This is a genomic window from Bacillus cereus group sp. N12 (assembly GCF_016483575.1).
Lineage (GTDB): Bacteria > Bacillota > Bacilli > Bacillales > Bacillaceae_G > Bacillus_A > Bacillus_A toyonensis.
Window position 1 is genome coordinate 1 of record NZ_JAEHBO010000026.1, and the last position, 57671, is coordinate 57671.

Genomic DNA, 57671 nt, shown 5'->3' on the forward strand with positions numbered 1-57671 from the left:
GAGAAATATCAAGATGAAGGGAAGGTTTCTCAGATCGGATAAAGTGAAACGATATAAAAAGCGAACCAGTTATAATGAGGAGCGCTTTTTATACCATTTTTAAAACGGATCAACTTCAGCTAAATTTGGAGTGGTATTCGGCTGTAGTAAAAGATTTTTTAACGTTCCTACTTCAGAAAGTGCTACTAATATGTAGCCACTAATCAGTATAATAAGCCCAATGACGCGTAACGTTTGTAAGCTCACTTCATTATTATTCGTTTCCGTTGGATTTGGGGGCGTTGAAGGTGGAGTATTGTTCATAGTTAGGCTCCCATCTTTTGTATTTATTTATGTGTAAAATCATGATTTAACTTATGGATAGGAATTATATAGTCATTTTCACTATATGAGAACTGCCTATGAATAGTGATTGGGAATTTTAGAGTGAGATAAGAGGTGTATTTGTGGGAGTCGGGTTGCCCATAAACACGCGATTAGTGTGAACTAATAATCAGTGGGGGATGAAAAAAAATCCCCCACTGATTACATTTTGTTTTTCATACAAATAAAAGAGGTTAACCAAAGTAGCTATCCTAATATACGCAACGATTCTTCAATAAAAGCGGGGATATCTTCCGGTTGTCTACTTGTGACTAGCTGATTTTGGCATACGACTACTTCTTTATCATGAAAGTTTCCGCCAGCATTTTTCAAATCGACCTCAATGGATTTATATCCAGTCACATCGCGTCCTTCAAGTGTTTGAGCAGTGATGAGTAGCTGAGGTCCGTGACAAATAGCGAAAACGGGTTTTTCCGCATCCATAAATGTTTTGCTAAAGTGAACAAAACGTTCATCGGCACGAAGTATATCTGGGGAAAATCCGCCCGGTATGAAGAGGGCATCAAAGTTCTCTGGAGAAACATCATCAATACTTTTATCAATTACGACTTCACTTTTTCTTTGCTTACCGTGTACAGTTTTACCTTTTTCCATTTCAATAGTTGTTAATTCATATCCCTTTTGCTTAAAAGCTTCTACTGGCTCTGTGTATTCTGTATCCTCGAAATAATCCGTTATTAAAATAGCAATTTTTTTACTCATTGCAGTCAGCTCCTTATATTATAGTATCGGTTCCAGAATCATCCTTGAGCAATGCCTTTTATAAAGTGAAACTTTAATTCATGTTTTTTCATTCCCTCCAGTTCCTTTGCCCTGTTAATTTAATAAATACCCTTTTTATTAGGACGTAAACATGTATTATCGTTTTTGTATGTAAAAATCATAAAATATCGGTTGTTTGAGGAAGAAAAATAAAAAAGCCAAGGAGATAATTTATTTTCTCCTTGGCTTTTAAGATAATTCTTTTCGTTAAAACGAAGAAACACGTTGCTTCGTTTTTGGTACAATAATAAATTTAATCCAGATTACCCCGATTATCATAATAATCAAGGTATGTAGTAATTGACCTGTAGCAATGAGTATAACACTCGAAAATACAATGAGTTGAATGCTTAGTAATATAAAGATTAAGCGAAGAAATTGATTTATTCGTTTTTCAGTATCAATCGGATACAATGCTACAATAATATTTCCCGAAAAATATTTCCAGAGGGAACGAAGCTGCATAGAAATCATATATAGGACGATATATGCGATAGCGCCTTTTACGTATGTGTTTGGTATAAAATATAAGGCGAAGGCACCAATCAGCCCTAAGCGAATATATATACCGAAATAATCATTCCCGCGTAAAAATGCTAGTGTATGTAAATAGAAGAAAGTTGCTCGTTTTTTATGTAATAAAGGTTCAATCCAATTTGTAAGCCATTTTCTTTTGTTTACTTGCTTATTAAGTTGCGGAACATCAGTAAAGATGCTAGCAAATTGATAAAAGCGAACATCCATTTTTTCTTCTTGCTCGATTATGTAATCCCACGGTATTCGTTTTGTAGGCTGTTTTTTCGTATATAGAAGTAGGAACGCAAGTAGTAAGAGCAATCCGCCTAATATGAGAACATGTGCCGAGTAAAATAGCATGTAAATGATTAGGGCGTTACAAGCAATACGAATAATGAACCATATGTTTTTTTCATGGCTATCACGCCACATCCAATATATGTACAGGTTCCAAGCTTTCGTAATCATTAAAACGATAAAGATTGTACATAAGAACGGTACAGTTAATTGTAATGATTGCATAGCAAGCGGTACGAGAATAAGGAACGTAAATAATAATGGGAAAAGTTGAATGATGTAATTATATAGAAGAGATTTTTTAAAATAAGATGTTAATTTCTCTTCTAACGCAAGTAAATAGACGGCATCTGGTTTTTGAATAAAGGTGCGAATGGGACATCTCATTATAATAAATGTAAGAACGGTCGTTATGAGTATGAGAGATATTCCTTTAGAAGGAGATGCTTTTAGAAACTGAGCATAATAATATGCGCCAACGCATGAAATAAAGATAAAGCTATATAGTAAACCGTTAATCATACGTGCAAAGTATGTAATGATATTTTGCATATGTTGTTGGAAGCGACTGCTCCATAGTGATTCAATTGACATGTTTTTCACCTCTTTGTTCTATTATATATGTTTTACAAAAGAAAAAACGAGCAAATTGCGTTATGCAACTTGCCCGTTTTTCTTTTCGTTATTTTTTTTCTGATCACGATTCATTAATGGATAGAAGGCAAAGCCGATTACGAATAAACCAATTCCGAGAAGGAACGTTTTTATATCGGATGCGCCCGTTTTAATAACCCATAGTGCGTAGCAAAGTGCGATAACGGCGACTATGCCATCTGTAATTCTTGCCCGCATTTCATTTTTATACGTTTCACCAGTTGCGACTAGTTTTAACTGGAAGATCGGTGAAACGAGATATGGAATGAGATAGGCCAGTGTTGATACGGTAATAACGAATGTATAAGCTTCCGCAATGGTTCCTGATAATGTTGAGAATAAGAACACTTGCGACATAATGTTTGTTAATCGTAATGAGTAAATTGGACTTCCTTTTTTATTTGTTTTTGTGAAGAAGGAAGGGAAGAAACCTTCTTTTGCTGCTTGATACGGTACTTCTGAGCTTAATAAAATCCAGCCTAAGATAGAACCGAACAGGGAAGTAAGAGCAAGCAATGCCATCAGTTTCCCGCCACCATGACCCATTGCAGCATTTAGTGCATCTGCTAACGGACGTTCAGAAGCTTGTAATGTATCAACGTGAAGGACACCCATTGTTAAAATTGTAATTCCTAAGTAAATTGCAACTGTAATAAGTAATCCCGCAACTGTTGCCCGTTTTACCGTTTTTGGAGAAACAGCCCGGTTTGATAAAAGAACGGCTGATTCAATTCCGATAAACGCCCAAAGCGTTGTAAGAGCAGCTAAATTTACTTGTGAAAGAAGGCCGTGTGATACACCTGATTTATCAATCATCGGTGTGTACCATTGTCCAAACTTAGAAGCTTCGAATGCAAATAACGTAACGACGATAAATAAAAGGAATCCAGTTACTTTCGTTGTTGTTGCTAAGAAGTTTAGCTTTCCAGCTCCGCTTACACCATTAGTTAATATAATATGAGTTCCCCAAAGTAAGATGGAACAAATCGTAAATGTAATTAGTTTTCCGACTTCTATGTTAAACGAACCGATTGAAAATAGTAGTCGTGTATCTTTCATAATTGGGAAGAAGAGTGATAAATATCCCGCGAAAGATGTAATGATGGCAACGTTACTTGCCCAGTTTGCAACCCAATATCCCCATACCATACTGAAACCAGCCATTTTTTTCTTTTTTGGTGTTGAGAATAAAGCATATGCATGACTTTGTGGTCCTGTCGTTAAATCAGGACGACGAATTGCTAAATTACCAAAAACAAGAGCTAGCATTAAAACACCAAACCCTGTTGTTAACCAAGCTAAAGTGACACCGAGTGGGCTTGCTGTTTGTGCCAACGTACTTGGCACCATGAAAATACCAGCGCCAACCATGTTACCGACAACGAAAGCTGTTAGTACCCAAAAGCCCCATTTTTTTTGTTGCATAGAAAATACCTCCAAAGTTAGTATAACCAAGTCAAGCGAGGAGATATGTATGTCTTCCGATTAGAGAAGAGAAGTCCCAAACAAAACAAAAAAAGCACGTAATTTGCCGCTACATGCTTTCTATCTTATAAGAAACCCACGACATACCTCTCGATAGCTCTCCACAAACGAAACGTTTGTGACAGTTCTGCACTTATTAAATGCAGACCCAGCAAGTGTGCATGGTGGACACGACTTACTTCGGCAATCATTCCTTTCTCATTTCTTCATCAATGCCACTACATCTCCTGAAATGATACTCTTAATGACTGCAACCTCTACCTCACCGAGATACGAATGAGGATTTAAATATTAAATTAACGTATTTAAGAGTAACAAATGTATTTTTATACGTCAATGGATATAATAATAATCAGATTATAGAGAAGAGTTTGTGATTAAAAGAGAAAGGGATTATTATGTAATATTGAATTTTCATAATATAATAAATATTATTGACGCTAGAAGATTGAGAAGGGGATGAAGTATATGTCTGTATGTCATAAACATTCAGTAATAGGTGTGCTAGATTCGGGAGTTGGGGGATTAACAGTTGCGAGTGAAATTATAAGACAATTGCCTAAAGAGAGCATTTATTATATTGGTGATAATGAGCGTTGTCCGTATGGGCCAAGAAGTGTAGAAGAGGTACAATCTTTCGTATTTGAACTGGTTGAGTTCCTCAAACAGTTTCCGTTAAAAGCGCTAGTGGTAGCATGTAATACTGCTGCAGCTGCTGCATTGACTGCGCTGCAAGAAGCACTGTCTATTCCGGTTATTGGCGTTATACATCCGGGAGCAAGAGCGGCAATTAAAGTGACAAAGAAAGGGGAAATCGGAGTAATTGGAACTGTAGGTACGATACAGTCTAATATGTACGAAAAAGCATTACACGAGCTTGATACATATTTGGAAGTGCATAGTCACGCGTGCCCGACTTTAGCTACAGTTGTAGAAAATCAATTAGAAGATACCGCATATGTAGCGCAGCAAGTGAAACAAGCTTTACTGCCATTAACGAAAGAAGATATAGATACGTTAATTCTTGGGTGTACGCATTATCCACTTTTAGAGTCCTATATAAAAAAGGAACTAGGAGAAGATGTAACGATTATTAGTTCTGCAGAAGAAACAGCGATAGAATTAAGCACAATTTTACAGCACAAAGGAATCCTGTCTGACAATTTGAATCCGAAGCATCGATTTTTTACAACAGGCTCTGTTTTATCATTTGAACATATTGCTGAGCGTTGGCTAGGATATGAAATTTCTGTAGAATGTGTGAATTTACCTATGGAAAAACAACTCGTGAAATAAAAAGAAGCTGATCTAAAACTAGATCAGCTTCTATATAAGATTAAACTAAGTTCAATACAGTTACTTTTTCACGTGTCATAGACTCAAGGCTCTTACGAATACCTTGTGCGCCCATACCTGAACCTTTTACACCGATGAATGGGAAGTGGTCAGGGCCGCGCTCTGTGCGTCCGTTAATTTGAACAGAACCAGTTTCGATTTTGTTAGCAATTGCAAATGCTTTGTTAATGTCTTTTGTGAAGACACTTGCTTGTAAGCCGAACTCTGATTTGTTAGCAATTTCAATTGCTTGCTCATCTGAAGAAACACGGATGATTGGAAGGATTGGGCCGAATGGCTCTTCCCAAGCAACTTTCATTTCTTCTGTTACGTGATCGATTAATGTTGGATAAATTAAGTTACGCTCACGTTTGTTACCGATAACGATCGTAGCACCTTTTTCTACAGCGTCGTCAACTAAGCCTTGAACGAAGTCAGCAGATTTATCGTCAATTAATGGAACGATTGTGCTGTCTTGTTCTGGAGATCCAACTGATAGTTTAGCTACTTGCGCTTTTACTAATTCAACAAGCTCGTCCGCTACGTTTTCGTGTACAAGTACACGTTTAATAGCTGTACAACGTTGACCAGAGTAAGAGAATGCACCGCTTACGATATGGTTTGCAGCATCTTGTAAGTCAGCATCTTCACGAACGATACCAGGGTCTTTCCCACCAAGTTCTAGTACAAGTGGAATCATTGAAGCTTTTTTCGCTAAATGTTTACCTGTGTTTGTACCACCTGTGAACGATACCATATTGATACCTTCGTGTTCTACTAAGTAGTCACCAATTACAGAACCGCGTCCTGTAGCTACGTTTACAAGACCTTTTGGAAGGCCAGCTTTATGAAGTGCTTCAACCATTTTAATACCGCTAATTGCACCTTGAGTTGCTGGTTTGAAAATAACAGCGTTACCCATAATTAATGCTGGTGCAAGTTTTGCAGCAGATAAGTTTACTGGGTAGTTAAACGGTGCGATTGCTAATACAACACCAAGTGGTGCACGTTGGATAATCGCAAGTTTTGATTTTGTTCCGCCAGGGAAGCTATCGCCCATCATGCTTTCTCCGTGCATATGTAGAGCTTCTTCAATTGTGTAACGAATGAAATCAGCTGTACGAACAACTTCTTTCTTCGCATCTTTATATCCTTTACCGACTTCTTTCATAATAATATCGGCAATTTCATCTTGCATATTTACGAGCTCATCAGCCCATTTATATAAATATTTTGCGCGATCTTGTAGAGAAGCTTCAGCCCATGATTTTTGAGCTTCTTTTGCAGATGCAATTGCTTCATCTACTTCTCCGCGAGTAATTGCTTGTACTTGACCAATTACTTCGTGTAAGTATGGAGATGGAATGTCGATTGTTTGTCCTGAAGAGCTTTCTCTCCATTCTCCGTTTAAATAAAATTTGTACGTATTGCTAGTTGTCATGATTAGTCCTCCTAAAATAGCAACTTGTAAGAGTGAGTATAAGGTGATTGTAGGGGGTTTGATAATATTTTTCAAATGAAATGTTTGTGAAAACGATTTCTTATTCTTTTTTTATTTTGTATGCCCTTTCTTACAGAAGATTCCCTTATTTCAAACTGCTTTATCTCGTCATAAATCCTCTTCATTTTATCGTGATTGGTATCTATTTTCTTCAATTTGCAAAAAAAATAATTGACAGAATACTCAAAGAAGTTATAAGATTATAAATGGAAAATAAATGAAAGGGGTGTGCGTAATGATTGTAATCGTAAATGTAATGGGCTTAGCTCTGTTAAATAACGGAAAACATTCATATCATTACGCAACCCGTACGGATATATAGGGCATTTTTGTCTTATAAAAAGCGTACGTTGCGTATATCGTAACGTACGCTTTTATGCATTTTTGTGCATATCGTCAAGCGACGGTATGCTTTTTTTTGTCCAATTTGCTTGTTTCCATACTTTGTATGGTTACTATAAAACTGAAATTTGGAAGGTGGAAAAATGTGATGAGATTGTATGGGTTACGAAATGTAAATGTGATTGGTTTGGATAGCGGATAAAGAAATGAGAGTGAAACGAAAATGAGAAGGGAGAGGTTACATTGTTTTCAGTATTACTAAAGTTAAGATGGTTTTTTAAAGAGCATTGGAAGAGATATAGTATCGCAATTGGTGCGCTTTTAATTGTAAATATAGTTGAAGTTATTCCCCCAAAAGTACTAGGGGTTACGATTGATAACATAAAAACAGGAACGTTAACGAATGCAGCAATTATGGAGTCTATTCTTATTTTAATAGGAGTTACGATAGTTGGATATGGCCTTACTTTTGTTTGGCAGCATCAATTGTTTGGAGGTGCGTTCGTACTTGAGAAGACGATGCGCTCGAAATTTATGGGGCATTTACTCAAGATGACACCGACGTTTTATCAAAAAAATCGTACTGGCGATTTAATGGCGAGAGCAACAAACGATTTAAAAGCAATCGCTATGACAGCTGGTTTTGGTATATTAACGCTTGTAGATTCTAGTTTATATATGCTTACAATCGTTTTTATGATGGGATTTACAATAAGTTGGGAGCTTACATTAGCGGCCCTTATACCGCTGCCAATTATGGCATATGCGATGAATATATATGGAAAGAAATTGCATGAAAGGTTTACAGTTGCGCAAGATGCGTTCGGTGATATGAATGATAAAGTACTTGAATCAATTGCTGGCGTGCGCGTGATTCGTGCATACGTACAAGAGAACGCAGATCAGGAAAGATTTCATCATTTAGGAGATGACGTCTACGAAAAGAATATGAAGGTAGCAAGAATCGATGCGTTATTCCAACCAACTGTGAAAATGCTTGTCGGTCTTAGTTATTTAATTGGTTTAGTGTACGGTGCATACCTTGTATTTCAATCAAAGGTGACACTTGGCGAACTCGTTTCCTTTAACGTGTATTTAGGGATGATGATTTGGCCGATGTTTGCAATTGGCGAATTAATTAATGTTATGCAAAGAGGAAATGCTTCGTTAGATCGTGTGAATGAAACGTTAGCATATGAACCAGATGTAAAGAATCCGAAAAATCCAAAGCTTGTACACGAGCCTGATTATATTCAGTTTGATGAAGTTTCTTTTTCCTATCCTTCATCATCTGAAGAAAATTTAAAAAAGGTTTCTTTTACATTAAAACAAGGAGAAACGCTAGGGGTTGTCGGAAAAACAGGAAGCGGAAAAACGACGCTTGTACGTCAGCTTCTTCGTCAATATCCGCTTGGAGAAGGGGATATTGCAGTTTCTGATGTGACATTAGATAAAATGACGAGTGATAATGTACTCGGGTGGATTGGATATGTACCTCAGGAGCACATTTTATTCTCAAAAACAGCGAGGGAAAATATTTTATTCGGAAACAGGGAAGCGACTGAAGAAGAGCTCGAGAAAGCCATTGAAATTGCTGCGTTTACAAAAGACTTAGAGTTTTTACCAGAAGGATTAGAAACGCTCGTTGGAGAGAAAGGTGTTTCGTTATCAGGAGGGCAAAAGCAAAGGATTTCGATTGCGAGAGCGGTTATTCAAAATCCAGAAATATTAATTTTGGACGATTCGTTATCAGCTGTCGATGCTCGTACGGAAGCGGCGATCATTGAAAATATAAGAACGGAAAGAAGCGGAAAGACGACGATTATTACGACGCACCGTTTATCTGCCGTACAACATGCAGATTGGATTCTCGTTATGGATGACGGCGAAGTTATGGAAGAAGGCACGCATGACCAGTTACTTCGAAACGGAGGCTGGTATGCTGAGCAGTTTGAAAGACAACAAGGTGAAAATGAGAGTGCGGATAGTGGGGTGAAAATATGAGTGTTTCAAAACGATTGTTTCAATATGCGATGAAAGTAAAAGGGACGATTTTTGCAGCGATGGCGATGTTATTTATTTTCGTTATCGCTGAGCTTGCCGGTCCGTTCGTCGCTAAAACGATGATTGACGATCATATCGTCGCGATAGAAAAATCTTGGTATGAGACAGAAAAGAGTGAAGATGCTGTTGCATATAATGGCGCCTATTATATGCGAAGTGATCGCTTTGCACAAGGTGAGAAAAAAGGAAAAGAAGTACGCGTGATGCAAGTCGGTTTTCAATATTACTTTGTACCAAATAAAGTAAATATTGAAGGGTCACGTTCTGTGAAAGGGGATATGATTACCATTCAAAATGGTAAGGCGGTGCAAGTGTATAAAGCGAAAGCATTAACGAAGGAAGAAGTGTTTGCGTTTTATAAGCCAGAAATAAACCCCCTACTGTTACTTGGTGGAGGCTATTTTGCTCTATTAGTAATTGTGTCATTATTTGCATATGGAAAGCAGTTTTTCTTACAGAAGGCAGCAAACAAAATTATTCAAATTATGAGGGAAGACGTCTTCTCTCATATTCAAACGTTACCGATCAGGTACTTTGATCATTTACCAGCAGGGAAAATCGTTTCGCGTGTAACGAATGATACAGAGGCGATTCGGGATTTATACGTAACAGTGCTTGCGACATTCGTCTCTAGTTTCATTTATATTATCGGGATATTTGCAGCGCTATTTTTACTCGATGTGAAACTTGCGTCGTTCTGTTTATTAATTATCCCAATTTTAATTGTTTGGGCGATTTTATATAGAAAGTATGCATCTGTATACAATCATAAAATGCGTTCACGTTTATCCGATATTAACGGTACAGTGAATGAATCGATTCAAGGGATGCCAATTATTCAAACGTTCCGTCAAGAGCGTGAAACGAAAAAAGAGTTTGAAGAATTAAATGGCGATTATTTTAAGTATCAAAATAAAATTTTAAATTTAAATGCAGCAACTTCGCATAACTTAGTGTCTGTATTACGAAATATCGCTTTCACAGGTGTGATTTGGTATTTCGGGGGAGCTTCATTAAGTGCTTCAGGCATCATTTCTCTAGGGATACTGTATGCGTTTGTCGATTATTTAACGAGATTGTTCTCACCAATTACAAATATGGTAAATCAGCTTGCTAACTTAGAACAATCGCGCGTTGCGTCAGAGCGTGTCTTCGAATTGCTAGAGGAAAAGGGAGAGGCAGTGGAAGAAGAGCGCATGCCTCGCTTGCAAGGAAATGTGAAGTTTGATAATGTTTCGTTTTCTTATAATGGAAAAGATGAAGTGCTAAAAAATATTTCTTTTGAAGCGAAGCAAGGCGAGACAGTAGCACTTGTCGGTCATACTGGATCAGGAAAAAGTTCCATTATGAATGTACTCTTTCAATTTTATGAGTTTGAAAAAGGGAAGCTTACGATTGACGGTCACGATGTAAAAGAAATGCCGAAACAAGCAACTCGTGAGCATATGGGAATCGTATTACAAGATCCGTTTTTATTTAGCGGGACGGTCGCTTCCAATGTAAGCTTAGAGAACGAAAAAATTTCAAAAGATCGCATCGTAAAAGCATTACGTGATGTGGGTGCGGAAAGGTTTGCGAACAATATAAACGAAGAAATTACGGAGAAAGGAAGTACACTTTCAACCGGAGAACGCCAGCTTATATCGTTTGCTAGGGCACTCGCTTTTGATCCAGCCATTTTAATTTTAGATGAAGCAACATCTAGTATTGATACAGAGACAGAGGCAATGATTCAACAAGCGCTAGAAGTTGTGAAAAAAGGGAGAACGACGTTTATTATTGCTCACCGTCTTTCAACAATTAAAAGTGCGGATCAAATTATTGTACTCGATAGAGGAACAATCTTAGAAAAAGGCTCTCATGATGAATTAATGAAAAAGCGTGGCCGTTATTACGATATGTACAAAACGCAAATGGAAGGAAACCAGAGCGCTTAATGCGGGGAAGAACTTGCGATTGTCGCAAGTTCTTTTTTGTTGGCAAAATGTCGGCGATAAAGGTACATAATAAGAAGTATTATTTTACCTTTCCTACAATTAATGCTATATTAAAAAATGTTACTTATTTTTTGTATGTAGCGTTATTTTTCCATTTTGTTTGATTATGAAGAAAAAGGATAAACTAAATAAGAACATTTTCATTGAAAAATTGTTCAAGATTGCATACAATCAATATAGTTTTTAAATTCCTATCAGAATACTTGGAGGATTACCATCATGAAAAAATTATTTTCAGTGCTTGCAGTAACTACATTAGCGATCGGGATTGTAGCCGGCTGCGGTAAAGAAGAGAAAAAAGATACAGCTAGTCAAGACGCATTACAAAAGATTAAACAAAGCGGTGAACTTGTAATTGGTACAGAAGGTACATACCCACCATTTACGTTCCACGATTCAAGCAATAAATTAACTGGATTTGACGTTGAATTAGCAGAAGAAGTTGCAAAACGTTTAGGTGTAAAACCTGTATTTAAAGAAACACAATGGGATAGCTTACTTGCTGGTTTAGATGCGAAGCGTTTCGATATGGTTGCGAACGAAGTTGGTATTCGTGAAGATCGTCAAAAGAAATATGATTTCTCTAAACCATACGTTTCATCTTCAGCAGTATTAGTTATTGCAAAAGATAAAGATAAACCTGCTACATTTGCTGATGTAAAAGGGTTAAAAGCAGCGCAATCTTTAACAAGTAACTATGCAGATATTGCTAAGAAAAATGGTGCGGAAATTACTAACGTAGAAGGCTTTAGCCAAGCGGCAGAATTATTAAACACTGGCCGTGTTGATTTCACAATTAATGATAAGTTATCAGTATTAAACTACTTAGAAACGAAAAAAGATGCAAAAATTAAAATTGTAGATACAGAAAAAGAAGCTTCACAAAGTGGATTCTTATTCCGTAAAGGTAGCGATGAGCTTGTACAAGAAGTTGATAAAGCGTTAGAAGATATGAAAAAAGATGGTACGTACGACAAAATAGCGAAAAAATGGTTCGGTGAAAATGTATCTAAGTAGTGCATTGGTTTCAGATCGATTGTCTACTTGGATAGATATTATGCAGTCTTCCTTCATGCCTATGCTGAAGGAAGCTGTCTTTACGACAATTCCATTAACGCTTATTACATTCATTATCGGAATTATACTGGCGACGTTAACAGCGCTCGCGCGTATTTCAGGTAGTCGTATTTTACAATGGATTGCTCGTATCTATGTATCTATCATTCGCGGAACGCCACTTCTTGTACAGTTATTTATTATTTTCTATGGTCTTCCAACTCTTAATATTGAAGTTGAGCCGTATACAGCAGCAGTTATTGGATTTTCATTAAATGTTGGTGCGTATGCATCTGAAATTATTCGTGCTTCTATCCTTTCAATTCCGAAAGGACAGTGGGAAGCAGCTTATACAATTGGGATGACATATCCACAAGCATTAAAACGTGTTATTTTACCGCAAGCAACGCGCGTATCAATTCCGCCGCTTTCGAATACATTTATTAGCTTAGTGAAGGATACTTCATTAGCATCGTTAATTTTAGTAACAGAAATGTTCCGAAAAGCGCAGGAAATTGCGGCAATGAACTATGAGTTTTTAATTGTTTATTTTGAAGCAGGTCTTATTTATTGGGTTATTTGTTTCTTATTATCAATCGTACAACAGATGTTAGAAAAGCGTTCAGAACGCTACACATTAAAATAATCCTTTTACAAAAGGAGTTTTTGTTTTTATGATTTCAATTCAGCACTTACAAAAAAGTTTCGGAGATAATACCGTACTAAAGCATATAGATCTATCAGTTGAGAAGGGTGAAGTTGTTGTTATTATCGGACCTTCTGGATCTGGTAAAACGACGTTTCTACGTTGCCTAAACGTTCTAGAAACACCGAACGCTGGTAGCATTCGTATCGGCAATAAAGAGCTTGATTTCGCTCAAAAAGTATCCAAGAAAGATATTGTAAATCTTCGTACACAAACAGGAATGGTGTTCCAACATCATAACTTATTCCCGCATTTAACAGCCATTCAAAATGTAATGGAAGGGCTCGTTACAGTGAAAAAGATGGGGAAAGAAGAAGCGAAGAAAAAAGCAAACTACTTCCTTGAAAAAGTTGGTTTAGCAGATAAAGTGGATTTATATCCGTTCCAATTATCAGGGGGACAACAACAGCGCGTTGGAATTGCTCGCGCGCTTGCGATGGAGCCGGAAGTGTTACTATTTGATGAACCGACGTCAGCACTTGATCCTGAACTCGTTCAAGAAGTTCTAAAGGTAATGAAAGAACTTGCTAAAGAAGGCATGACGATGGTTATTGTAACGCATGAGATGCGTTTTGCTCATCAAATTGCGAATCGCGTTATTTTTATGGATGGCGGTGTCGTTGTCGAACAAGGTATACCAGAAGATGTATTTACAAATCCAAAAGAAGAACGAACGAAGAAGTTTTTACAAATGCTTCAATAATTAAGAAAGGTCTCAAGGCATATGCCTTGAGACCTTTTTGCCATATATATTTATTTTTGGAATCCGCCAAGGCTTTGCTCAGCCATTGCAACTAGACGTTTTGTGATTTCTCCACCAACAGAACCGTTAGCACGAGCCGTAGAATCTGCTCCTAATTGTACACCAAATTCTTGAGCGATTTCGTACTTCATTTGATCGATTGCAGCTGTTGCTCCTGGTACTACTAATTGATTTGAAGAATTTTGGTTTGCCATAGGAATATATCCTCCTTAGAGTTATAAAAATTTTTTTGGTTGGACTAGCTGGATTTGAACCAGATATTATCGCCCCGTTTGGCGCTAATCCATCGGTAATTAAGTTTGTACTCATAGTATGGATGTTACCTAGAAAGATATACAAAATAATAATTTGTAAATTTTGTCAAAAAAATGTAGTGATTTCGTAAATTATGAAATAAGAGTAATCGTTGTATTTTTAAGAAAGAAGGCTAAACTAAGAGCGATATTAAATATGGTGTTCTCTTTGAATCCTGCTATGTTAGGGCTAATAATTAGCTTTTTATTAATCGTTTATGAAAGTGAGATACATTACAATTGCAGCTTAGTAATATAAAAACTAAAAGGCATTAACTTCTCATTTCTAGTTTAACTAAGGATGGGGCATGGAAAGGAAAGGAACTGACCGTATCTACTCATGGCTAGATGCTTTCTTCAACCTAAAAAGAAAGTCTTTAAATGATTTTAAACGATAATGTATGGAGGAATCATGATGGGGATTTGCCCGCTTTGTAACGCATTAGAATCACAAACATATTCTTGTCAAAATTGCCAAGGTATACTCCAAGATTATGGGAAAACTGTTGATTACATAGACGATTATAGTGCGTATATGGATCAGGAATTATTAAGTGAGGTAGATGGATTAACACATAATCATTCACAAGAATATTGCAATCATATTTTTTATTGCGGAGTATGTAACGTGGAAACGGAGGTTGTAGTAAAACTTGTGTAAATAGAAAACTTCCACCTTATGAATGAGGTGGAAGTTTTTGTTTTCGTATTTGTGAGTGAATCATAGGAGAAGGGATGTGTTCGGTGTTTGATGAAGTCCCTAATTTCATTTGGGACATTTTTTCTTTTGCATCGCGCAAAGAATGTTCAGTTAAGTAGATAGCATATTCGTAAAATAATTGGCGCGTCAGTTCACTTTGTTCTTTTAACTTTTCATCTTGGAATACAGTTCGCCCAGGTTTTGAGTTTGCTTCAAATAGCCACGGATTTTCCTGCATGTCTAAACCAATATCAAAACCGATTTCTCCAATGTTCCCAGTTACTTGCCCATCGAGCGCGTAACTTATTTGCAAGGCTGTTTGTTTTAATTTATTTTCAATTTGAACTTGTTTCGTTGAATCCGGAAAAAGTTCTTGTAGTAATTTTGTATCACCACCGCTATTTACATGTGTAGTTAAGCTACCTTTGCCAGCAATTTTGGCGACGATGGCACTGACGACCCAATTACCGAAATGGTTTTTATTTGTATGAATGCGAAAATCAACAGGTTGCCCGTCGAAGCGAAGTAAAGAAATACCTTGCTGTACGATAAACTTCTTTAAATCATGTCCTTTTAATACGTGGTTCAGAAGTGTTTCTAATGATTGATACTTTCTTAGTTTATTCTCTTCATTTTCGCGATAACGACAGTAGTAGCAATTCTCTGTTTGAGAATAAAATAGTTGATGAATATTTCTTCCGAAGCTACCGTGTATCGGTTTCATGTAAATTGATTTATATGTGCCAAGAAACCGTTCTACTTGTTCGAAGTGCTGAAATGTCTCTGTGTTTGGTAATAAAGGCACAATTGAATCGTCCTTCATAAGAAGTTGATGAACGTCCCATTTATTAAAAAATCCTGGGTTAAACCATGGAATGTTATAGTCATGTTCTAATTTCCTTTTTGCTCTAACGATTGGTTTATAATTTTCTGCTTTACGATTTGGTAGTCGATCGTAAATGACATTTGGCAAAGGAACTTTTTTCTTTAGCCATTTTCCTTCTTGAAAGAAATACCCATCAATCGTTTCTTCTTCCCAGTTTATATGTTGAACGCCAAAAACGAATACGAACGGTCGTAATGTAAATGGTGGTGTTAGCAACTCACTGAGAGATGTGGAACGGTTTCCTAAAGGAATAGGTGAGTCATCGTTAAAACCAGTTGTGAAAATACCGACTAATGGTCCGAAAATAATTGTTTCATCTTGTGTAAAGGCATGAATGGTAGTGGAATGAGGGAGTAAAAGTTTTTCTGCAATTCGTTTTCCAATCATAATTTCACGAGTAAAGGAATAATGAATTTTTACCTCTTCACTTGCAACATGGCGTCTGCCGAAGGAAAGGGATGTAATAGGTGGTGTAATAGAAAAAATGTAAGGTAAAGTAATACTATTTGGATGCTCATCTGAAATGTTTAATGTATATATGTGCTCTTTCAAAATGGGATTCCCTCCTTTCGTTATGGTGTAAAGCGGCTAAATTTTAGTGGTCCGTGAAAGATCTTTTCAGCTAACGAATCATTATGATGAATGTAACGTTCGTAAGGGGGAATCGTGTTGACATACATAAGCCAAATCGCCCCTTTTTGATCCATAATTGTGGAAAGTTCTAGTTCGAATAAAGAAGAATAAGATTGATCTAATGTTTGAAACACTTCATTTATAATGTCGTGTAAAGCGTCTTGTAATAGTTGCACACCGGTATTAGATAGTACATATTTAATTTTTGATAATGAATGCAGCGAGGAATCATCCGTTACGGAAAGTAAAAATTGGTTCGGAAATGAGCTTTTTTGTATAAATTGACCGATAACGTTCCATTTTTGTTCTTTATTTTTTTGCAAAATGGTTCGAATGTGGAGTGAATACGTTAGTTGATTCGGTGGTTGTAGCATCGTATGGGTGATATAACGTGCAGATTGTATGTTAGATTTGTACCAAGATATAAACTCATCTGTCCGTTTGATTGGAGTAGAAGTATGATATGCGTCATGTATTGTATCGATATGAAACGTTTTATTTTTATAAGCGATCCGGTACAGACTTTCATTGGAATGTGTATGAGTAGGACGTATAATAATATCTTTTGTTTTTAATAAAAGTTTGAAAATGTTTTGTATCGTTGCTATTTCAAATTTTGGTATATAAGGAGATAATTTTTTATTAGTAAGAAATAAATCATGTAGTTCGCTTAAGTCAATAAGTGTGTTATTTAAAAAGGTAGTGGAAGCACGGTTGTGTAATGAATGAATAATTGATTTAGCTTTTTCAAAGTCTGTATCCTCGTTAAAAGAAGAACGATCGTATATATAAGAAGGAATAGGGAATGTTTGCTCTTTCCATTTTCCTGTATCTGTATCATAAATAAGACCAGAAACAAGGTCTGTTTTAGGATCAATACAAAATGGTGTAAACTGGGCAACGACATTATGATAAAGCCGAGCGCGTTTGGCGATTTCGGTGTAATACGTTTGCTCATAATGAGGCCGGGAAGTTAAAATACCGAGAACCAACGAAATCACTCCTTTACTAACAAAGTGTTGGCATAATAGGCGAAGCTATATATTGCAAATACTTTTTTATACCATTATACTTTTGTCCGTATGATGATATGCTATAGTTTTGGAGAAGCGAAAGGTTGATTGTAATGAATATATGGTTGAATATGTTAACGACGACAGGGCTCGGAGCGATTATTGGAGGATATACGAACCACTTAGCGATAAAAATGTTATTTCGTCCCCATCGTCCTATTTATATTGGAAAGTTTCAATTGCCATTTACACCTGGATTAATTCCGAAGCGACGTGATGAGCTTGCTGTTCAATTAGGGAAAATGGTAGTCGAGCATTTGTTAACGCCAGAAGGAATCGGAAAAAAGCTAACAAATGAAGAGTTTCAAAAAAGTTTAATTCGCTGGGTGCAAGTGGAAGTGGATAAAGTCATTACGAATGAACAATCACTGCGACATATGTTAGAAAAATGGAATGTAGCACATGTAGAAGAAGAGGCGACCGGGAAAATCGAGCATGTGATTACAAAAAAAGTTCAGGAATTTTTAGCGGAGTACTATACATATACATGGGAACAAGCTTTACCTCATTCTGTACATGAAAAAATAGAGGATGCAATTCCAAATGTCTCGGCTTTTATTTTAGAGCGAGGAATTGAATTTTTTGAAAGTGAAGAAGGGAAAGCGCGCCTTTCAAAAATGATTGATGATTTCTTTGCTTCTCGTGGAACATTACTTAACTTAGTCGGGATGTTTCTAGGGAATGTAAGTGTAGTGGATCGTGTGCAGCCAGAAGTAATTAAATTTTTAGGTCAAGATGGTACGGAAAAGCTTTTAACTAATGTACTGCAAAAAGAGTGGGAAAAGTTAAAGGGAAGAGATGTAAAAGAATTAGAAACGTTTGTAGAAAAAGAAATGATTGTAAGCTCCATATTGTCTGCAGTTAAAGTTGAGGAAACAGTGAGTAAGTTTTTAAACCAATCTGTACAGCAAGTGTGTGCGCCAGTTCGAGAAACAATCATTGAAAAAGTGGTTCCAAGTGCAGTAACGAAAGGCTTGAAGTGGGGGACAGAAAATGTAGAGACCATACTAAATAATCTACATCTTGCGGAAATTGTCCAGCAAGAAGTGTCTACGTTTTCAACAGAGAGACTAGAAGATTTAGTTCTGTCCATTACAAAAAATGAGCTGAAAATGATTACGTATTTAGGTGCCTTATTAGGCGGAATGATTGGACTCGTGCAAGGGTTGTTACTGTTGTTCCTTAGGTAGTAAAGATAAGTACATAGAAATAAGAGTGAAATTTCTTCACATCTCTTGCATAGTTTGATATGGTAAGAAGAGGTGCGTATGTAAATGCACTTAAAAGGCAGTGTGAGCGAAAAGCGCTAGCCTTCTAAAGGAGGAAAAATAAAATGACAAAAAACATTCATGATGTAGCATATGAATTACAAAAAGCAATCGCTGAAAACGAAGACTTCAAAACTTTAAAAGAGAGCTATGCGGCAGTACAAGGAGATGCAGCTTCAAAGAACTTATTTGAAGAGTTCCGTACGATGCAACTTAGCCTACAACAAAAAATGATGCAAGGCCAAGAAATTACTGAAGAAGACAACCAACAAGCACAAGAAGTTGTAGCTCGCATTCAACAAGATGCTAAAATTACAAAATTAATGGAAACTGAGCAACGCCTAAACGTTGTAATCGGCGACGTTAACAAAATTATCATGAAGCCACTTGAAGAATTATATAGCGCGCAACAAGCGTAATAGTGGAAGACGCTCCTAGTATAGGGGCGTCTTTTTTGTTTAGGGAATTAAGTTTAAAAGTAAATGTTATTTTAAAAAACAAATTAATTGTAAGCGTATTCTTTAAGGGTTGTCAAAATACTGTCAAATTCATATTGTTGGAAAAATAATGCATTTGTAATATAATGATAAATGATACTTCACCACGTTAATTAACTAGGTGAAATTAAAATCTTTATTACACACATTATGAAATAAAGGGATGATTAGTTTGAGTACAGGTGTAAAAGCAAACGACGTGAAGACAAAAACAAAAGGAGCAGATCTTGTTGTTGATTGTTTAATTAAACAAGGTGTTACACATGTTTTCGGTATTCCAGGAGCGAAGATTGACTCTGTATTTGATGTACTGCAAGAAAGAGGACCAGAGTTAATCGTTTGTCGTCATGAACAAAACGCAGCATTTATGGCAGCTGCTATTGGTAGATTAACAGGGAAACCGGGTGTGTGTCTTGTAACTTCAGGACCAGGGACATCAAATTTAGCGACGGGTCTTGTTACTGCGAATGCGGAGAGTGATCCCGTTGTTGCTTTAGCTGGTGCAGTTCCACGTACGGATCGATTAAAACGTACGCATCAATCTATGGATAATGCTGCACTATTCGAACCAATCACAAAATATAGCGTAGAAGTAGAGCATCCGGATAACGTACCAGAAGCACTATCAAATGCATTTCGAAGTGCTACCTCCACAAATCCGGGAGCAACTTTAGTAAGTCTTCCGCAAGATGTTATGACTGCGGAAACGAATGTAGAGTCTATCGGTGCGCTTTCTAAGCCACAGCTTGGAATCGCTCCCACATATGATGTTACATATGTGGTAGAAAAAATAAAATCAGCGAAATTACCAGTTATTTTACTCGGTATGAGAGCGAGCACAAATGAAGTGACGAAAGCCGTTCGTAAATTAATTGCGGATACAGAACTTCCCGTCGTTGAAACGTATCAAGCAGCTGGAGCAATTTCACGTGAGTTAGAAGATCATTTCTTTGGCCGCGTTGGATTATTCCGTAATCAACCAGGTGATATTTTACTAGAAGAAGCAGACCTTGTTATTTCTATCGGTTATGATCCAATTGAGTACGATCCGAAATTCTGGAATAAACTGGGGGACAGAACGATCATTCATCTTGATGACCATCAAGCAGATATCGATCATGATTACCAACCAGAGCGTGAATTAATTGGCGATATCGCTTTAACTGTAAATAGCATTGCAGAAAAATTACCGAAACTTGTATTAAGCACGGAATCAGAAGCAGTGTTAGAACGATTACGCGCGAAGTTATCAGAGCAAGCAGAAGTTCCAAACCGCGCTTCTGAAGGTGTTACGCATCCGCTTCAAGTCATTCGCACACTTCGTTCTTTAATTAGTGACGATACAACGGTTACGTGTGACATCGGTTCCCATTCTATTTGGATGGCGAGATGTTTCCGTTCTTATGAACCACGTAGACTATTATTTAGTAACGGTATGCAAACGTTAGGTGTTGCACTACCTTGGGCAATTGCGGCTACTTTAGTTGAACCGGGAAAAAAAGTTGTTTCCGTGTCAGGTGATGGTGGTTTCTTATTCTCTTCGATGGAGTTAGAAACAGCGGTACGTTTAAATGCACCGGTTGTACATCTCGTTTGGAGAGACGGTACATATGATATGGTTGCGTTCCAACAAATGATGAAATACGGTAGAACATCAGCTACAGAGTTTGGCGATGTTGATCTTGTGAAATATGCAGAAAGTTTCGGGGCGTTAGGTCTTCGTGTTAACACGCCTGATGAATTAGAAGGGGTATTAAAAGAAGCATTAGCAGCAGATGGTCCTGTCATTATTGATATTCCAATTGACTATCGTGACAACATTAAATTAAGCGAAAAATTATTACCAAACCAATTAAATTAATGGAGGCAGATTTGAGATGACTGTTGCGCAATTAATTGATATTGATGCAAAAAAAACGAAAACGAGTAATGAAGTATATCAAACATCTACAATGCTTGCGCTATTAGATGGTATATATGATGGTGTGATTAGCTTTGAAGACTTGAAAAAACATGGTGATTTCGGCATCGGCACATTTGATCAATTAGATGGTGAAATGATTGCATTTGATAATGAATTTTATCATTTACGTTCAGACGGTTCAGCAGAAAAAGTAGAGCCAGAAGAAACAACGCCATTTGCGACTGTAACGTTTTTTGAAAAAGAAATGAGTTATACGGTAGAGCGTCCGATGAATCGTGAAGAAGTTGAAGCGTTATTACATGAATTAATGCCAAGTAAAAACTTGTTTTACGGTATTCGAATGGACGGTACGTTCCGTGAAGTAAGGACGAGAACTGTTCCAAGACAAGAAAAACCGTATACACCGCTCGTTGAAGTGACGAAATCACAGCCGATCTTTTCATTTAAACATACAGAAGGTACGCTAGCTGGATTTTGGACACCAGATTACGCGCAAGGCATTGGTGTAGCTGGGTTCCACTTACATTATATTGATGATGAAATTCGCGGGGGCGGACATGTTTTCGACTATGTTGTTGAAAACTGTACGATCCAAATTTGTCAAAAAGCTCATATGCATTTAGCACTTCCAGAAACAGCTGACTTTATGGCGGCTGAATTATCAAGAGAAAACTTAGAAAATGATATTGCGACTGCGGAAGGTGCAGAGTAAGAGGGAAAGACTGTTCCATTTTGGAACAGTCTTCTTTTATTCGTAATGTTATTATTTGTCGATAAATCGATATTTCTTGTCGAACCGTTGATATATTGTAAGTTACGATAGATATATTCGAAAAATCGTTGATATATTGTAAGTTACGATAGATATATTTGAAAAATCGTTGATATCGCTTATTTCTTTGAAACAAACCGATGCCCCTCATAATAAAACCGCCACGGATAATGCACAGCTTCTTCTGCATAGTCGATATTAATACGAGGTCCTGCTGTTATTTTATATTGTGATGACATATGTTCTTCTTCTGGAACGAGTTCAATATGTAACGTATCACTTTGTAATGATACGCCGCGTTCTTCTAAAGTGATTCCAAGTGCACGGCATAGTTTGCCAGGACCGTTTGTTAAATTTTTGTACTGTGCTTTCGTAATGTCGGTTTTGTTGTAGCGCGCTAGTTTTATTTCTTCGATCCCATCTACCGGCTCAAGGGCTCGAATGAGAACGCCTTGCGGGGTGCCAACTGGCGCTGTAATGACGTTAAAACAATGATACATACCGTAAATTAAATATACGTAAGCATGCCCCGGTGCGCCAAACATGACTTCTGTACGATCTGTCCGTCTGCCGCCATAACTATGTGCGGCCTTATCATCTGGGCCTTTATATGCTTCTACTTCTACAATGATTCCGCTTCGTTTTATTCCGTCTACAATATGAACGAGTTTTTGGCCGAGTAATTTCTTTGCGACTTCTAACGTGTCGCCTTCGTAAAAAGAAGGTGGTGCCTGCATTGTACTATCTCCTTTACTGAGTGTATATGTATATAGTAAACCAAATTTTCAGTAGTAATTCTAACTCGTTCTATTTGCTACATTTATTTCATAAATTATGGATAGAGTACAACAGCGAAGAGGGGGAGTGCGACATGATTTATCGCTTACTAGCTCTTAATATAGATGGGACACTACTATACAATAACGGAAAAATCGCAAAAGGATTACGAGAAACAATTGAATTTGTGAAAAGAAAAGATGTATACGTTACATTATTTACGAGTCGTAATTTTCAATCCGCTCATAAAGTAGCAAAGGCGTTAAAATTAGATTCTATATTAGTGACACATGGCGGTGCTTTCGTTTCAGCAACGTTAGATAAACCGTACGTTCAAAAGAGGTTATCCGAAGAGAAGACTTTTAATATTGTGCAAGTGTTAGAGCACTTTGATTGTAATGTACGCATTTCTCATGAGCGGTTTTCAATCGGAAACCGGGAGAGAAATACACCAAACTTAATTGCGCGTACTGTATTATCAAGCGCAGATCCGTTATTTTATCCAGTTCAATTTGTAGATTCGTTAGGCGATGCGCTTCGTGATCATCCGGTAGCGGCACCAAAAATTGATGTTGTTTTCCATAGTAATGGTGAAAAGGAAAGAGGGCTAACTACGCTAAGAAAAGCATTCCAAGATATAGAGTATGTTGAATGTGACGCAAAACGAATAGGAATTTTGCCACAAAATGTATCAAAGTTACGCGGATTACAGTTGCTTGGAGAGCATTTAAATATTTCGCTAAATGAAATGGTTGCGATTGGGGATAGCATGGAAGATTTAGAGGTCATTGAAAACGTTGGACTTGGGGTAGCGATGGGGAATGCGCCTGTAGAGTTAAAGCAAGCGGCAGATTGGATTACACGTTCAAATAGTGAGAACGGTGTAGAGTATATGATTAAAGAGCATTTCCGTAAGCAATTCCCACTTCCGTTTTTGAAAAACCATAAAAATACACCGAAACGATGAAAGAAAAACGTAGCTTTGTGGCTACGTTTTTTTGTTGAACTTACTAAAAGGAATGAAAGCGTTTTAGGTTGTGAATTGTGTATGAAATCTATACAATTCACTTGAATCCTTTAGAAAACTAATGTAAAGTGGATGATGTTCCCAAAATAGTTACACCACATGAAATATTCTTCAGATAAATTTTATTGAGCTCCCGTATGTAAAACATTTCCGCATGATAGTGTAGTTCACGTATTATTTCAAAAATGAATTGTAGTAATTTTATTAATTAGTTGTAGCGTTTCTTTGTTTTATTTAAATGGATTATTTTAAGTTAATGTGAGTAAGATCTGGCACATATGAAATGTGTTTCTTTTTATGATTTTAGGAAGTTTAAAAGGGGGAATGAATTTCTTGAGGAAATCATTTAATCAAAAAATTAAAAAGTTAAGTAGTAGTTTAATAGTTGTATTACTAATATGTATGAATTTTTTAATCCATTTACCATTTAAAGCAGAGGCAGCTACAACAGAATTAAAAGGTTTAGGTGATGTATCTTATTACAACGCCATCATTTTTGGAGATCATAGTGCAACGAGTGCGGATATTGAAGGTGCGATGGCTGTTCAGAAAAATATGAACGCATCAAGTTATACAGTCGTAGCGGCTGCAACTGGAGCAAATAACTTAGCTGGAGCAACTTGGGTAGATGAAGGATATCCATCATTATTACTAGGCGGTCAATTTACGAAAGCGGGAGCAGGACAAGTAATTATTCAAGATGGAACAGTGGCGATGACAAAAGACGGTGACCCAGATGGCGCAATGAAAACATCATATGACCGTATCTCTTATAAAGAGCAAGCGGAGATTGATGCTAAGTTTAAAGAATTTAGAAAAGACGTTGATGATGTAATCGGGGATGCGGGCCAATTACACACTGATAAGCCAACACTTAATATGAGCTTTGGAATCGGTGAAGATGTAAACAACCCTAATATTTATGTCTCTTCAGGCCAAACGGGAAAGAAAACATTTGATGTAAAAGACGTTTATCTTCCAAATGTAGAGAATAAAGACTTCATTGTTATTTATTCAGATGCAGAAGAAGTGAGTTTTGGTGGCGGTGCAATTTTGTATGATACAAGAAATACTGGGATGGCAACAGACTTAATTAATACATCTCAAGCATACGACCCTAATTCATCTTTTACTGAGTTAGCTAGTAAGGTAATTTGGGTGTTTCCTAATGCTACAAAGATAACAACTAAAGGTTATGGTGTAGTAGGTAGTGTGTTTGCACCTAATGCAGTTGTAGAGACAAAAGGTGGTTCTATTAATGGACAAGCCTATGTTGGAGGATTACACCAAAGAGATGGATTTGAGGTTCATAACTTTAAATTTAACTGGCCGAAATGGAATAAGCCAGCAGCTGAAAAAGGAAATTTACAAATTAAAAAAGTTGATGAAAACGATGAAAACATTGTTTTAAAAGACGCAAAATTTGATGTTATAGACAAAGATAATACTGTTGTGGCTACTGTTACAACAAACGAAAAGGGTATTGCGGAAGTTAAAGATTTACCACTTGGTGATTATTTTGTAAAAGAAATTAGTGCACCAGAAGGATATATAAAAGTTGATACACCAGTAAAAGTAACAATTGATAGTACAAACGTAATTGAACTTGTTATGAAGAATACGAAAAAAGTTGAAAATGGCCAATTTAAATTGTTGAAAAAAGATAATGAATCTGGTCAACTTCTACCAGGTGCAAAATTTGATGTTATCGATAAAGATGGGAAAGTTGTCGAAACAATTATTACAGACAGTAAAGGTGAAGCTTTATCAAAACAACTTCCAGTTGGAACATATACATTAAAAGAGGTAGAAGCCCCGAAAGGATATGAACTATCATCTAGTTCAGTTCCTGTAAATGTAGAGGCTAATAAAGTAATTACTGTAGATGTGTTGAATAAAAAAATCCCTGAAAAAGTAACAGGTCAATTCGAAATCGTGAAAGTAGATGCAAATGATAAAGAGAAACTATTATCAGACGCAGAATTTGAAGTGTATAAAGACGGTAAGAAAGTAGATACGTTACGAACAGATAAAACAGGTAAAGTGATTTCTCAGAAATTAGAACCAGGGAAGTACACATTAAAAGAAACGAAAGCACCACAAGGATATAAGTTGTTAAAAGAAGAAATTGAAGTCGTTGTGGAAGTAAATAAAGTAGTACAAGTACAAGTGGAAAACGCGAAAGAACTAGGAAGCTTACAAATAATCAAAAAGGATGCAGAGAGTGGAAAAGTTCTAGCTGGCGCAGAATTTATACTGAAAAACGAAAGTGGTCAAGTAGTTGGAGAAACGAAAACAACAGATAAAGATGGCGTAGTGAAGTTCGAAAACGTAGTGCCAGGAAAATACACGTTAGAAGAAACGAAAGCGCCAGAAGGTTATAAAGCGCTGGAAGTGACAGTAGAAGTAAACATCGTAGCAAATGAAGTAGTAAAACAAGAAGTTACGAATGAAAAAGTAACAGGTCAATTCGAAATTGTGAAAGTAGATGCGAATGATAAAACGAAAGTATTATCAGGTGCAGAATTCGAAGTGTATAAAGATGGTAAAAAGGTAGCGGAACTGAAAACAGATGAGAGTGGAAAAGTGATGTCACCGAAATTACCATTAGGTGAATACACAGTGAAAGAGACGAAAGCACCAACGGGCTATAAACTTTCTAATAAAGAATGGAAAGTAACAATTCAAAACGAGAAAGAAGTAGTAAAAGTAGAGGCGGAAAACGAAAAAATCTTAGGTTCTCTACAAATTATTAAAATGGATGATAAAGATCAAACGAAACGTTTAGCAGGCGCACAATTTACATTGAAAGATGTGAAAGGAAATGTTGTAAAAGAAGGAATTACAACAGATGAGTCTGGAACTGTAAAAGTAGACGGACTAGTGCCGGGGGAATATACGTTAGAAGAAACAAAAGCGCCAGAAGGTTATGAGTTAACAAAACAAGTAATTCATGTAACAGTTGACGGTGAAAAAGTTATTGATGTAAAAGTAAAGAATAGTAAGAGCCGTGGTCAATTTGAAATTGTAAAAGTGGATGCAAATGATAAAGAGAAACTATTATCAGACGCAGAATTCGAAGTGTATAAAGACGGTAAAAAAGTAGAGACATTACGAACAGATAAAACAGGTAAAGTAATCTCTCAAAAATTAGAACCAGGAAAATACACATTGAAAGAGACGAAAGCACCACAAGGGTATAAGTTGTTAAAAGAAGAAATTGAAGTCGTTGTGGAAGCAAATAAAGTAGTACAAGTACAAGTAGAAAATGCGAAAGAACTAGGAAGCTTACAAGTAATCAAAAAGGATGCAGAGAGTGGAAAAGTTCTAGCGGGCGCAGAATTTAAATTAAAGAATGAATCTGGTCAAGTAGTTGGAGAGGCGAAAACAACAGATAAAGATGGTGTTGTGAAATTCGAAAACGTGGTGCCAGGAAAATACACGTTAGAGGAAACGAAAGCGCCAGAAGGTTATAAAGCGCTAGAAGTGACAGTAGAAGTAAATATCGTAGCGAATGAAGTAGTAAAACAAGAAGTGACGAACGAAAAAATAACAGGTCAATTCGAAATCGTGAAAGTAGATGCAAATGATAAAGAGAAACTATTATCAGACGCAGAATTCGAAGTGTATAAAGACGGTAAAAAAGTAGAGACATTACGAACAGATAAAACAGGTAAAGTAATCTCTCAAAAATTAGAACCAGGAAAATACACATTGAAAGAAACGAAAGCGCCAGAAGGGTATAAGTTGTTAAAAGAAGAAATTGAAGTCGTTGTGGAAGCAAATAAAGTAGTACAAGTACAAGTAGAAAATGCGAAAGAACTAGGAAGCTTACAAGTAATCAAAAAGGATGCAGAGAGTGGAAAAGTTCTAGCGGGCGCAGAATTTAAATTAAAGAATGAATCTGGTCAAGTAGTTGGAGAGGCGAAAACAACAGATAAAGATGGTGTTGTGAAATTCGAAAACGTAGTGCCAGGAAAATACACGTTAGAGGAAACGAAAGCGCCAGAAGGTTATAAAGCGCTGGAAGTGACAGTAGAAGTAAACATCGTAGCAAATGAATTAGTAAAACAAGAAGTATTGAATGAAAAAGTGAAAGAAAAAATAACAGGTCAAGTAGAAATTACAAAGGTAGATGCAAATGATACAAATAAAATATTAGCAGGCGCAGTTTTTGAGATTTTGAAAGACGGAACGAAAATAGACAAATTAACAACAGATAAAAATGGTAAAGCAACTTCCAAGAAACTTGAACCAGGAGATTACATTTTAAAAGAAGTACAGGCTCCAGAAGGATACACTTTATCTAATAAGGAAATTAAGTTTACGATTTCTAATCAAAAAATTGAAGTTATAAAACTTCAAATTACAAATCAAAAAGAGCCAGGTGGAGGAACAGAAACACCAGGTGGAGGAACAGAAACACCAGGTGGAGGAACAGAAACACCAGGTGGAGGAACAGAAACACCAGGTGGAGGAACAGAAACGCCAGGTGAAGGAACAGAGAAGCCTAACTTACCCGAAAAAGGGCAAGGTTCTTCTAATAATCAACAACTTCCAGCCACAGGACATGATATGAACTATCTTCCATTCGTTGGTTTTGTTCTTGTGTTATTAGGAATACGTTTAAGATTTATGACTAAAAATAGTTAATAGATGTATAAAAGGCATAAGAGAAATATTATCTCTTATGCCTTTAAGTTATTAATAGAAGGAATAAGGTAAAACCTTCTGTATTGACCTGCAAACGCCCTTCAAGTAAACTAAAGAGAGTTTGCAAATGAAAAGGTGATAATGTTGTTAATTTCAATTAAAACGTTACAAGATGATCGTTTTTTACGTCCGCTACAAAATATTGGCGGCTTATTTTTTGAAGATAGTACGATTGGATTTGAACAAGAGGAAGCAAATCTTATCGTTGATATACACATTGAAGAGAATGTGAAAGCATCAGCTCGCTTAACAGATGTTGCTACTGGAAATGTGTATGAAGAAACATTCGCGAAAGATTTATCTGCTTTTACAGATGAAAAAGAGCGTATGAAGCAAGTGAAGCACGTTGTTTCTTATGTATATCTTTCTGTTCTTCAGCAGTTAACTGGTCTTGAACAAAGCTGGGGCATTTTAACTGGAGTTCGTCCGACGAAACTTCTTCATAAAATGCTTCAAAGTGGTATGTCAAAAGAAGAAGCACACCAAGAACTTCGTGAAAGCTATTTAATTCATGAAGAGAAAATTGAACTTCTTCAGCGTATTGTGGATTGCCAATTAGCGGTAGTTCCGGATTTATACCGTTTGAAAGAGGAAGTAAGTATTTATATCGGTATTCCATTCTGCCCAACAAAATGTGCATATTGTACATTCCCGGCGTATGCAATTAACGGACGCCAAGGCTCTGTTGATTCATTCTTAGGTGGTTTACATTATGAAGTTCGTGAAATTGGTAAGTTTTTAAAAGAAAAAGGTGTAACAGTTACGACGATTTATTACGGCGGCGGTACACCGACAAGTATTACAGCAGAAGAGATGGATATGCTGTATGAAGAAATGTATGAAGCGTTCCCAGATGTGAAAAATGTGCGTGAAGTAACAGTTGAGGCAGGTCGCCCAGATACAATTACGCCAGCAAAACTAGAAGTGTTAAATAAATGGAACATTGACCGTATTAGTATTAATCCGCAGTCATACCATCAAGAGACACTAAAAGCAATTGGACGTCATCATACTGTAGAAGAAACAATTGAGAAGTATCACTTAGCTCGTGAAATGGGAATGAACAATATTAATATGGACTTAATTATTGGTCTTCCTGGTGAAGGGCTAGATATCTTCAAGCATACGTTAGATGAAACAGAAAAGTTAATGCCAGAATCATTAACAGTTCATACGTTATCATTTAAACGTGCTTCTGAAATGACGCAAAACAAACGTAAATATAAAGTAGCAGGTCGTGAAGAAATTACAGCGATGATGCACGAAGCAGAAGAGTGGACGCAAAAGCATAATTACGTACCATATTACCTATATCGTCAAAAGAATATTTTAGGTAACTTAGAGAACGTTGGTTATGCAATGCCTAAGCAAGAAAGTATTTACAACATTGTTATTATGGAAGAAGTACAATCGATTATCGGACTTGGCTGTGGTGCTTCAAGTAAGTTTGTTCATCCGAAGACGGGCGCAATTACGCATTTCGCGAATCCGAAAGATCCAAAATCATATAACGATGGCTTTGTAAAATATACAGAAGATAAACTGAAAATTTTAGAAGAGCTGTTTGTGTAAGCATAGGAGGACTGTTCCGATTTGGAACAGTCTCTTTTTTATCCCGCTATTTGCGGGGGGCAGGCTGCCTGTAAAAACCCGATTAAAGTTTCATTTTATTTTGTCAGTTTTTGTCGGTAAGTCGATATATTCGAAAAATCGCTGATATATATTGAGTTGCGGTCGATATATTTTAAAAATCGCTGATATATTTCAAATTACGGTCGATATATTCAAAAAACCGCCGATATAATTTTATTTACTGAGAAGTGAATCAAAACATACCTTCATTTGTAAAACTATGTCGATAATAATCAGAAAAATTAGTCAATTTTATAGAGGACAATGTCTACTTATAGACGAAATGATAGATTTATGAAAGAGAAAAGGGGGAAATTGTTGGCATGTACATGACGATAGGGAGAATTTTTGATTTATCTGTTGGTAAGTATCCGAATAAAGAGGCGTTAGTGGAACCAGAAAAAAATATTCGATGGACGTATAAACAGTGGGATGAACAAATAAATAAAACGGCGCACGCTCTATTAGAAGAGGGAGTAAGAAAGGGAGATTGTGTATCTGTTTACTTATATAACTGTCGTGAATTTGTAAACGTTTACTTAGCTTGTGCAAAAATTGGTGCAATCTTTAATCCAATTAATTTCCGCTTAAAAGCGAAAGAAGTATCTTATATTCTTCAGGACGCATCCTCGAAAGTAGTTGTCTTTGAAAAAGCAGTTGAGTCAACTGTTGCTATGATTGAAAGAGATTTTCCAAATACATCCTTTTGGTATGTAGAAGACGATAAACCTTCCTATGCAAGCTCCTACCATGAAAAAGTAAATGCAGCATCTTCTGAGAAAGTAGATATCGAAATTGATGAAATGGATTATTGCTCTATGCTTTATACGAGCGGTACGACAGGGCATCCGAAAGGCGTATTGCATCGTCATCGTGAAATGACTGAGCATAGTATGATTTGTACGTATTTCTTAAAATATAACAGGGATAGTGTCGGGCTTGTAGTAGCACCTTTATATCATTGTGGTGAGTTGAATGCTGGGATTATACCGCGCATTCAAGTTGGCGGAAAGAATGTTATTTTGCATCACTTTGATACTGAAACAGTATTACATACGATTCAAGAAGAGAAGATTACAACGTTCTTTGCAGCACCGACGATGTGGAATATGTTGCTGCAAAAAGATTTATCCCAATATGATTTAACTTCGATGAAAATTGGTATATATGGCGGAGCAGCAATGGCACCGGCTTTAGTGAAGGAATGTAAAGAACGTCTTTATATTGATCTCGTCCAAATATACGGAATGACAGAAATGGGGCCAGTTGTTGCGTTTCTCGTGGAAGAGGATCAAATTACGAAAGCTGGTTCAGCAGGGACGCCATGTTTTAGCCATGAAATTCGTATTGTAAAGCCGAACGAAGATGCACCTGCAGAGCCAAATGATGTATTACCTCCTTATGAAGTGGGAGAAATTATTTTGCGCGGTCCGACTATGATGGCTGGCTATCATAATCGTGAAGAAGCAAACACAAAATCGCTGTATAAAGGATGGTATCATTCAGGTGACTTAGGTTACTTTGATAAAGATGGCTATTTATTCGTTGCAGATCGCGTGGATGATATGGTAATTAGCGGTGGTGTAAATATTTATCCTCGTGAAATTGAAGATTACCTCCATAGTCACCCTGGTATATTAGATGTTGCAGTGCTTGGTGAACCTGATGAATTATGGGGAGAACGTGTTGTAGCCGTTATTGTAAAGAAAGATGAAGCGATCACAGAAGCTGATTTAGAAAAGTATTGTAAAGAAAGTGATGAATTAGCAGATTATAAACGCCCACGTCATTATTTATTTGTGGATGAACTTCCTCGTAATGCGAGTGGGAAACTGCAGAAATTTGTGCTGAGAGAGTCGTTAAAAGGTACGAAAAAATAATAAAAATGCCTTTCCAATTTGGAAAGGCATTTTTATTATTTACGTGAAAAACCTTCTTCATCAAGGTATTCCGCTGCTTCTGGATAAGAGTTGAATGTACCGTCTAAGTTTACGCCAGCATAAACGTTCCACATGTCATCCTCTGATATAAGAGTAAGAATATGACCATCTTCGTTATGCCATTCTTCTTCTTTCGCAGGTTCTGCAGGGATTACTACTTCTTCTTGTGATAATAGTTCAATTGATTGCTCAATTACTGAACGTAATTCTTCCGCTGAAAATTCACGGATGTTAATCATACCTTTATCGTCCGTTTTGTAACCTTTAATACCGCTTGCATATACAAATCCGTTTCCATTTGGGTGTAAATGATATACAACGTTCTTTTTATCTAAACGACTTTCTTCAAAGTGAAAGTTTACGCGTTTTAATGATACGTTCTTTCTTTCTAATTCAGGGAAAGATTCAATGATCGATAATTTTTCTTCAAAAGTTAGCATAGTGCCTCCAAGTATATAGTAAAAGATTTAATTTGTTCATTATAGCATAGTTGCAATTGTTTCCAAAGATAAGGGGGGAATTTTTCATTGAATACGTTTACTTCACGAGACTGTAAAAAGTACGCTAACGAATAAATCTTTTTAGGTGTACAATGGAACGTGGACTTTATCCCGCATTAACGGGCAGTAAGACTCCCACCTCAAATTTCGGCGAATGCGAGGAAGTTAGGTGGAAGCCCTGCTGCCCGTAAACGCCCGATTGGTGTGGGCTAATAATCAGTGGGGGATGAACAAAACCCCCACTGATTAAAGTTTCACTTTATACGAAGGTGGTTATTTTATGTTTCAAAAAATTGCAAAGGAATGTTTAGCAGGATTTACGGTTGCGATTGTTGCGTTGCCACTTGCCATTGCGTTTGGTATTGCGGCAACGGGAACGTCTGAAGGTGCACTGGTCGGATTGTATGGTGCCATTTTTGCAGGTTTATTTGCGGCGTTATTTGGTGGTACACCTGGGCAGGTTACTGGGCCAACTGGACCGATTACGGTTATCGCGACAGGAGTTATTGCGACTCACGGGTTAGAGGCGAGTTTTATAGCATTTATGATGGCGGGACTTTTTCAAATTTTATTCGGGGTATGTAAGCTAGGCTCTTACGTTCGATATATTCCGTATCCTGTCGTTTCAGGATTTATGAACGGTATTGCACTGATTATTATTTTAGGTGAAATAAAACACGTGCAAAATAGTTTTCTGCTCGTAGTATTAACGATCATTGTAATGATTGTTTCTGGAAAATGGATTAAGGCCATTCCATCTAGTTTAGTTGCGTTAGTCGGTGTGACTGCGTTGTTGCCTTTATTTTCTTCATTGTTAGAAGGGCTTACAGTGAAGGTACCGATTATCGGAAATCTTTCACTAAATAAAGTAATTGAAAAGATTGGAACGATTCCAGAAGCGATGCCTACGCTTCATATTCCATCTTTAAGTGGAACAGGATTAGCAGAACTTATTTTACCAGCGCTTAGTATTGCTTTATTAGGTTCGATTGACTCTTTATTAACGTCAGTCGTAATGGATAATGTGACAGGTACACGTCATAAAAGTAATAAAGAACTTGTCGGACAAGGTATCGGTAATATGATGAGCGGATTGTTCGGCGGATTAGCAGGTGCAGGTGCGACTGTACGATCTATCGTTAATATAAGAAGTGGCGGTAAAACGGCGCTTTCGGCAAGTATGCATAGTGTTATATTGTTTATTTTCATTATGGGACTCGGTTCAGTCGTACAATACATTCCACTTGCTGTATTATCAGGTATTTTAATTTTAACGGGTATTGGAATGTTCGACTGGGAAAGCATGAAGAAAATGCATGTAGCGCCAAAAGGTGATGTTATTGTTATGCTCGTAACGATGATTGTCACAGTAAAGTTTGATTTAATGATCGCTGTTGCATTCGGGATTATTCTTTCCTTCATCCTATACATTGTGAAATGTAAAGAACGTAAAACTTCGATTGTAAAAGAAAGAGAAGCAACGTATACGATTCAAGGACCGCTCTCTTTCCTATCAGTAGATCGTATTTTTACTACTTTACAAGATGTGAAGTCACCGATTGTTTTACGTATGAAAGATGTGCGCTATATGGATGTGTCAGGAGCGATGGCATTATTAAATTTTGTTGAGCAGTCAAATAAAGCTGGAGCGAGTGTAACGCTTGAACAAGTACATCCAAGTATTGAAAAAACAATTGTAGTAATGGCGAACGACGAACAGAAAGAGAAATTGAAGTTTTTAGGTGTTTAGACGGTATAATAAAAATATCGCAAAAGAAAATTTAGAGTATGTAAAACACGAATGAAATAAAAAGAAGGTGCTCGAAAATCCAGTATAACGGACTTTTCAGAGTACCTTCTTTTTGTTATTCAATTCCCAAATCAACAATCATATAAGCAAGTATAACAACGAAGAAAATACTTACGGCTGGTGCTGTTAATACGTGACCAGACATAAAGCCGATGCCGAGCGATAAGACGAGTGTGTTAGCTAGTAGCATATGTTTTACATTTAATAGTTTTTTGAAGTTAGTGATGATGTGAATGAATATTTTAATACCGAAATAAAGAAGCGGCAGCAAATACATAAGGAATCCAACAATGCCGAACGCAAAGAATAGGTCGTAGAAATCCATTTCGACTAATTTAGGTGTAGTTGTATAGTTACCAGCGTAGCCCATTCCAAATAGTTTTTGAGATAGTGGTGCGTCTTTATAGTATTGTTTGTATACGTTTAAAAACTTGTCACGATCACTGTAAATTAAACTCTTCATTTCAGAGTCTGTTAGTTCACCCTGCTCACGTTCTTCTTTCGTTACCTCTCCTTCTTGTACTGGATTTTTATATTTATATATTTGTAAATGGATGCTCATGTTTTTGGCGATAGGAGTATATGGTGTAAGTATGAGTATACCTCCTAATACGATAGCAACAACAATTGTATTTACAAGATATGTGAATCCTTTTCCTTCTTTTTTACGATGAATAATATATTCAATGAATAAGAAAAAAAGAGCGATACCAAGTGTAATAACAATGGCACCATAGCCTACTTTCGTTCCAATCATAATGCTTGCATACATCGCAAGTACAGTTGGAATCCAGTAATAGATTTTCGAGAAAGAAGTTGTTTTATGAATTGAGTACAAGACAACGATGGGGAACGTAATGGCGAAAATGGAACTTAACTCATTTCCAGCAAAGAACCATCCCCTTGAACCGATCTTTGAGTTCGGATAACTTGGGAAATCTGTACTAGTCAACATTGCCACAATAATTGAGATACTCAAAATTAACGTTGCATATAAGAAATAGATAATGATTTTATGAAACGCATATTCGTTATTTTTTAACTCTTTAAGAGCGATAATATACCCAAACAGTAGTACCATTGGATATACACTTTTTAAAATGAATTTCACTTCTTCTCCGAAAGAAACTGGAGATTTGACCATTAAATTATTAACAAGGCCGATTGTGAGTACAGTTCCAAGTAAGCATAAGTAGAGAATGTATTTTTTCGCACCTTGTTGTTTGTGATGAAGAAGTAGATACCCTGATGCAAGAAGCATAAAGGCGAAACGGACTACGATTCCGACTGTTGCGCTCATGTGTAATACATAGATTGAAAAAGATGTTAGTAAATCTAAAATTGGTTGAAACACAATGAATAGCAGTAGGAAATGTGGGAAGTAGTTATCCGTCTGTTTCAACTTATTAACCATATGTTCCTCCATTTCTTCATTCTTTTATTTCAGCACCCGAGTGAGGGGATAAATACCTTTTTATCGGGCTATTTACCGCGCAGTAAAACTCCCACCTCAAAATTCAGCTGGAGCAAAGAAGTTAGGTGGAAGCTCTGCGGACCGTAAAAGCCTTCACTTTATAGTAAGGCGAATGAATTTCAATATTTGTTTTTAAGCAGTACATGCAAGAAGACATTATTTCATTGTAATGATAGATAGATGAAAGGTATGGATAAAACGACTTTGATTGCTATATTTTTTAACGAAATGGTATGTTTTATACAGGATATATACAAATTGCGAGATTATTAGACAGAAAATTAAGAAAAAAGAAGGATTTTTTACCTGTTTTCTATAATTATATAAGTATAATCTTTATATAGAAAAGAGGGGTATATGATGGAAGTAACGAGTAAAACAGAATCTGTGGTTGTGAAATATGAAGGAAGCGTAGCAACGGTGATGGTCAATCGCCCAGAAGTGTTAAATGCATTAGATGAGCCAACGTTAAAAGAGCTATTACAAAAGTTGAAAGAAGTAGCGGAGAGTTCTGCGCATATTGTTGTGCTATGCGGGAACGGCCGTGGTTTTTCTGCGGGTGGGGATATTAAATCGATGCTTTCAAGTAATGATGAAAGCAAGTTTGACGGTATTATGAATACCATTTCTGAAGTCGTTGTAACTTTATATACGATGCCGAAGCTTGTGATTAGTGCAATTCATGGACCCACTGCTGGTCTTGGATTAAGTATTGCATTAACTGCTGATTATGTGATGGCAGATATATCGTCAGTTATTGCGATGAACTTTATTGGAATCGCTTTAATTCCAGATGGTGGCGGTCATTTCTTCCTACAAAAGCGCGTCGGTGAAAATATGACGAAGCAAATTATTTGGGAAGGCAAGAAATTATCAGCAACAGAAGCGTTAGATATCGGCTTAATTGATGAAGTAATCAGCGAGAACTTCCAAACGGCTGTGAAACAAAAAATTAATGAATGGTCACAAAAGCCGATTAAGGCGATGATTCAAACGAAGCAAATTTTATGTGAAGTCAATCGCTCTAATTTAGAACAGACGCTTCAGCTTGAAAAACGCGGTCAATATGCGATGAGACAAACAGCTGACCATAAAGAAGGCATTGCTGCGTTTTTAGAAAAACGTCTACCAGCATTTAAAGGGGAATAAAGTAAAACTTTAATTAGTGAGGGATTTTGCTCACTTCCTACTGATTATTAGCCCGTTAATTCGGGATAAAAGGGAGAAAGTGCTAACACATTTTAGTATAATTGTGTTAGCACTTTTTTTTAGGAGTCATACATGAAAAAAATTATAGGTATTACCGGTATAATTTTGTTTGTATATTATGCTTTGCACAGTACACCATCTATGACTGTACGAACTGCATTATTTTTTGAAGGGCATCCAAGTGTTGCGTTTTCTGGCGGGGTGACGAAAGAAAAAGATGTGAAAAAAGAAGCGATTCCAGATGAGTACCAAACTTTATATGGTAATGAAGAAGAAAAATCAGAGCACTATTTCTTTCCGCATGTAAGGGCGCACGGATCAGGAATTGATATGTTAAGTGCGTGTGTGAAAAAAGAGTGGTTTTTCTATAAAGTGAAACTTTAATCAGTGGGGGTTTTGTTCATCCCCCACTGATTATTAGTTGAACCAATCGGGCGTTTACGGGCAGTTGATCTCCCACCTAACTTCTTTGCCCCATCTGAATTTTGAGGAGGGAGTTTTACTGCCCGTTAATGCGGGATAAAGCAGAGCTCGGGTGTTATTGAACATAGGAGGATGAATGATGTCAACTTATAACAAGTTAGTAAGAGACCGTGTTCCAGAGAAAATATTAATGTCTGGAAAAACATATACAGCACAAAAATTAACAGGCCAAGCATACATACAAGCTTTAGCAAAAATTGGCACGGAAGAAGTTCGTGAATTTGCTTCTATGAAAGAGCGTGAACATGCGTTAGATTCTCTTGCGGATGCACTGGAAGTGATTATGTCATTAGCGCGTGCAGAAGGAGCAACAATTGAAGACGTAGAACGCCTTCGTAAGAAAAAAAAAGAAGAGCACGGTGGATTTGAAAGAGGGATTTATTTATTAGATGTTTCAGAAGAATAGTTTTATAGGGAAAGCATAGCGTTACTCACTAACGCTATGCTTTTTTGCTGCAATGAAGCTAATAATGAAGAAGATAGCCGTTAATCCCCAGCCGATTGTAATAGAAGTAGTAGTATGAACGGCATAAGAAACTTGTAAACAAAGTAATGATGCTAAAAACCAAATGAGTGCAATGTGTATATATTTTTTTGATATATTCATATTTTGTAGCTCCCTTTTACATACTAAAGAGAATTTTACTATAATTTAGAAAATTAGACTATATAAGTAGAGGTTTCATAGCAAATTTTGTATACTGAATAATAGAGAAAATGAGGAGGAAACGACAATGGCACATCATACGAAAGAAACGATGGAACTTATTAAGGAGCTTGTCTCTATTCCGAGTCCGTCGGGAAATACGGCGAAAATTATTAATTTCATTGAAAACTATGTGAGTGAGTGGAACGTAGAGACGAAGCGTAATAATAAAGGCGCTCTTATTTTAACGGTAAAAGGGAAAAATGATGATCAACATCGTTTATTAACTGCTCATGTTGATACGTTAGGTGCGATGGTAAAAGAAATTAAATCTGACGGTCGTCTTCGTTTATCTATGATTGGCGGATTTCGCTGGAACTCTGTAGAAGGGGAATATTGCGAAATTGAAACGTCAAGCGGTAAGGCGTATACAGGAACGATTTTAATGCATCAAACATCTGTACACGTATATAAAGATGCAGGTGAAGCGAAACGCGATGAGAAAAATATTGAGGTTCGTATTGATGAGCGTGTCTTTTCAGCTGATGAAGTACGCGAATTAGGAATTGAAGTAGGAGACTTCGTTTCATTCGATCCGCGTGTTCAAATTACAGACAGTGGATACATAAAATCACGTCATTTAGATGATAAAGTAAGCGTAGCAATTCTATTAAAATTAATTAAAAGATTGCAAGATGAAAATGTAACATTACCATATACGACGCATTTCTTAATTTCTAATAATGAAGAGATTGGATACGGTGGAAACTCTAACATTCCAGAAGAAACTGTTGAATATTTAGCAGTTGATATGGGAGCGTTAGGTGATGGACAAACATCTGATGAATATACAGTATCTATTTGCGCAAAAGATTCTAGTGGTCCATACCATTATGCATTACGTAAACATTTAGTTGGGCTTGCGAAAGCGAACAATATTGAATATAAAGTAGATATTTACCCGTACTACGGATCTGACGCATCAGCTGCGATTCGCGCTGGATTTGATGTGAAACATGCATTAATTGGAGCCGGTATTGATTCTTCTCACGCTTTTGAACGTACGCATGAGAGTTCCATTGCACATACAGAATCATTAGTATATGCGTATGTAATGTCTAATTTAATTGAAGACTAATTTCATAGAAAATAAAGTGGGCTGATTAAAAATATTATTTTTAATCAGCTTTTCATTTAGGGGGGCAAGATGAAGAAATTATTGATGGGGAGTATCGTTGTAAGCTTAATGTTAAGTGGATGTGCTCAAGGAGGTTCAGATGAAAAAGTAGTGACGAAGGTAGAGGATACCCAGGGGAATAAAAAAGAGAGTAGAAAAATACAAGGGTCACAAATAAATCCACAAGTGCAAAGTCGCTACACGGTTTTAATGAATTCTACTGAGGGAGAAGCGTATACTTTGCATGTTTTTTCGAATAATGAACAACATGAAACGCAAAAAGAACCTTGGGTTGGTGCACAAGAAGGGGATCAAATATATAAAGGTGAATATCAGCTTGCCTTACAATCTACAAGCGCGACATTATATTTGCAAGAGGCGAAAATTGGAGAGTTTGTATTTAATACGTCTAGAAAAAATGGATTTGTAAGTAAAGGTACACCAGATTTTTTCATAGCACTGCAACGTGAGTCTTCTAATTTTTCAACAGTGAAAGCTTTTTACATTCATAAAGGGAAAGTGCTCGAAGTGAAAATTGATGAAGATGATTTTGGTATTACAGGAACTTGTTTTAAAGCTTTAGATAAAGGGAAGTTTCTTATTGGGAATTATGATAATGGAGAAGGAATGTGGTATTTTTCAACTTTCCAAACCGATCTTGAAACGGGAAAAGCGAAGCGGGTTGATCAGAAAAAGCTTCCTTTGGAGGAAGGGAATGTATATGTTAAGGACAATTTCAAATGATACATTAGGAGAAGCAACTTATGGTGGTATGCTAGATTACTAGGAAGAACAAGCTCAGAATGTATCTTCTTTCTGTTATTAAACATAAAGAGATTGCCAATAGGCAGTCTCTTTTATTTGCGAAAGGATTTAGAAAGGTTTCTCTTTATTTCCGGCATATGATATCATTTAATTTTATATACAAAAATATTCGAGTAATTGTGATCATAACAATTTTAAACGATAAAGGATGATAATAGATTGAGTAATCATAGTAAAACACCTGCATGTATATATACGTATGCGTTTCGCGAAGAGGAGCGTGCTTTATGTTACTTGGAAATGCGCTCGTTCTTTGGGATGGAGTCTCACGTTAATATTTTGAAAAGTGAAGTCAAGATTGCTCCGAGTAGAAGTCCGTTTATTAAAGAGCGCGTTGAGGTTATGTATGAAGGGGACGATTTAGAAAGCATTTTAGAACAAGTGGAACAAATTGATTTAGCGGGAGCGACATTCAAAGTTATCTTCGTTAAAATCAATGATCTTGGTAAAGAAAATAAAATTGAATATGGGGAAAGACGCCTTATTGAACGAGACCTCGGTATGCATATTGAAGGGGAAGCAGACGTTCGTAATCCAGAGCGCGTATTCGGGATTGTTCCTCTTGGAGGACGTTGGTACTTCGGGCACTATGTAGAAAGTGATCCAGTTTGGTATCATCACATAAAAAAACCGCATAGCTATTCGACATCACTGAGCACACGTGTTGCTAGAGCTGTCGCAAATATCGCTGTACCAAACCCAGATGGAGTACGAGCAATTGACCCGTGCTGTGGCATTGGAACAGTAGTAGTAGAAGCACTTTCTATGGGGATTAACATCGTTGGTAGAGATATAAATCCACTTGTAGTTCTTGGAACGAGAAAAAACATCGCACATTTCGGGTTTGAAGGAACAGTAACAAAAGGCCCAATTGAAGAAATTACTGAGAACTACGACGTAGCAATTATCGATATGCCATACGACCTATTTACGCACGCAACACCAGAAGATCAACTCTCGATTCTTTCAAGTGCGCGCCGTATCGCAAAAAAAGTAGTCGTTGTCACGATGGAAACAATGGACGACATGATTCATGAAGCGGGATTTGAAATTACAGACCGCTGCATCACAAGAAAAGGATCATTTTCTAGACAAATTCTTGTTTGTGAATAAAAAAAGGTCACCCGTTAGGGTGGCCTTTTTGGTTTGTATGAATGTGTGATTGGTTGGTGGAATGGGGAGATGATTTGCCGATAAGTCGATATACTATGTTGAACCGCTAATATATTTCGAGAATCAATCGATGTTAGATTGCTCTTCTTTCGTTTTCTCTTGTTGTGCGATTAATAAATTGCGCAATACGTGTCCGCGGTAACTTTCTAGTTTTCGTCCTTCATGATAGCGGACACCTAATTTTTTAAGTTCAGCTACGTACCAGCCTTTTGTTCCGTAATACATGAGACCACTTCCTTTTTTCTTTTGAACAGTATATGTTGTGGGGATTTGGAACTTTCTTATCAAATTAATATTGAATATTCAGTTTATTTACATTATGATTAATTTAGTATCGGATGGCAGTGAGTAGCCTCGCTGTAAACCCGGATTTATGTTTGAAAATGAAGAGAGTAACTTCTTTCCACTTGAGCTTCTTTAGCAGGAGTACGAGCAGAAGGATAAGGGGAGTAAATAAAATTCAATGCAGCTGTATACGATGCTTTTCTGGCTTTTAACATAGTAACGGAGGGTGAAATATGCGCAAAGGAACTTTTTTCATGGCTGGACATTCGAGACTTCCGAAAGGGATGGCGGTTCGCAGTATGTACGAAACGTTAACAATTACAATTGAAGCAGATCATAAATATCATGTCATTATTGAAGCGTCATGTACGCTTGCAACAGAGCACGGGAGAGGCTTCGTCGCCCAAATTTTAAGAGGACATAGTTTACGAGATGGTATTGAAGAAATTGTGCAAGATATTACAAATCATTATCAAGGAAAAGCGCAAAATGCTATCGTCAGTGCGGTCAAAGATTTGCATCGCCAATATGTAAGTTATTTAAATGATGAAAAGCCTGTGGAAGAGTACGAGGAAACAAATTTATAATCAATGTCTAGTTTATAACGATAAATGAGAGCCAGTTGTATTTCCTTTAAAGAGATGCGACTGGCTTATTTTATTTGGGAGTAAGTAAGATGAATACGTGAAAAGAAATTCAAGTTGTAAAACAAGAAGCGAAAAAAGGGGATTTATAAAATGTGTAAAGTATGTCGAGGAAATAATAAAAAACGAATTGACAGTTAGAATATTTAGAATTATTATTTAGTTAATAAGATCCATTCGAGAAATTAGCCTTCTCTAAATTCGATCTTGTTTTCCTGTTTACACATGTTTTCATATGAACTGTCTATTATTATTGTACTTTAAGAGATTAAAGACACTCGTAATGATAAGCCAGTTGTACGTTTCTACGATTTTCTGTCGTGGTGCGTATGACTGGCTTTTTGCTGTTAGGGCAGTAAGACCAAATCTCGGCATAAGAAGATAAGGATAACTGTCTGTAAAAAGCGTCAATACGTTCTTCATATTTCATTTAGGGAGGAATTGAAATGTCGATTATTACAGAACAAAGTACGAAGATGAGGTTTGCAAAAAAATATGAGGGTTATGAAATTATTCCTCATCCGGAGCATAAACGTTTATATCATATTATGTTAAATCAGCAATTGCTTAAGCAGTTTTTTGAAGAGGTAAAAGAGCATTCAGAGCAGTCATTACAATACATTCCGTATTCACGGTTTAATCTTGCCGATGGAATGAGAAAGATTTTTTGGCAATCATTTATGGATAATATTCGCGGCATTATTCATGACCGTGAAACGGGCGGATTTACAATTGGGGTGCAAGGTGAAACGGCAGATCCAGCAGATTACGTGAAATTTGCAACAGCATTAACACATTTAATTGGGGCACCAAACTTCGATGCAATGACAGGAACGTATTATGCAAGATTTAATGTGAAAGATACGGATAGTAGTGATTCTTACCTTCGTCAAGCGTACCGATTGTTTACACTTCATACGGACGGTACATTCGTTGATGAACCGACAGATTGGCTTCTTATGATGAAAATGGAAGAGCAAAATGCAGTAGGAGGAGAATCTCGTTTACTACATTTAGACGATTGGGAAGATCTTCAAAAATTTAGAAACCATTCACTCGCATCTGTTAAAATTACGTATAAAGCACCACCAAGTAAAAATGCGCAAGAAATCGTCTATCGTGAAACGTTTTTTGATATAAATAACGCACCATGTATTTGCTTTATTGACCAGTTCGCTTATCCAGATAATATGGAACAAGCAAACTATTTGAAAGACTTATCCTATTCAGTTGAAAACTCACGGGCAACACATGCATTAAAATTACCAGTTGGTGACTTAGTTCTTTTAAACAATTTATTTTGGATGCACGGAAGAGCTGCATTTGAGAAAAATAAAGATTTATATAGAGAACTCATGCGTCAGCGCGGTTGTTTTTCTAAATAATATGTACGGCAGGTCTTTTGAATAGACCTGCCTTTTATCCCGCTATTTGCCGGGCAGTAAAACTCCCACCTTAAAATTCGGCTGAAGCAAAGAAGTTAGGTGGAAGATTAACTGCCTGTAAACGCCCAATTGGTGAAGACTAATAATCAGTGGGGATGGACGAAACCCCACTGATTAAAGTTTCACTTTATACGATTAAGGGGGAATTAGAGTGTATGACTTTATAATTATTGGCGGAGGAATTGTTGGTCTATCAACTGGAATGGCTTTAACGAAAAAATTCTCTCGTGCGAAAGTCGTGATCATTGAAAAAGAAAAGGAACTTGCACACCATCAAACTGGACATAATAGCGGAGTAATTCATTCTGGCATTTATTATAAACCAGGGAGTTATAAAGCGAAGTTTGCCAAAGAAGGAAATGCAGCTATGGTTCAATTTTGTAAAGAAAATGACATCGCTTATGACATGTGCGGAAAAGTAATTGTCGCTACAGAAAGAGAAGAACTTCCTCTTTTACATAACTTATATGAGAGAGGCTTACAAAACGATTTACACATTTCAAAAATAGATAAGGAAGAATTAACTGAAATTGAACCTCATGTAAAGGGACTAGGGGCCATCCGTGTTCCTTCTTGCGGGATTGCTGATTATAAAGGAGTCAGTTATGCATTTGCTCGCTTAATTCAAGAAAGCGGCGGTGAAGTACACTTAGGAACAACCGCAGAGCGTATTACGGAAAAGAAAGATGCCGTAACAATTGAAACAAACAAAGGCACATTTAAAACGAAATTTCTCATTAACTGCGCTGGCTTGCATAGTGATCGCATTGCGAAAAAGACAGGTATATTAACTGATATGAAAATTGTTCCGTTTCGTGGTGAATATTACGAACTTGTCCCAGAAAAACGCCATCTCGTCAAACATTTAATTTATCCAGTTCCAAACCCAGAATTCCCGTTTTTAGGTGTTCATTTTACAAGAATGATAAACGGAGACGTACATGCAGGACCAAACGCAGTAGTAAGCTTCAAGCGCGAAGGTTACACGAAAACGGACTTTAATATGAAAGACTTCATGGAAACAATGACATACACAGGCTTTTGGAAAATGGCGATGCCAAATATGAAAGAAGGCATAAAAGAGATGGTGCGCTCATTTAGTAAACAATCATTTTTAAAAAGCTTACAGCGCCTCATACCAGAACTAACAGAGAAGGATATCGTGTCAACACATGCAGGGGTAAGGGCACAAGCTATTTTATCAAACGGAAATATGGTTGATGACTTTTGCATTATCCCTGGCATCAATTCTCTACATATTTGTAATGCACCATCTCCAGCTGCAACGGCAAGTATAAAGATTGGTGAGGAAATTGCTAAGCAAGTGCCGGATGTGGTGGCGGTGAGGGTTTGATGGATCCCCCAGGGTTTTCGGGGGATTTTTTTGTTTTGAGGTTTGGTGAGTGTGGGGCTAAATTGGAGGCTAATAGTCACCAACTGTTTACTGTATAAAAAAGTAGACAGTAGTGTATGTTTTTTGAAAAATGTATACAGATTTATTCCGCTATTCGCCGGGCAGTAAGACCCTCGCCTCAAAATTCAGCGAAAGCAAAGAAATTAGGTGGGGATCGGGCTGCACGTAAAAGCCCGATTGGTGTGGGCTAATAATCAGTCGGGGATGGACAAACTCCCTACTGATTAAAGTTTCACTTTATACTCTATCCGTTGGCATGATACTTGCAATGAAAATAGTATTAACATATAGGGGAGAGATAGAAATGAAGGTTAGCAAAATATACACAACTATTGATGCGCACGTAGCTGGGGAACCGCTTCGAATTATTACGGGCGGCGTGCCAGAGATAAAGGGAGAAACGCAACTAGAAAGACGCGTATACTGTATGGAACATTTGGATCACCTTCGTGAAATTCTTATGTATGAACCGAGAGGGCATCACGGGATGTATGGTTGTATCGTTACACCGCCTGCAAGTGCTCACGCTGATTTTGGTGTTTTATTTATGCACAATGAAGGCTGGAGTACGATGTGCGGCCACGGCATTATTGCTGTTATTACAGTAGGAATTGAAACAGGTATGTTTGAAGTGACTGGTGAAAAGCAAAAATTCATTATTGATAGCCCTGCCGGGGAAGTTATTGCGTACGCAAAGTTTAACGGGAGTGAAGTAGAGTCAGTATCATTTGAAAATGTTCCTTCGTTTGTATATAAAAAAGACGTTCCTATCAAAATAGATAACTATGAATTTCAAGTAGATATCGCGTTTGGTGGAGCCTTTTATGCTGTAGTGGATAGTAAAGAATTTGGTTTGAAAGTCGATTTCAAAGACTTACCTGCTATTCAAACGTGGGGCGGAAAAATTAAACATTATATTGAAAGTCAAATGGAAGTAAAACATCCATTGGAAGAAGGTTTAAAAGGAATATACGGTGTTATTTTCTCAGATGAACCGAAAGAAAAAGATGCTACTTTACGAAATGTGACAATCTTTGCTGACGGGCAAGTAGACCGTTCTCCTTGCGGCACAGGAACTTCTGCGAGACTCGCAACCCTTTTTGAAAAAGGTGCCTTACAAAAGGGAGAGACTTTTATCCACGAATGTATCACAGATGGTCATTTTGTGGGAGAAGTATTATCTGTAACAGAGGTAGCTCAATATGAAGCAATCGTTCCGAAAGTAACCGGGCAGGCATTTATTACAGGATTTCATCAGTTTGTATTAGATCCGAGAGATGATTTGAATCGGGGATTTTTGTTAGGATAGAAGGAGGAGGTGGAAAGATATGCTAGTCATAAGCGCAAACGAACAAAGAAACTTAGTAAATATGAACGAAGTCATTGCATACGCGGCGCTTGCTTTACAAGAATTTTCCGCAGAAAGAACGATCACACCAATACGTACTTCATTACCATTTGCAAGCGAACAAAATACGGCATTAATTATGCCTTCAGTAGCGGAAGGACTTGAGGCACTCGGCTTAAAAGTAGTAACAGTCGCCCCGCAGAACAAAAAGATAGGAAAGAAAACGATAAACGGGATTGTAATGCTATCAGACTTTCAAACGGGAGAACCACTCGCACTTTTAGAAGGATCGTACTTAACGATGATCCGAACAGGTGCCTTATCCGGAGTAGCAACAAAATATTTAGCTCGTCATAACGCAAAAACTTTATGTATTATTGGAACCGGTGAACAGGCGAAAGGAATTGCAGAAGCAGTATTCGCGGTTAGAAATATCGAAAAAGTCATTTTATACAATCGAACGGAAGAAAAAGCGTATGCATTCGCGCAACATATACAAACGACATTCGGCAAACCTGCTTACGTTTATAGAAATCCAAATGAAGCGATAAGCGAAGCAGACATCATCGTCACAACAACAAATGCATCCACACCAGTCTTCTCAGAAAAACTACAAAAAGGTGTCCACATAAACGCTGTCGGTTCATTCAGACCGAGCATGCAAGAACTACCATCTCACGCCATCGCGAACGCAAACAAAGTAGTAGTCGAATCAAAAGAAGCAGCATTAGAAGAAACGGGCGATCTTCAAGTGCCAATAAAAGAAGGTTTATTTAAAGCTAGCGACATACACGCCGAACTTGGTCAAATTATAAGCGGTGAAAAAGCTGGTAGAGAGAATGAGGAAGAGATTACTATTTTCAAATCAGTTGGCTTGGCCGTAGTAGATATTATCGTTGCGAAGTATTTGTATGAGAAAGCGGTGGAGCGTGGGATAGGGAATAGGATTGAGTTTTGAGGCTGCCTTTTGGTGGTCTTTTTTTGTGGGAGGTATTTGTTTCTATTAATAGATGTCAAACTTTCTACCTTTGCGAAAAAGTTTGACAATACATACTGGTAGTGGTAATTTAAAACTTATAAGAAAACTCGGAATTAATTCCGAGTTTTCTTATGTGTATAAATAGTTCGAGGGGGCCGAAAGATGAAACAGAAGTTATTTGCATTACCATTTGTCCTAATACTACTTATTGCATTAGCGGCTTGTTCTGGGGAAAAAGATTCTTCGAAGCAAGCGGGCATTAGTAAGTCAGGGAATCCGAAAGATGGAGGGGCGTTAACGATTGGTATTAGCGATAATCCAGATACGATGAATCCGCTTTATGCGAATGATCGTGTGTCATTAACTGTGCAGCAAGCTTTATATGCGCCGCTATATCACATGGAAGACGGTAAGAAAAAGTTTGTTCTTGCTGAGAGCTTTACGCCTTCAGAAGATCAATTAACGTGGACGTTGAAATTAAAAGATAATTTAAAATGGCATGATGGTAAGAAAATTACATCAGACGATATAGCATTTACATTCCAATCTATTTTAGATGAGAAGCAAAATAGCTCAAGTCGTGAAAACTTTATTTTTAAAGGAAAACCGCTTGAGGTGAAAAAAGTAGATGAGTTAACGACTCAATTTGTTTTACCGCAAGTAAGTGCATCTTTCGAAGGTGTAATGAATGATTTCTTCCCAATTCCGAAACATGTATTTGAAGGGGAAGCAGATTTAGCGAAGAGTACGAAAAACTTACAGCCTGTTGGATCAGGTCCGTTTAAGTTTAAAGAGTATAAATCAGATGAGTACGTTGCATTAGATCGATTCGATGATTATGTAGGTGGTAAAGCTAAATTAGACTCTATCGTATACCGCGTTGTAAAAGACCGTAATACAGCAAATGTTTCACTGCAAAATGGTCAAATCAACATGAAGATGATTGAGCCGCAAGACTTTAAGAAATTAGATAGCACTGGGAACTTCTCAATGGTGACATTCCCTGAAGGTAGATTATTCTACTTATCTTATAACATGAATACAGATTTGATGAAGAAAAAAGAAGTGCGCCAAGCAATTGCGCATGCGTTAGATAAGAAAGAAATGATTAACTCAGCGTTCGTTTCAGGTGAATTTGCAGAACCAGCAAATTCAATCTTAACGCCAGACGCTATGTATTATGCGAAAGATATTAAAGACTATAAGTATGATAAAAAAGAAGCGAAAGATTTATTAGCAAAAGCTGGCGTGAAAGATAAAGAAAAAGTACGAGTTATGTATGTAACAAATAATAAAATTATGGAAAGCTTAGCGTTATATACACAACAAAAATTACAAGAAGTTGGCTTACAAGTTGAACTGAATGCATTAGATGCTAGTGCTGCAAGTGAAAAAGGCTTAGATAAAGAGAATAAAGAATATGACATTACATTTGGTGGTTACATTATGGGACCTGAGCCAGATTCATATAAGAGCTTATTCTTAAGTAATGCAGAATACAATTATGCACGTTATAAAAATGCTGACTTCGATAAGCTATGGGAAGAAGCTGCAGTTGAAACTGATAAAACAAAACGCGCAGAGCTATACCATAAAATTCAAGAGACAGCTAGAGAAGACGTACCTTATCTACCAATCGCTTATCCGAAAGCAGTTATTGCAGTAGATAAAAAGTTTGATGGATTAAAAGAAGCGAAAGCAATTCCTGTCACAATGTTTGAAGATCTATCTAAGATTTATGAAGTGAAATAAGAAACAGTAAAGAAGCTGGTGGAAATCAGCTTCTTTATCCCGCTTTAACGGGCAGTAAGACTCCCGCCTCAAAACTCGATGAATGCGAGGAAGTAGGGCGGGAGTCGTCGGATTGTCCATTAAAGCCTAATTGGTGCAGGCTGATTAAAGTTTCGCTTTATCCTGAGGGGGGAAGTTTGTGTATAAAGTAATTGCAAAGAGGCTTTTAAATGCAATTCCACTTTTATTTGTTATTTCTATTATTTCTTTTCTATTAATAAAATTAGCGCCAGGGGATCCGGTTCGAAACTTTGTCACGCCGAATATGAGTCCAATTGACGTGGAGCGTATTCGCAAAAGTTTAGGACTAGATCAACCCATTTACGTGCAGTATTTTTTATGGTTAAAAAACATTTTAACAGGAAACTTTGGTTACTCGCTTCAAAATCATCGTCCTGTTTTGGAGCTTATCACAGAAAGATTACCTGCAACAATTGGGTTAATGGGATCATCTTTACTCGTCTCATTCGTAATCGCAATACCACTTGGATTATTTACAGGTGTGAAAAAGAATTCATACTTTGACCGCATTATAAACTTTATTTCATACGTTGGTATTTCTATGCCGGTTTTCTGGTTTGCACTACTATTAGTCTACTTATTCTCTTTAAAATTGAACCTACTTCCGAGTATGGGTATGCGCACCGTAGGTAAAGATTCTGTCTGGGATATTGTGCAACACGGCATTTTACCTTGCATGGTGCTAGCGTTCCAAAATGTATCTGTTTATATGAGATATATTCGTTCAAGTACGATTCAGCAATTAGAAGAAGAATATGTACAAATTCAATATGCGTACGGCGCTTCAAAGAAAACAGTGTTATTTAATCACGTACTTCGAAATGTATTAATACCGATCATTACAATTTTCGGATTATCGATTCCAAGTTTAGTAGGCGGAGCGTTTATTACGGAAACAGTATTCTCATGGCCAGGACTTGGTTCACTTGGGGTAAATGCTATTTTTAGATTTGATTATCCGATTATCATGGCAATTACATTACTATCATCATTCATGTTAATTCTCGGTAACTTAATTGCTGATATTTTATATGGCGTAGTAGATCCGCGCATTCGCATGAGGGGGTGATTTGGAATGAATAATAGGAGATTTCAAACGATAAAAAGTAGTTTTACAAAAAATAAGTTTGTAGTAATGGGAGTTATTATACTTTCGGTTTTAACGATCGCATCAATTTTTGCATTCGTATCGCCATACGATCCTAGTAAAATGTCGATTCCAGATCGTTTACAAGAACCGAGTTTAAGTCATCCTTTCGGAACGGATGATTATGGAAGGGATTACTTAACGAGGGCGTTATATGGCGGACGCGTTTCACTTGCGGTCGGTTTCCTTGCGATGGTTGTTTCTATTACAATCGGCACTGCAGTTGGAACAATTAGCGGATATTTTGGCGGAAAGTTAGACAACTTTTTAATGCGAGTTGTTGAAGTACTTATGTCAATTCCATCATTCTTTTTAATGCTGCTATTAAATGCGTATTTAAAACCAGGAATTACGACGTTAGTTCTTATTATTGGATTACTAACGTGGATGGACACTGCGCGTATCGTAAGGGCAGAAACGTTATCTGTAAAAGAGCGAGAGTACGTTTTATACGCAAAAGTATCAGGACAAAAATCACTCATGATTATTGTAAGACATATCATTCCTAACATTTTATCAACCATTATAATCGCCGCGACATTAACTATTGCGACATCGATTTTAATGGAATCATCACTTAGCTTCTTAGGTTTAGGTATTAGAGAACCAGATTCTTCTTGGGGCAGCATGCTAAATAATGCGCAAGGATATATCGGTGAAGCTTGGTATTTAACACTCTTTCCAGGGTTCCTTATTCTATTAACAGTACTAAGTTTTAACGTGATCGGTGAAGCGTTGAAAAAAGCTTTCGCACCAAAAGGGGCTCATCATGAGAACTAATGCTTTAAGTGAGGGGGAGTGAAAAGCGTGTCTGAAAAACTATTAGAAGTAAAAAATTTAAAGACTTCTTTTTTCATAGAGGGCGGCGAAGTAGAAGCTGTTCGCGGCGTTTCATTTAGTTTGAAAAAAGGTGAAGTCGTCGGGATTGTTGGCGAATCGGGAAGCGGAAAGAGCGTTATGGCAAAATCCGTTATGGTTCTCGTTACGTCTCCGGGGAAAGTGAAAGAAGGAGAGATTCTTTTTCAAAATGAAAACGTACTTTCTAAATCAGAAAAAGAATTACGCTCTATTAGAGGAAATCAAATTTCACTTATCTCTCAAGATCCAATGTCGGCGCTAAATCCAGTCGTGAAAATTGGGAAACAAATGACGGAAGTAATTATACGTCATCAAAAAGTGAAAAAGAAAGAAGCAGAGCAGATCGCGATCAATTTGTTAAAACAAGTCGGCCTTTCGTCACCAGAAGAAAGGGTAAAACAATATCCGCATGAACTAAGCGGCGGTATGAAGCAGCGAGTTATGATCGCAATGGCGATGTCTTGTAACCCTGACCTTCTCATTGCGGACGAACCGACGACAGCACTTGATGTAACGATACAAGCACAAATACTAGATTTAATGAAAAACTTAAAGAACGAAACGAATATGGCGTTACTTCTTATTACGCACGACTTAGGAATTGTCGCGCAAAACTGTACACGTGTCATCGTTATGTACGGCGGGCTTATTATGGAAGAAGGACCTGTACTTGATATATTCCAATCGCCGAATCATCCATATACGAAAGGGCTATTAAACTCCTTGCCGAAAATATCGAACGGCGTAAAAGAAAGACTCGCGCCAATTCAAGGTGTAACGCCAAACTTACTACATCCGCCGAAAGGTTGCCCATTCGCAGAGCGTTGTCCGCATAAAATGGATATTTGTGAAAAAGAACGTCCGCCATATTTTGAAATCGGAAACGAAAGACGCTCTATGTGCTGGCTAAACGATGAAAAAGTAGGTGATTCCCATGAGTGAAGAAAACTTAATTGAAGTTCGGAACTTAAAAAAGTATTTTCCTATTAAAAAAGGACTATTCGGCAGAAAAACAGAGCAATTAAAAGCAGTCGATGACCTTAACTTCACAATTAAAAAGGGTGAAACATTCGGGTTAGTAGGAGAATCTGGCTGCGGAAAATCAACGACAGGAAGAAGTATCATTCGTTTACACGATGTTACTTCAGGCAACGTTTTATTCGACGGAAAAGATATCGCAAGCTTAAAGGAAAGTGAACTAAAAGAATATCGAAAACGAATGCAAATCATTTTCCAAGATCCATACGCATCATTAAACCCGGCAATGAATGTGTTCCAAATTATTAGCGAACCGATGAACATTCACGGCTCTTACACAGCCGAAGAAAGAAAAGAAATCATTCTAGACCTACTCAAAAAAGTTGGCCTAAAAGAAGAACACCTATATCGCTACCCGCACGAATTTAGCGGAGGCCAAAGACAGCGAATTAGCATCGCGCGCGCACTATCTGTAAAACCAGACTTTATCCTATGTGACGAACCAATCTCAGCACTCGATGTCTCAGTCCAAGCACAAGTCGTAAACATGCTGCAAGATATCCAAGAAGAAACAGGCGTCACATACTTATTCATCGCACATGACCTATCTATGGTAAGACACATATCAGACCGAATCGGAGTCATGTACTTAGGAAACATAGTAGAAATTGCCGACAGCGAAGACCTATACACAAAACCGGCACATCCATACACACAAGCACTACTCTCATCCATGCCAGAACCAGACCCAACAAACGCAGGAAAAGAACGAATCATCCTAGAGGGTGAAGTTCCAAGCCCGCTCAATTCACCATCCGGCTGCAAATTCAGAACGCGCTGCAAATTCGCCACTGAAAAATGCGCGCAGGAAGTACCAAAGATGGTCGAGATTGCGAAGGGGCATGAGGTGGCTTGTCATTTGTTTTAGATTTGAGGAAAAGCATTGGGGGGACCTGGTGGTATTTCAGTTGGTAATATGATAGCTGGTATGGCTTGTAGCGTTAAATAATTTATATAATAAACAATAAACATAAAAAAGATCTAAGGTTCTCATACAGCCTTAGCTCTTTTTTATGTTTGTTAAACAATATCCTTTCAAATTAGAAAAGGTTAGTCCCTCACTCCACTCCAGCTAAAAACCTCACACCCAAAAACAAAGGGGAACTCAATTGTTCAAAATCATATAAAGTTTCAATCTTGTCTAAGCATCCATTAGAATATACAATTGATCATCTATTTTTCTTTACATAATCTCCAGATACGTTCCATATCAACTATAGATTCTTGTCTTATGCTAAATGTAATCAAAAAGCAAGTAGATAAAGATAATGACTAAAACATTAACTCTAGATACTTTTTTGATGAATATTACAAATAAACAGGAGGTAATGAAAAATGATTAAAACATTATTAGCAGGAGCACTTTTAAGTACAGGATTGGTAGCGGGAGGTGCAGTAGGTGCAGATGATGCGAAAATGGACAATTTAAAGTCAAATGAAAATAGTTCAAATCAAGTAATTACACAGAGTGCAGATGGAACAACGTCTTTCTCACAAAACTTTGATTTACCTAAAGATGCAGTGCCAGCAACTCCTAAAGGAGACGCAAAAACTGTTGAAAGAACAGAAGGTACAGGTTCTCAAGAAGGAAAAATGGTACCAACAAAAGAAGGCACAGATTCTCAACCTGGATTTGAAATGGGAGCCCCTGAAAAACTAGAACATGCAAAAACTGTTGAAAGAACAGAGGGTACAGACTCTCAAGAAGGAAAAATGGTACCAGCAAAAGAAGGAAATTAAATAATATATAGTTATAACGAAGAGCATCCAAAAAGTGATGCTCTTTTTATATTATAGGAATCAACTGGTTTTACTCAATATAGAACTGTAGCGGGAATTCAAGCTAGAATATGGGTTACTGTCTCTTCAAATCATGGTGTTGGAAGCACTAATTTTGGTAGTAACGTTACAACATAAACATTTTATTAGAGATTTTTTAAATTTACATACACTCTAGGTAAACTACATATCAACTTCAGATACTTGTTTTATGATACAAGTAAGCAAACAAAAGGAGGGCAAAAAATGATTACAACAGTATTAACAGGGCACTCTTTTAAGTACAGGAAATTATTAACAGGTGGAGAAAATGTTGAAGATGTACAGACAGATCAACATATTCCATATGAACAAAATGAATTGCAGCAAACTCTAGAAAAGTACGATTCGAAGAAGTTTGAGTTATAAAAAGAAAATAGATAAATATAGTGAAAATAGATAAATTAACAAGAGAAAAGTATTTTGTGTATATAACAGGTGATTTTCATTTGGATATAGGACTTGAATCAAACTTTTATACTAAAATATATACGGCAAAAAGGAGGGAGTACATTGCACAAAATTATTTATGGAATATTAATTTTAATGTATACTTTGTATTCATTTTTTGTAAGTGATGGAAGTGAAGTAAGATTTATTATGGTGTTAACTATAGTACTTATCTTTTCTGTGGTTTTAGAAAAAGGAAATGCAAACAAAACGACTGATTAAGGAGCGTTTTGTTTGCATTTTTTTATTGGCTATTACAGTCCAGATGTTTTAGGGGTAGCACCAAATCGCCATCACCTTAAGAAAATAGAACCACCTCAGAACGTAAAAATGAGCTTTTTATTACAAGTTAGCACCAAATTTCGTTTTTGGGACACTATTAAATTTTTAGTTGATGAAAACACCCGCCTAAAATAGAAAACTTTTAACCTATTATCCTTTATTCCGTAGCTTTTAAGGTATTTAACACGACTTTGGTTGCGTCTGCAATAAGTTTATCATCGTATTTAGCATCTTCTTTATCATGATTAGAAAGTATAGCAAGAACAATCGGTTTTTTATTTGGTGGCCAAATAATTGCGATATCATTTCTTGTTCCGTAAGATCCCGCGCCTGTTTTATCAGCTACTTCCCATCCTTTTGGTACGCCCGCACGAATCAATTTATCTCCAGTTGTATTTCTCTTCATCCAATCTACTAATAGTTCGCGTTTTTCTATTGGAAGTGCAGTTCCTAATGTAAATGATTGAAGTGTCTTAGCTATCGCTTCTGGTGTACTGGTATCATGTGTTTCTCCTGGATGCACTTCATTTAATTCAGGTTCAAATCGTTCTGAAGTAGTAACAGTATCTCCCATTTCTCTCAAGATTTTTTCAAATTCAGAGGGCCCCCCTAACTGTTTAAGAATCAAATTATGTGCTGTGCTGTCACTATATCGAACTGAAGCATCTGCAAGTTCTTTTAATGTCATTCCTGTATCAACATGCTTTTCAGTAATTGGATTATAATTAGAAAGATCTTCATGAGTATACGTAATCTTTTGATCAAGAGCTTCTAATGAGTTCTTGCGTAAAAGAGCGCCCACAGCTAATGATTTAGATGTAGATGCAAATGCAAAACGATCATCTGAATGATAAGCAACAGTTTGATTCGTACCTGTGTCCAGTGCATAAATACCAAGCTTAGCATCATATTCTTTTTCAAGTTTAGCAAAAGATTGATTACCTGTATTTTCTTGTTTAATTTGATTAGCTTGATTCGTTTGTTTAGGTGATTCGGATTGAGCATTACTATTGGAACAGCCTATAAGTGATACACATGAAAGTAATACTACAGGTACAATCTTTTTGGAATGTAAAATGTTTAAGAACTTGTTTAAAACGAACATAAATTTTCAACCTCTTTCAAGAATATATGGATTTTGTTTAGGTATTTCTAAATACCAATGCAATTAAAGATGGCATAGGGGAACAATACTACTGCAGCTAAAATCTCACAGGTTAAATGACATCCAAAACGTTTATCCCGCATTAACGGGCAGTAAGACCCCCACCTCAAAATTCAGTGAAAGCAAAGAAGTTAGGTGGGGGATGAACAAAACCCCCACTGATTAAAGTTTCACTTTATATGATTGATAAGTCACGGTTTGGGTTGTTTCTTTTTTGTTTTCACTTGTAATGGTTCACCTGTGAAAGTATTAAACTTGTAATACTTAACAGTAGTATTACGATGCATATTTTTCACTTTTGGGGATAATAAGTCCTTTCATTTTTTTGTAATACATAAAAATAGATGTCAAACGGGATATGTTGTATCCAATTTGGACAACTCATATTAGAAATACACTTATTAGACACTCTAAGTAATAAATTTGTTCCACTTTAAGATGAGGGAGAATTTTGGGTTTTTAAATTATATATGAATGAATTATGCTTTTTTAGATAAAGCAAATCGAGTTCAGGTAAACGAAGAACATAGAAGAAACGTTGTTTGATAAACTTAAAGATACTGTTGAAAATAACGTAGAAGCGATGGATCAGTTGTACGAAAAATTTATTCGTCAGATAGAAAATACTCCTATTATCGGGCAATATCATAACTACAAAAAAGGGCAAAATGAAGCGGTGTTAGATGAACTTAAAGGAATATTAAACACAATTTTACATCCAATAGATAGTGTTGAGGGCGCTGTGTATGCTCTTTCGCACATCGACGGAACATTTGCTGCTATGGAATGAAAGATTTGGATTAAATTAATTTATTATTATATTTGTAAATAATGTATTTAGCGCTGAAAGGATATTTATTCTAGGGATTCTTTTCTATATTTTAGAAACAATTAAAGCAAGAAAAAGTAGAATATTTAATGATTAGAATCGATAATATTCTAATATTCAATAGAAAGATAAAACATTTAAAAGTTCAGAATAATACATTATAATATGTTTAGTAAAATTAACCAATATGTATTTTGCTTATTATGTATTAAAGGGGAAATGAAAATGGCTGGACAAATTCGTATGTCACCAGAGGAGCTTAAATCGAAAGCGGCTCGATATGGACAAGGTGCAAATCAAATTGAGGACATTTTAAGTCAACTACAAAACTTACAAAATGAATTAAGAGGAGAATGGGAAGGACGTGCTTTTGAAGGTTTTGATCAACAGTTCAATCAATTAAAGCCAAAAGTACAAAACTTCGCACAGCTATTACAAGAAATTAATATGCAGCTTAATAAAACTGCAGAGGCTGTTGCTTCTCATGATGAAGAATTATCACGTAATTTCGGTTTGAAATAAAAATTGTCATACTCTATATAACAAGCATTTCAAATGAGCCATACAGCTTATAGTGTATGGCTCATTTGATTGTGTTGGACACACGTTTAAAAAGAGCGATATTGATAGAGAAATTTCAGATGTTTATTGGGATTTCTTTGACATGTTCTGAAAATTAGAGAAAGGATTTGAGTGATGGGACAATTTCAAAGTAATTTTCAAACGGCACAACAAATTGCTACGCAGATGAGAACAGCTTCGGATATAATCCAAAGTGCAACAAATCGTCCTATAACAAAGGCGACGCGTACAACACTATCTGTTAACTCTAAAGCACAAGAAGCGAATCAACAAATGTTAGA

The 57671-nt window shown here is 36.8% G+C and carries 51 protein-coding genes, 1 pseudogene and 1 riboswitch (1 of these 53 running past the window's edge); of the genes and pseudogenes, 38 read left to right on the forward strand and 14 right to left on the reverse strand.

Annotated features, from left to right (window positions below):
- Window positions 1–99: 99 nt before the first annotated feature.
- From JDS92_RS14110 to JDS92_RS14125, 4 genes are all read right to left on the reverse strand, one after another.
- Window positions 100–303, reverse strand: a complete 204-nt coding sequence (locus tag JDS92_RS14110) for a hypothetical protein (protein ID WP_199632067.1) — start codon at window positions 301–303, stop codon at window positions 100–102.
- Between the two features lie 267 nt (window positions 304–570).
- Window positions 571–1086, reverse strand: coding sequence for a type 1 glutamine amidotransferase domain-containing protein (locus JDS92_RS14115; protein WP_000037539.1), 516 nt, complete (start codon window positions 1084–1086; stop codon window positions 571–573).
- Between the two features lie 267 nt (window positions 1087–1353).
- On the reverse strand, window positions 1354–2553 hold the full coding sequence (locus tag JDS92_RS14120; protein WP_199632068.1) for an ABC transporter permease: 1200 nt from the start codon (window positions 2551–2553) through the stop codon (window positions 1354–1356).
- 60 nt (window positions 2554–2613) lie between these two features.
- On the reverse strand, window positions 2614–4038 hold the full coding sequence (locus tag JDS92_RS14125) for an amino acid permease (RefSeq protein ID WP_001186296.1): 1425 nt from the start codon (window positions 4036–4038) through the stop codon (window positions 2614–2616).
- A gap of 146 nt (window positions 4039–4184) precedes the next feature.
- A riboswitch (Lysine riboswitch) is annotated at window positions 4185–4366 on the reverse strand.
- 200 nt (window positions 4367–4566) lie between these two features.
- Between JDS92_RS14125 and racE the strand changes: the two genes are divergently transcribed.
- Window positions 4567–5394, forward strand: coding sequence for a glutamate racemase (gene racE, locus JDS92_RS14130; protein ID WP_199632069.1), 828 nt, complete (start codon window positions 4567–4569; stop codon window positions 5392–5394).
- Window positions 5395–5434: 40 nt separating this feature from the next.
- Here the strand turns inward: racE and gapN are convergent, their stop codons facing one another.
- A complete protein-coding gene (gapN, locus tag JDS92_RS14135) occupies window positions 5435–6874 on the reverse strand; it encodes an NADP-dependent glyceraldehyde-3-phosphate dehydrogenase (RefSeq protein ID WP_000213650.1) in 1440 nt (479 codons plus the stop codon).
- A 645-nt stretch (window positions 6875–7519) separates the two neighbouring features.
- Between gapN and JDS92_RS14140 the strand changes: the two genes are divergently transcribed.
- From JDS92_RS14140 to JDS92_RS14160, 5 genes are all read left to right on the forward strand, one after another.
- Entirely contained in the window at window positions 7520–9280 is a 1761-nt protein-coding gene (locus JDS92_RS14140) for an ABC transporter ATP-binding protein (protein ID WP_000493208.1), read from the forward strand.
- Window positions 9277–11277: an ABC transporter ATP-binding protein gene (locus JDS92_RS14145; RefSeq protein ID WP_097957725.1), complete on the forward strand. Its 2001-nt coding sequence runs from the start codon at window positions 9277–9279 to the stop codon at window positions 11275–11277. The genes JDS92_RS14140 and JDS92_RS14145 overlap by 4 nt, the downstream gene beginning before the upstream one ends.
- A 279-nt stretch (window positions 11278–11556) precedes the next feature.
- Complete coding sequence (locus JDS92_RS14150; RefSeq protein ID WP_199632070.1) at window positions 11557–12354, forward strand: amino acid ABC transporter substrate-binding protein; 798 nt, start codon at window positions 11557–11559, stop codon at window positions 12352–12354.
- Window positions 12341–13039 (forward strand): amino acid ABC transporter permease, encoded by a 699-nt coding sequence (locus JDS92_RS14155; RefSeq protein WP_000281495.1) that lies wholly within the window; start codon window positions 12341–12343, stop codon window positions 13037–13039. The genes JDS92_RS14150 and JDS92_RS14155 overlap by 14 nt, the downstream gene beginning before the upstream one ends.
- Window positions 13040–13067: 28 nt before the next feature.
- Window positions 13068–13802 carry an amino acid ABC transporter ATP-binding protein gene (locus tag JDS92_RS14160; RefSeq protein ID WP_085450133.1) on the forward strand — a complete coding sequence of 245 codons (735 nt, stop codon included), beginning with the start codon at window positions 13068–13070 and terminating at the stop codon, window positions 13800–13802.
- 50 nt (window positions 13803–13852) lie between these two features.
- Here the strand turns inward: JDS92_RS14160 and sasP are convergent, their stop codons facing one another.
- Entirely contained in the window at window positions 13853–14056 is a 204-nt protein-coding gene (sasP, locus tag JDS92_RS14165; RefSeq protein WP_000013339.1) for a small acid-soluble spore protein, SasP family, read from the reverse strand.
- Window positions 14057–14570: 514 nt separating this feature from the next.
- Between sasP and JDS92_RS14170 the strand changes: the two genes are divergently transcribed.
- Window positions 14571–14816 carry a hypothetical protein gene (locus JDS92_RS14170; protein ID WP_000510465.1) on the forward strand — a complete coding sequence of 82 codons (246 nt, stop codon included), beginning with the start codon at window positions 14571–14573 and terminating at the stop codon, window positions 14814–14816.
- A gap of 16 nt (window positions 14817–14832) precedes the next feature.
- On the opposite strand, the gene JDS92_RS14175 is transcribed toward JDS92_RS14170, so the two are convergent.
- A complete protein-coding gene (locus JDS92_RS14175) occupies window positions 14833–16293 on the reverse strand; it encodes a YheC/YheD family endospore coat-associated protein (RefSeq protein ID WP_098210394.1) in 1461 nt (486 codons plus the stop codon).
- 20 nt (window positions 16294–16313) lie between these two features.
- The gene (locus JDS92_RS14180) at window positions 16314–17366 is read right to left on the reverse strand and encodes a YheC/YheD family endospore coat-associated protein (RefSeq protein ID WP_199632071.1); all 1053 of its coding nucleotides are present in this window, start codon (window positions 17364–17366) and stop codon (window positions 16314–16316) included.
- 125 nt (window positions 17367–17491) lie between these two features.
- On the opposite strand from JDS92_RS14180, the gene JDS92_RS14185 reads away from it, so the two are divergent.
- From JDS92_RS14185 to alsD, 4 genes are all read left to right on the forward strand, one after another.
- Window positions 17492–18637: a DUF445 domain-containing protein gene (locus JDS92_RS14185; RefSeq protein WP_199632072.1), complete on the forward strand. Its 1146-nt coding sequence runs from the start codon at window positions 17492–17494 to the stop codon at window positions 18635–18637.
- Window positions 18638–18780: 143 nt separating this feature from the next.
- On the forward strand, window positions 18781–19134 hold the full coding sequence (locus JDS92_RS14190; RefSeq protein WP_000164615.1) for a YlbF/YmcA family competence regulator: 354 nt from the start codon (window positions 18781–18783) through the stop codon (window positions 19132–19134).
- 250 nt (window positions 19135–19384) lie between these two features.
- Window positions 19385–21073, forward strand: a complete 1689-nt coding sequence (gene alsS, locus JDS92_RS14195; protein ID WP_199632073.1) for an acetolactate synthase AlsS — start codon at window positions 19385–19387, stop codon at window positions 21071–21073.
- A gap of 16 nt (window positions 21074–21089) precedes the next feature.
- On the forward strand, window positions 21090–21848 hold the full coding sequence (gene alsD / locus JDS92_RS14200; protein WP_097957731.1) for an alpha-acetolactate decarboxylase: 759 nt from the start codon (window positions 21090–21092) through the stop codon (window positions 21846–21848).
- A gap of 179 nt (window positions 21849–22027) precedes the next feature.
- Here the strand turns inward: alsD and JDS92_RS14205 are convergent, their stop codons facing one another.
- A complete protein-coding gene (locus JDS92_RS14205) occupies window positions 22028–22645 on the reverse strand; it encodes a DNA-3-methyladenine glycosylase (protein ID WP_001148788.1) in 618 nt (205 codons plus the stop codon).
- Between the two features lie 134 nt (window positions 22646–22779).
- On the opposite strand from JDS92_RS14205, the gene JDS92_RS14210 reads away from it, so the two are divergent.
- The 4 genes from JDS92_RS14210 to JDS92_RS14225 all read left to right on the forward strand — a co-directional run bounded on the left by JDS92_RS14210 (window position 22780) and on the right by JDS92_RS14225 (window position 31937).
- Window positions 22780–23652: a Cof-type HAD-IIB family hydrolase gene (locus JDS92_RS14210; RefSeq protein ID WP_199632074.1), complete on the forward strand. Its 873-nt coding sequence runs from the start codon at window positions 22780–22782 to the stop codon at window positions 23650–23652.
- A 393-nt stretch (window positions 23653–24045) separates the two neighbouring features.
- A complete protein-coding gene (locus tag JDS92_RS14215) occupies window positions 24046–28365 on the forward strand; it encodes a SpaA isopeptide-forming pilin-related protein (protein ID WP_199632075.1) in 4320 nt (1439 codons plus the stop codon).
- Between the two features lie 141 nt (window positions 28366–28506).
- Window positions 28507–29997 (forward strand): coproporphyrinogen III oxidase, encoded by a 1491-nt coding sequence (locus tag JDS92_RS14220; RefSeq protein ID WP_140158622.1) that lies wholly within the window; start codon window positions 28507–28509, stop codon window positions 29995–29997.
- Between the two features lie 383 nt (window positions 29998–30380).
- Window positions 30381–31937 (forward strand): fatty acid--CoA ligase, encoded by a 1557-nt coding sequence (locus tag JDS92_RS14225; RefSeq protein WP_199632076.1) that lies wholly within the window; start codon window positions 30381–30383, stop codon window positions 31935–31937.
- 35 nt (window positions 31938–31972) lie between these two features.
- Here the strand turns inward: JDS92_RS14225 and JDS92_RS14230 are convergent, their stop codons facing one another.
- A complete protein-coding gene (locus JDS92_RS14230; RefSeq protein ID WP_000955010.1) occupies window positions 31973–32437 on the reverse strand; it encodes a hypothetical protein in 465 nt (154 codons plus the stop codon).
- A gap of 340 nt (window positions 32438–32777) precedes the next feature.
- Here JDS92_RS14230 and JDS92_RS14235 point away from each other — a divergent pair, with 340 nt between their 5' ends.
- Entirely contained in the window at window positions 32778–34247 is a 1470-nt protein-coding gene (locus JDS92_RS14235) for a SulP family inorganic anion transporter (protein WP_000486660.1), read from the forward strand.
- A 115-nt stretch (window positions 34248–34362) separates the two neighbouring features.
- Here the strand turns inward: JDS92_RS14235 and JDS92_RS14240 are convergent, their stop codons facing one another.
- Window positions 34363–35721 carry an O-antigen ligase family protein gene (locus JDS92_RS14240; protein WP_097959674.1) on the reverse strand — a complete coding sequence of 453 codons (1359 nt, stop codon included), beginning with the start codon at window positions 35719–35721 and terminating at the stop codon, window positions 34363–34365.
- 420 nt (window positions 35722–36141) lie between these two features.
- Between JDS92_RS14240 and JDS92_RS14245 the strand changes: the two genes are divergently transcribed.
- The 3 genes from JDS92_RS14245 to JDS92_RS14255 all read left to right on the forward strand — a co-directional run bounded on the left by JDS92_RS14245 (window position 36142) and on the right by JDS92_RS14255 (window position 37879).
- Window positions 36142–36930, forward strand: a complete 789-nt coding sequence (locus JDS92_RS14245; protein WP_000454189.1) for an enoyl-CoA hydratase — start codon at window positions 36142–36144, stop codon at window positions 36928–36930.
- Between the two features lie 132 nt (window positions 36931–37062).
- A complete protein-coding gene (locus tag JDS92_RS14250) occupies window positions 37063–37374 on the forward strand; it encodes a hypothetical protein (protein WP_199632077.1) in 312 nt (103 codons plus the stop codon).
- Between the two features lie 178 nt (window positions 37375–37552).
- Entirely contained in the window at window positions 37553–37879 is a 327-nt protein-coding gene (locus tag JDS92_RS14255) for a nucleoside triphosphate pyrophosphohydrolase (RefSeq protein ID WP_052943765.1), read from the forward strand.
- Between the two features lie 21 nt (window positions 37880–37900).
- On the opposite strand, the gene JDS92_RS14260 is transcribed toward JDS92_RS14255, so the two are convergent.
- On the reverse strand, window positions 37901–38080 hold the full coding sequence (locus JDS92_RS14260) for a hypothetical protein (RefSeq protein ID WP_001027088.1): 180 nt from the start codon (window positions 38078–38080) through the stop codon (window positions 37901–37903).
- 127 nt (window positions 38081–38207) lie between these two features.
- Between JDS92_RS14260 and JDS92_RS14265 the strand changes: the two genes are divergently transcribed.
- The 3 genes from JDS92_RS14265 (at window position 38208) to JDS92_RS14275 (ending at window position 41234) form a co-directional block, all read left to right on the forward strand.
- On the forward strand, window positions 38208–39257 hold the full coding sequence (locus tag JDS92_RS14265) for a M42 family metallopeptidase (protein ID WP_087970971.1): 1050 nt from the start codon (window positions 38208–38210) through the stop codon (window positions 39255–39257).
- A 69-nt stretch (window positions 39258–39326) separates the two neighbouring features.
- On the forward strand, window positions 39327–40040 hold the full coding sequence (locus JDS92_RS14270; RefSeq protein ID WP_087970970.1) for a hypothetical protein: 714 nt from the start codon (window positions 39327–39329) through the stop codon (window positions 40038–40040).
- Window positions 40041–40280: 240 nt separating this feature from the next.
- Window positions 40281–41234: a TRM11 family SAM-dependent methyltransferase gene (locus JDS92_RS14275; protein ID WP_000064982.1), complete on the forward strand. Its 954-nt coding sequence runs from the start codon at window positions 40281–40283 to the stop codon at window positions 41232–41234.
- Window positions 41235–41357: 123 nt separating this feature from the next.
- Here the strand turns inward: JDS92_RS14275 and JDS92_RS14280 are convergent, their stop codons facing one another.
- Window positions 41358–41588 carry a YflJ family protein gene (locus JDS92_RS14280; RefSeq protein WP_100064179.1) on the reverse strand — a complete coding sequence of 77 codons (231 nt, stop codon included), beginning with the start codon at window positions 41586–41588 and terminating at the stop codon, window positions 41358–41360.
- A gap of 224 nt (window positions 41589–41812) precedes the next feature.
- Between JDS92_RS14280 and JDS92_RS14285 the strand changes: the two genes are divergently transcribed.
- The 13 genes from JDS92_RS14285 (at window position 41813) to JDS92_RS14345 (ending at window position 54754) form a co-directional block, all read left to right on the forward strand.
- Window positions 41813–42166: a DUF3870 domain-containing protein gene (locus JDS92_RS14285; protein WP_199632078.1), complete on the forward strand. Its 354-nt coding sequence runs from the start codon at window positions 41813–41815 to the stop codon at window positions 42164–42166.
- A 503-nt stretch (window positions 42167–42669) separates the two neighbouring features.
- A complete protein-coding gene (gene glaH / locus JDS92_RS14290) occupies window positions 42670–43608 on the forward strand; it encodes a glutarate dioxygenase GlaH (RefSeq protein WP_199632079.1) in 939 nt (312 codons plus the stop codon).
- Between the two features lie 211 nt (window positions 43609–43819).
- On the forward strand, window positions 43820–45022 hold the full coding sequence (lhgO, locus tag JDS92_RS14295; RefSeq protein WP_199632080.1) for an L-2-hydroxyglutarate oxidase: 1203 nt from the start codon (window positions 43820–43822) through the stop codon (window positions 45020–45022).
- 316 nt (window positions 45023–45338) lie between these two features.
- Entirely contained in the window at window positions 45339–46391 is a 1053-nt protein-coding gene (locus tag JDS92_RS14300; protein WP_106080478.1) for a proline racemase family protein, read from the forward strand.
- A gap of 19 nt (window positions 46392–46410) precedes the next feature.
- A complete protein-coding gene (locus JDS92_RS14305; protein ID WP_097959678.1) occupies window positions 46411–47388 on the forward strand; it encodes an ornithine cyclodeaminase family protein in 978 nt (325 codons plus the stop codon).
- A gap of 183 nt (window positions 47389–47571) precedes the next feature.
- The gene (locus JDS92_RS14310) at window positions 47572–49161 is read left to right on the forward strand and encodes an ABC transporter substrate-binding protein (protein ID WP_199632081.1); all 1590 of its coding nucleotides are present in this window, start codon (window positions 47572–47574) and stop codon (window positions 49159–49161) included.
- Between the two features lie 178 nt (window positions 49162–49339).
- Window positions 49340–50290 (forward strand): ABC transporter permease, encoded by a 951-nt coding sequence (locus JDS92_RS14315; RefSeq protein ID WP_000278784.1) that lies wholly within the window; start codon window positions 49340–49342, stop codon window positions 50288–50290.
- A 6-nt stretch (window positions 50291–50296) separates the two neighbouring features.
- The gene (locus JDS92_RS14320; protein WP_085450121.1) at window positions 50297–51148 is read left to right on the forward strand and encodes an ABC transporter permease; all 852 of its coding nucleotides are present in this window, start codon (window positions 50297–50299) and stop codon (window positions 51146–51148) included.
- A gap of 27 nt (window positions 51149–51175) precedes the next feature.
- Window positions 51176–52168, forward strand: coding sequence for an ABC transporter ATP-binding protein (locus tag JDS92_RS14325; protein ID WP_199632082.1), 993 nt, complete (start codon window positions 51176–51178; stop codon window positions 52166–52168).
- A complete protein-coding gene (locus JDS92_RS14330) occupies window positions 52161–53132 on the forward strand; it encodes an ABC transporter ATP-binding protein (RefSeq protein ID WP_141555958.1) in 972 nt (323 codons plus the stop codon). The genes JDS92_RS14325 and JDS92_RS14330 overlap by 8 nt, the downstream gene beginning before the upstream one ends.
- 467 nt (window positions 53133–53599) lie before the next feature.
- Window positions 53600–54004 carry a hypothetical protein gene (locus JDS92_RS14335; RefSeq protein ID WP_000598095.1) on the forward strand — a complete coding sequence of 135 codons (405 nt, stop codon included), beginning with the start codon at window positions 53600–53602 and terminating at the stop codon, window positions 54002–54004.
- Window positions 54005–54289: 285 nt separating this feature from the next.
- On the forward strand, window positions 54290–54451 hold the full coding sequence (locus JDS92_RS14340) for a hypothetical protein (RefSeq protein WP_176549959.1): 162 nt from the start codon (window positions 54290–54292) through the stop codon (window positions 54449–54451).
- Between the two features lie 144 nt (window positions 54452–54595).
- On the forward strand, window positions 54596–54754 hold the full coding sequence (locus JDS92_RS14345; protein ID WP_000548948.1) for a hypothetical protein: 159 nt from the start codon (window positions 54596–54598) through the stop codon (window positions 54752–54754).
- Between the two features lie 217 nt (window positions 54755–54971).
- On the opposite strand, the gene blaIII is transcribed toward JDS92_RS14345, so the two are convergent.
- Window positions 54972–55919, reverse strand: a complete 948-nt coding sequence (gene blaIII, locus JDS92_RS14350) for a class A beta-lactamase BlaIII (RefSeq protein WP_000497843.1) — start codon at window positions 55917–55919, stop codon at window positions 54972–54974.
- A 577-nt stretch (window positions 55920–56496) separates the two neighbouring features.
- Here blaIII and JDS92_RS14355 point away from each other — a divergent pair.
- From JDS92_RS14355 to JDS92_RS14365, 3 genes and pseudogenes are all read left to right on the forward strand, one after another.
- A pseudogene (locus tag JDS92_RS14355) lies at window positions 56497–56766 on the forward strand (hypothetical protein); the annotation flags it as partial.
- A gap of 267 nt (window positions 56767–57033) precedes the next feature.
- Complete coding sequence (locus tag JDS92_RS14360) at window positions 57034–57330, forward strand: WXG100 family type VII secretion target (RefSeq protein WP_000918591.1); 297 nt, start codon at window positions 57034–57036, stop codon at window positions 57328–57330.
- Between the two features lie 174 nt (window positions 57331–57504).
- Window positions 57505–57671 carry the 5' portion of a TIGR04197 family type VII secretion effector gene (locus JDS92_RS14365; RefSeq protein WP_000529650.1) on the forward strand. Its footprint extends 109 nt past the window's final position, so the window shows 167 of its 276 coding nt (coding positions 1–167); the start codon lies at window positions 57505–57507; its stop codon lies beyond the right edge, outside the window.

Excerpts from the sequence above, each read along its gene's own strand:
- JDS92_RS14245 (WP_000454189.1), top strand. The coding sequence starts at position 36,142 with ATGGAAGTAACGAGTAAAACAGAATCTGTGGTTGTGAAATATGAAGGA.
- JDS92_RS14125 (WP_001186296.1), bottom strand. The coding sequence starts at position 4,038 with ATGCAACAAAAAAAATGGGGCTTTTGGGTACTAACAGCTTTCGTTGTC.
- JDS92_RS14305 (WP_097959678.1), top strand. The coding sequence starts at position 46,411 with ATGCTAGTCATAAGCGCAAACGAACAAAGAAACTTAGTAAATATGAAC.
- JDS92_RS14255 (WP_052943765.1), top strand. The coding sequence starts at position 37,553 with ATGTCAACTTATAACAAGTTAGTAAGAGACCGTGTTCCAGAGAAAATA.
- JDS92_RS14270 (WP_087970970.1), top strand. The coding sequence starts at position 39,327 with ATGAAGAAATTATTGATGGGGAGTATCGTTGTAAGCTTAATGTTAAGT.
- JDS92_RS14115 (WP_000037539.1), bottom strand. The coding sequence starts at position 1,086 with ATGAGTAAAAAAATTGCTATTTTAATAACGGATTATTTCGAGGATACA.
- alsD (WP_097957731.1), top strand. The coding sequence starts at position 21,090 with ATGACTGTTGCGCAATTAATTGATATTGATGCAAAAAAAACGAAAACG.
- JDS92_RS14190 (WP_000164615.1), top strand. The coding sequence starts at position 18,781 with ATGACAAAAAACATTCATGATGTAGCATATGAATTACAAAAAGCAATC.
- JDS92_RS14225 (WP_199632076.1), top strand. The coding sequence starts at position 30,381 with ATGTACATGACGATAGGGAGAATTTTTGATTTATCTGTTGGTAAGTAT.
- JDS92_RS14160 (WP_085450133.1), top strand. The coding sequence starts at position 13,068 with ATGATTTCAATTCAGCACTTACAAAAAAGTTTCGGAGATAATACCGTA.
- JDS92_RS14110 (WP_199632067.1), bottom strand. The coding sequence starts at position 303 with ATGAACAATACTCCACCTTCAACGCCCCCAAATCCAACGGAAACGAAT.
- JDS92_RS14360 (WP_000918591.1), top strand. The coding sequence starts at position 57,034 with ATGGCTGGACAAATTCGTATGTCACCAGAGGAGCTTAAATCGAAAGCG.
- JDS92_RS14150 (WP_199632070.1), top strand. The coding sequence starts at position 11,557 with ATGAAAAAATTATTTTCAGTGCTTGCAGTAACTACATTAGCGATCGGG.
- JDS92_RS14230 (WP_000955010.1), bottom strand. The coding sequence starts at position 32,437 with ATGCTAACTTTTGAAGAAAAATTATCGATCATTGAATCTTTCCCTGAA.
- gapN (WP_000213650.1), bottom strand. The coding sequence starts at position 6,874 with ATGACAACTAGCAATACGTACAAATTTTATTTAAACGGAGAATGGAGA.
- glaH (WP_199632079.1), top strand. The coding sequence starts at position 42,670 with ATGTCGATTATTACAGAACAAAGTACGAAGATGAGGTTTGCAAAAAAA.
- JDS92_RS14330 (WP_141555958.1), top strand. The coding sequence starts at position 52,161 with ATGAGTGAAGAAAACTTAATTGAAGTTCGGAACTTAAAAAAGTATTTT.
- JDS92_RS14170 (WP_000510465.1), top strand. The coding sequence starts at position 14,571 with ATGGGGATTTGCCCGCTTTGTAACGCATTAGAATCACAAACATATTCT.
- JDS92_RS14235 (WP_000486660.1), top strand. The coding sequence starts at position 32,778 with ATGTTTCAAAAAATTGCAAAGGAATGTTTAGCAGGATTTACGGTTGCG.
- JDS92_RS14205 (WP_001148788.1), bottom strand. The coding sequence starts at position 22,645 with ATGCAGGCACCACCTTCTTTTTACGAAGGCGACACGTTAGAAGTCGCA.
- JDS92_RS14220 (WP_140158622.1), top strand. The coding sequence starts at position 28,507 with ATGTTGTTAATTTCAATTAAAACGTTACAAGATGATCGTTTTTTACGT.
- JDS92_RS14340 (WP_176549959.1), top strand. The coding sequence starts at position 54,290 with ATGATTACAACAGTATTAACAGGGCACTCTTTTAAGTACAGGAAATTA.
- JDS92_RS14250 (WP_199632077.1), top strand. The coding sequence starts at position 37,063 with ATGAAAAAAATTATAGGTATTACCGGTATAATTTTGTTTGTATATTAT.
- JDS92_RS14285 (WP_199632078.1), top strand. The coding sequence starts at position 41,813 with ATGCGCAAAGGAACTTTTTTCATGGCTGGACATTCGAGACTTCCGAAA.
- JDS92_RS14120 (WP_199632068.1), bottom strand. The coding sequence starts at position 2,553 with ATGTCAATTGAATCACTATGGAGCAGTCGCTTCCAACAACATATGCAA.
- sasP (WP_000013339.1), bottom strand. The coding sequence starts at position 14,056 with ATGGCAAACCAAAATTCTTCAAATCAATTAGTAGTACCAGGAGCAACA.
- JDS92_RS14320 (WP_085450121.1), top strand. The coding sequence starts at position 50,297 with ATGAATAATAGGAGATTTCAAACGATAAAAAGTAGTTTTACAAAAAAT.
- racE (WP_199632069.1), top strand. The coding sequence starts at position 4,567 with ATGTCTGTATGTCATAAACATTCAGTAATAGGTGTGCTAGATTCGGGA.
- JDS92_RS14335 (WP_000598095.1), top strand. The coding sequence starts at position 53,600 with ATGATTAAAACATTATTAGCAGGAGCACTTTTAAGTACAGGATTGGTA.
- JDS92_RS14310 (WP_199632081.1), top strand. The coding sequence starts at position 47,572 with ATGAAACAGAAGTTATTTGCATTACCATTTGTCCTAATACTACTTATT.
- JDS92_RS14300 (WP_106080478.1), top strand. The coding sequence starts at position 45,339 with ATGATACTTGCAATGAAAATAGTATTAACATATAGGGGAGAGATAGAA.
- JDS92_RS14145 (WP_097957725.1), top strand. The coding sequence starts at position 9,277 with ATGAGTGTTTCAAAACGATTGTTTCAATATGCGATGAAAGTAAAAGGG.
- JDS92_RS14265 (WP_087970971.1), top strand. The coding sequence starts at position 38,208 with ATGGCACATCATACGAAAGAAACGATGGAACTTATTAAGGAGCTTGTC.
- JDS92_RS14260 (WP_001027088.1), bottom strand. The coding sequence starts at position 38,080 with ATGAATATATCAAAAAAATATATACACATTGCACTCATTTGGTTTTTA.
- JDS92_RS14240 (WP_097959674.1), bottom strand. The coding sequence starts at position 35,721 with ATGGTTAATAAGTTGAAACAGACGGATAACTACTTCCCACATTTCCTA.
- JDS92_RS14155 (WP_000281495.1), top strand. The coding sequence starts at position 12,341 with ATGTATCTAAGTAGTGCATTGGTTTCAGATCGATTGTCTACTTGGATA.
- blaIII (WP_000497843.1), bottom strand. The coding sequence starts at position 55,919 with ATGTTCGTTTTAAACAAGTTCTTAAACATTTTACATTCCAAAAAGATT.
- JDS92_RS14210 (WP_199632074.1), top strand. The coding sequence starts at position 22,780 with ATGATTTATCGCTTACTAGCTCTTAATATAGATGGGACACTACTATAC.